Annotated in this window: 55 protein-coding genes (2 of these 55 only partly in view); 32 read left to right on the plus strand and 23 right to left on the minus strand. The window is 65.7% G+C overall.

Annotated elements, in window-relative coordinates; translation table 11 throughout:
- Together SD72_RS08385 and SD72_RS17960 are read right to left on the minus strand one after the other, a co-directional pair.
- Nucleotides 1–169: the start of a tyrosine-protein phosphatase gene (locus tag SD72_RS08385; RefSeq protein WP_042543995.1), read on the minus strand. It extends 683 nt beyond the left edge of the window; only the first 169 of its 852 coding nucleotides appear in the window; its start codon is at nucleotides 167–169; its stop codon lies beyond the left edge, outside the window.
- A 51-nt stretch (nucleotides 170–220) separates the two neighbouring features.
- Nucleotides 221–2770, minus strand: coding sequence for a MucBP domain-containing protein (locus SD72_RS17960; protein WP_042543996.1), 2550 nt, complete (start codon nucleotides 2768–2770; stop codon nucleotides 221–223).
- A gap of 398 nt (nucleotides 2771–3168) precedes the next feature.
- Between SD72_RS17960 and SD72_RS08395 the strand changes: the two genes are divergently transcribed.
- The 11 genes from SD72_RS08395 (at nucleotide 3169) to SD72_RS08445 (ending at nucleotide 13190) form a co-directional block, all read left to right on the plus strand.
- A complete protein-coding gene (locus tag SD72_RS08395; protein WP_042543997.1) occupies nucleotides 3169–5373 on the plus strand; it encodes an ATP-dependent DNA helicase RecG in 2205 nt (734 codons plus the stop codon).
- Nucleotides 5374–5515: 142 nt separating this feature from the next.
- Entirely contained in the window at nucleotides 5516–6430 is a 915-nt protein-coding gene (locus SD72_RS08400) for an ABC transporter ATP-binding protein (protein WP_042543998.1), read from the plus strand.
- A gap of 56 nt (nucleotides 6431–6486) precedes the next feature.
- Entirely contained in the window at nucleotides 6487–7356 is an 870-nt protein-coding gene (locus tag SD72_RS08405; RefSeq protein ID WP_042543999.1) for an ABC transporter permease subunit, read from the plus strand.
- Between the two features lie 45 nt (nucleotides 7357–7401).
- Nucleotides 7402–8727 (plus strand): sensor histidine kinase, encoded by a 1326-nt coding sequence (locus tag SD72_RS08410; RefSeq protein ID WP_157000514.1) that lies wholly within the window; start codon nucleotides 7402–7404, stop codon nucleotides 8725–8727.
- A gap of 29 nt (nucleotides 8728–8756) precedes the next feature.
- On the plus strand, nucleotides 8757–9440 hold the full coding sequence (locus SD72_RS08415; RefSeq protein WP_198141918.1) for a response regulator: 684 nt from the start codon (nucleotides 8757–8759) through the stop codon (nucleotides 9438–9440).
- A gap of 34 nt (nucleotides 9441–9474) precedes the next feature.
- On the plus strand, nucleotides 9475–9969 hold the full coding sequence (gene coaD / locus SD72_RS08420; protein WP_042544001.1) for a pantetheine-phosphate adenylyltransferase: 495 nt from the start codon (nucleotides 9475–9477) through the stop codon (nucleotides 9967–9969).
- A complete protein-coding gene (locus SD72_RS08425; protein ID WP_042544002.1) occupies nucleotides 9969–10514 on the plus strand; it encodes a YceD family protein in 546 nt (181 codons plus the stop codon). Before coaD ends, SD72_RS08425 begins: the two co-directional genes overlap by 1 nt.
- A 13-nt stretch (nucleotides 10515–10527) precedes the next feature.
- Nucleotides 10528–10731 carry a 50S ribosomal protein L32 gene (gene rpmF, locus SD72_RS08430; RefSeq protein WP_042544003.1) on the plus strand — a complete coding sequence of 68 codons (204 nt, stop codon included), beginning with the start codon at nucleotides 10528–10530 and terminating at the stop codon, nucleotides 10729–10731.
- Nucleotides 10732–10794: 63 nt separating this feature from the next.
- Nucleotides 10795–11532, plus strand: coding sequence for a ribonuclease III (gene rnc / locus SD72_RS08435; RefSeq protein ID WP_042544004.1), 738 nt, complete (start codon nucleotides 10795–10797; stop codon nucleotides 11530–11532).
- 3 nt (nucleotides 11533–11535) lie between these two features.
- On the plus strand, nucleotides 11536–12483 hold the full coding sequence (gene mutM, locus SD72_RS08440; RefSeq protein ID WP_042544005.1) for a bifunctional DNA-formamidopyrimidine glycosylase/DNA-(apurinic or apyrimidinic site) lyase: 948 nt from the start codon (nucleotides 11536–11538) through the stop codon (nucleotides 12481–12483).
- Nucleotides 12484–12563: 80 nt separating this feature from the next.
- Complete coding sequence (locus tag SD72_RS08445; protein ID WP_157000515.1) at nucleotides 12564–13190, plus strand: hypothetical protein; 627 nt, start codon at nucleotides 12564–12566, stop codon at nucleotides 13188–13190.
- A gap of 27 nt (nucleotides 13191–13217) precedes the next feature.
- On the opposite strand, the gene SD72_RS08450 is transcribed toward SD72_RS08445, so the two are convergent.
- Nucleotides 13218–13937, minus strand: coding sequence for an alpha/beta fold hydrolase (locus tag SD72_RS08450; protein ID WP_042544054.1), 720 nt, complete (start codon nucleotides 13935–13937; stop codon nucleotides 13218–13220).
- Between the two features lie 72 nt (nucleotides 13938–14009).
- Here SD72_RS08450 and SD72_RS08455 point away from each other — a divergent pair, with 72 nt between their 5' ends.
- A complete protein-coding gene (locus tag SD72_RS08455) occupies nucleotides 14010–14705 on the plus strand; it encodes a helix-turn-helix transcriptional regulator (RefSeq protein WP_042544007.1) in 696 nt (231 codons plus the stop codon).
- Between the two features lie 54 nt (nucleotides 14706–14759).
- On the opposite strand, the gene SD72_RS08460 is transcribed toward SD72_RS08455, so the two are convergent.
- A complete protein-coding gene (locus tag SD72_RS08460) occupies nucleotides 14760–16442 on the minus strand; it encodes an ABC-F family ATP-binding cassette domain-containing protein (RefSeq protein WP_042544008.1) in 1683 nt (560 codons plus the stop codon).
- A 446-nt stretch (nucleotides 16443–16888) separates the two neighbouring features.
- On the opposite strand from SD72_RS08460, the gene SD72_RS08465 reads away from it, so the two are divergent.
- Together SD72_RS08465 and SD72_RS08470 are read left to right on the plus strand one after the other, a co-directional pair.
- Nucleotides 16889–17869: a DUF2268 domain-containing protein gene (locus SD72_RS08465; RefSeq protein WP_042544009.1), complete on the plus strand. Its 981-nt coding sequence runs from the start codon at nucleotides 16889–16891 to the stop codon at nucleotides 17867–17869.
- A gap of 56 nt (nucleotides 17870–17925) precedes the next feature.
- Nucleotides 17926–18705, plus strand: a complete 780-nt coding sequence (locus SD72_RS08470) for a MerR family transcriptional regulator (RefSeq protein ID WP_042544010.1) — start codon at nucleotides 17926–17928, stop codon at nucleotides 18703–18705.
- On the opposite strand, the gene SD72_RS16935 is transcribed toward SD72_RS08470, so the two are convergent.
- Entirely contained in the window at nucleotides 18702–19244 is a 543-nt protein-coding gene (locus SD72_RS16935; protein ID WP_052492559.1) for an HXXEE domain-containing protein, read from the minus strand. The genes SD72_RS08470 and SD72_RS16935 overlap by 4 nt on opposite strands.
- A 64-nt stretch (nucleotides 19245–19308) precedes the next feature.
- Between SD72_RS16935 and SD72_RS17965 the strand changes: the two genes are divergently transcribed.
- Nucleotides 19309–19713: a hypothetical protein gene (locus tag SD72_RS17965; RefSeq protein WP_042544011.1), complete on the plus strand. Its 405-nt coding sequence runs from the start codon at nucleotides 19309–19311 to the stop codon at nucleotides 19711–19713.
- Between the two features lie 74 nt (nucleotides 19714–19787).
- On the opposite strand, the gene SD72_RS08485 is transcribed toward SD72_RS17965, so the two are convergent.
- Both SD72_RS08485 and SD72_RS08490 read right to left on the minus strand, forming a co-directional pair.
- Nucleotides 19788–20585 carry a class I SAM-dependent methyltransferase gene (locus SD72_RS08485; protein WP_042544012.1) on the minus strand — a complete coding sequence of 266 codons (798 nt, stop codon included), beginning with the start codon at nucleotides 20583–20585 and terminating at the stop codon, nucleotides 19788–19790.
- Between the two features lie 34 nt (nucleotides 20586–20619).
- Nucleotides 20620–21036, minus strand: a complete 417-nt coding sequence (locus SD72_RS08490) for a transcriptional regulator (protein ID WP_084767005.1) — start codon at nucleotides 21034–21036, stop codon at nucleotides 20620–20622.
- A 198-nt stretch (nucleotides 21037–21234) separates the two neighbouring features.
- Here SD72_RS08490 and SD72_RS08495 point away from each other — a divergent pair, with 198 nt between their 5' ends.
- Together SD72_RS08495 and SD72_RS18700 are read left to right on the plus strand one after the other, a co-directional pair.
- Nucleotides 21235–21867 carry a GNAT family N-acetyltransferase gene (locus SD72_RS08495; RefSeq protein ID WP_157000516.1) on the plus strand — a complete coding sequence of 211 codons (633 nt, stop codon included), beginning with the start codon at nucleotides 21235–21237 and terminating at the stop codon, nucleotides 21865–21867.
- Nucleotides 21868–22280: 413 nt separating this feature from the next.
- Nucleotides 22281–23315 (plus strand): flavin-containing monooxygenase, encoded by a 1035-nt coding sequence (locus SD72_RS18700; RefSeq protein ID WP_420038422.1) that lies wholly within the window; start codon nucleotides 22281–22283, stop codon nucleotides 23313–23315.
- A 4-nt stretch (nucleotides 23316–23319) separates the two neighbouring features.
- Here SD72_RS18700 and SD72_RS16940 read toward each other — a convergent pair whose 3' ends face one another.
- Nucleotides 23320–23883 carry a hypothetical protein gene (locus SD72_RS16940; protein WP_052492560.1) on the minus strand — a complete coding sequence of 188 codons (564 nt, stop codon included), beginning with the start codon at nucleotides 23881–23883 and terminating at the stop codon, nucleotides 23320–23322.
- A gap of 189 nt (nucleotides 23884–24072) precedes the next feature.
- Between SD72_RS16940 and SD72_RS08510 the strand changes: the two genes are divergently transcribed.
- The 3 genes from SD72_RS08510 (at nucleotide 24073) to SD72_RS08520 (ending at nucleotide 26800) form a co-directional block, all read left to right on the plus strand.
- A complete protein-coding gene (locus tag SD72_RS08510) occupies nucleotides 24073–25665 on the plus strand; it encodes an isocitrate lyase (protein ID WP_042544013.1) in 1593 nt (530 codons plus the stop codon).
- A gap of 197 nt (nucleotides 25666–25862) precedes the next feature.
- Nucleotides 25863–26213 carry a hypothetical protein gene (locus tag SD72_RS08515; RefSeq protein WP_157000517.1) on the plus strand — a complete coding sequence of 117 codons (351 nt, stop codon included), beginning with the start codon at nucleotides 25863–25865 and terminating at the stop codon, nucleotides 26211–26213.
- Nucleotides 26214–26281: 68 nt separating this feature from the next.
- Nucleotides 26282–26800: a mycothiol transferase gene (locus SD72_RS08520; RefSeq protein ID WP_042544015.1), complete on the plus strand. Its 519-nt coding sequence runs from the start codon at nucleotides 26282–26284 to the stop codon at nucleotides 26798–26800.
- A gap of 23 nt (nucleotides 26801–26823) precedes the next feature.
- Here SD72_RS08520 and SD72_RS08525 read toward each other — a convergent pair whose 3' ends face one another.
- Nucleotides 26824–27366: a GNAT family N-acetyltransferase gene (locus SD72_RS08525; RefSeq protein WP_042544016.1), complete on the minus strand. Its 543-nt coding sequence runs from the start codon at nucleotides 27364–27366 to the stop codon at nucleotides 26824–26826.
- 260 nt (nucleotides 27367–27626) lie between these two features.
- Here SD72_RS08525 and SD72_RS08530 point away from each other — a divergent pair, with 260 nt between their 5' ends.
- Entirely contained in the window at nucleotides 27627–27992 is a 366-nt protein-coding gene (locus SD72_RS08530; RefSeq protein WP_042544017.1) for a hypothetical protein, read from the plus strand.
- Between the two features lie 27 nt (nucleotides 27993–28019).
- Here SD72_RS08530 and SD72_RS08535 read toward each other — a convergent pair whose 3' ends face one another.
- The 4 genes from SD72_RS08535 to SD72_RS08550 all read right to left on the minus strand — a co-directional run bounded on the left by SD72_RS08535 (nucleotide 28020) and on the right by SD72_RS08550 (nucleotide 31138).
- Nucleotides 28020–28742 (minus strand): DNA methyltransferase, encoded by a 723-nt coding sequence (locus tag SD72_RS08535; RefSeq protein ID WP_042544018.1) that lies wholly within the window; start codon nucleotides 28740–28742, stop codon nucleotides 28020–28022.
- 119 nt (nucleotides 28743–28861) lie between these two features.
- The gene (locus SD72_RS08540; protein WP_042544019.1) at nucleotides 28862–29722 is read right to left on the minus strand and encodes an isocitrate lyase/PEP mutase family protein; all 861 of its coding nucleotides are present in this window, start codon (nucleotides 29720–29722) and stop codon (nucleotides 28862–28864) included.
- Nucleotides 29723–29734: 12 nt separating this feature from the next.
- Entirely contained in the window at nucleotides 29735–30211 is a 477-nt protein-coding gene (locus SD72_RS08545) for a DNA methyltransferase (RefSeq protein WP_084767006.1), read from the minus strand.
- 105 nt (nucleotides 30212–30316) lie between these two features.
- On the minus strand, nucleotides 30317–31138 hold the full coding sequence (locus SD72_RS08550) for an isocitrate lyase/PEP mutase family protein (RefSeq protein WP_042544020.1): 822 nt from the start codon (nucleotides 31136–31138) through the stop codon (nucleotides 30317–30319).
- A gap of 132 nt (nucleotides 31139–31270) precedes the next feature.
- Between SD72_RS08550 and SD72_RS08555 the strand changes: the two genes are divergently transcribed.
- Together SD72_RS08555 and SD72_RS08560 are read left to right on the plus strand one after the other, a co-directional pair.
- Complete coding sequence (locus SD72_RS08555; protein WP_042544061.1) at nucleotides 31271–31783, plus strand: DUF1648 domain-containing protein; 513 nt, start codon at nucleotides 31271–31273, stop codon at nucleotides 31781–31783.
- Between the two features lie 9 nt (nucleotides 31784–31792).
- Nucleotides 31793–32281 (plus strand): MepB family protein, encoded by a 489-nt coding sequence (locus SD72_RS08560; protein ID WP_232299701.1) that lies wholly within the window; start codon nucleotides 31793–31795, stop codon nucleotides 32279–32281.
- A 190-nt stretch (nucleotides 32282–32471) separates the two neighbouring features.
- Here SD72_RS08560 and SD72_RS08565 read toward each other — a convergent pair whose 3' ends face one another.
- From SD72_RS08565 to SD72_RS08580, 4 genes are read right to left on the minus strand one after another with little or no spacing between them, the layout of a single operon-like run.
- On the minus strand, nucleotides 32472–32957 hold the full coding sequence (locus SD72_RS08565; protein WP_042544021.1) for a GNAT family acetyltransferase: 486 nt from the start codon (nucleotides 32955–32957) through the stop codon (nucleotides 32472–32474).
- A gap of 47 nt (nucleotides 32958–33004) precedes the next feature.
- Nucleotides 33005–33562, minus strand: coding sequence for a GNAT family N-acetyltransferase (locus SD72_RS08570; protein WP_042544022.1), 558 nt, complete (start codon nucleotides 33560–33562; stop codon nucleotides 33005–33007).
- Between the two features lie 52 nt (nucleotides 33563–33614).
- A complete protein-coding gene (locus tag SD72_RS08575) occupies nucleotides 33615–34307 on the minus strand; it encodes an HAD family hydrolase (protein ID WP_042544023.1) in 693 nt (230 codons plus the stop codon).
- Nucleotides 34308–34360: 53 nt separating this feature from the next.
- Entirely contained in the window at nucleotides 34361–35113 is a 753-nt protein-coding gene (locus SD72_RS08580) for an alpha/beta fold hydrolase (protein WP_042544024.1), read from the minus strand.
- A gap of 206 nt (nucleotides 35114–35319) precedes the next feature.
- Here SD72_RS08580 and SD72_RS08585 point away from each other — a divergent pair, with 206 nt between their 5' ends.
- The 3 genes from SD72_RS08585 (at nucleotide 35320) to SD72_RS08595 (ending at nucleotide 40116) form a co-directional block, all read left to right on the plus strand.
- Nucleotides 35320–35877 (plus strand): OsmC family protein, encoded by a 558-nt coding sequence (locus SD72_RS08585; protein WP_042544063.1) that lies wholly within the window; start codon nucleotides 35320–35322, stop codon nucleotides 35875–35877.
- A 36-nt stretch (nucleotides 35878–35913) separates the two neighbouring features.
- Nucleotides 35914–36300, plus strand: coding sequence for a DUF4260 family protein (locus tag SD72_RS08590; RefSeq protein ID WP_042544025.1), 387 nt, complete (start codon nucleotides 35914–35916; stop codon nucleotides 36298–36300).
- Between the two features lie 171 nt (nucleotides 36301–36471).
- Nucleotides 36472–40116, plus strand: coding sequence for an efflux RND transporter permease subunit (locus SD72_RS08595; RefSeq protein WP_042544026.1), 3645 nt, complete (start codon nucleotides 36472–36474; stop codon nucleotides 40114–40116).
- A 156-nt stretch (nucleotides 40117–40272) separates the two neighbouring features.
- Here the strand turns inward: SD72_RS08595 and SD72_RS16945 are convergent, their stop codons facing one another.
- Both SD72_RS16945 and SD72_RS08605 read right to left on the minus strand, forming a co-directional pair.
- Nucleotides 40273–41097: a helix-turn-helix domain-containing protein gene (locus SD72_RS16945; RefSeq protein WP_052492562.1), complete on the minus strand. Its 825-nt coding sequence runs from the start codon at nucleotides 41095–41097 to the stop codon at nucleotides 40273–40275.
- A gap of 4 nt (nucleotides 41098–41101) precedes the next feature.
- Nucleotides 41102–42475, minus strand: a complete 1374-nt coding sequence (locus SD72_RS08605; RefSeq protein ID WP_042544027.1) for an MFS transporter — start codon at nucleotides 42473–42475, stop codon at nucleotides 41102–41104.
- Between the two features lie 120 nt (nucleotides 42476–42595).
- Here SD72_RS08605 and SD72_RS08610 point away from each other — a divergent pair, with 120 nt between their 5' ends.
- The 4 genes from SD72_RS08610 (at nucleotide 42596) to SD72_RS08625 (ending at nucleotide 50052) form a co-directional block, all read left to right on the plus strand.
- Nucleotides 42596–43243, plus strand: coding sequence for a hypothetical protein (locus tag SD72_RS08610; protein WP_042544028.1), 648 nt, complete (start codon nucleotides 42596–42598; stop codon nucleotides 43241–43243).
- A gap of 100 nt (nucleotides 43244–43343) precedes the next feature.
- Nucleotides 43344–47093 carry an AAA family ATPase gene (locus SD72_RS08615; RefSeq protein WP_042544029.1) on the plus strand — a complete coding sequence of 1250 codons (3750 nt, stop codon included), beginning with the start codon at nucleotides 43344–43346 and terminating at the stop codon, nucleotides 47091–47093.
- 143 nt (nucleotides 47094–47236) lie between these two features.
- Nucleotides 47237–48499 (plus strand): ABC transporter substrate-binding protein, encoded by a 1263-nt coding sequence (locus SD72_RS08620; RefSeq protein ID WP_042544030.1) that lies wholly within the window; start codon nucleotides 47237–47239, stop codon nucleotides 48497–48499.
- A 290-nt stretch (nucleotides 48500–48789) separates the two neighbouring features.
- Complete coding sequence (locus SD72_RS08625) at nucleotides 48790–50052, plus strand: ABC transporter substrate-binding protein (RefSeq protein ID WP_042544031.1); 1263 nt, start codon at nucleotides 48790–48792, stop codon at nucleotides 50050–50052.
- A gap of 272 nt (nucleotides 50053–50324) precedes the next feature.
- On the opposite strand, the gene SD72_RS08630 is transcribed toward SD72_RS08625, so the two are convergent.
- The 4 genes from SD72_RS08630 to SD72_RS08645 are packed head-to-tail and all read right to left on the minus strand — an operon-like array spanning nucleotide 50325 to nucleotide 54480.
- Nucleotides 50325–51161 carry an ABC transporter ATP-binding protein gene (locus SD72_RS08630; RefSeq protein ID WP_084767009.1) on the minus strand — a complete coding sequence of 279 codons (837 nt, stop codon included), beginning with the start codon at nucleotides 51159–51161 and terminating at the stop codon, nucleotides 50325–50327.
- Nucleotides 51158–52090 (minus strand): ABC transporter ATP-binding protein, encoded by a 933-nt coding sequence (locus tag SD72_RS08635; protein WP_042544032.1) that lies wholly within the window; start codon nucleotides 52088–52090, stop codon nucleotides 51158–51160. The genes SD72_RS08630 and SD72_RS08635 overlap by 4 nt, the downstream gene beginning before the upstream one ends.
- On the minus strand, nucleotides 52083–53069 hold the full coding sequence (locus tag SD72_RS08640; protein ID WP_042544033.1) for a branched-chain amino acid ABC transporter permease: 987 nt from the start codon (nucleotides 53067–53069) through the stop codon (nucleotides 52083–52085). Before SD72_RS08640 ends, SD72_RS08635 begins: the two co-directional genes overlap by 8 nt.
- A 4-nt stretch (nucleotides 53070–53073) precedes the next feature.
- Nucleotides 53074–54480, minus strand: a complete 1407-nt coding sequence (locus SD72_RS08645) for a branched-chain amino acid ABC transporter permease (RefSeq protein WP_232299702.1) — start codon at nucleotides 54478–54480, stop codon at nucleotides 53074–53076.
- A gap of 184 nt (nucleotides 54481–54664) precedes the next feature.
- Between SD72_RS08645 and ftsY the strand changes: the two genes are divergently transcribed.
- Nucleotides 54665–55543 (plus strand): signal recognition particle-docking protein FtsY, encoded by an 879-nt coding sequence (gene ftsY, locus SD72_RS08650; RefSeq protein ID WP_042544035.1) that lies wholly within the window; start codon nucleotides 54665–54667, stop codon nucleotides 55541–55543.
- A 185-nt stretch (nucleotides 55544–55728) separates the two neighbouring features.
- Nucleotides 55729–56093, plus strand: partial view of a 3-hydroxyacyl-CoA dehydrogenase gene (locus tag SD72_RS08655; RefSeq protein WP_042544036.1) — the 5' end (the start) only. The gene runs 484 nt beyond the window's last position; 365 of the gene's 849 nt are visible here — the first part of the coding sequence; the start codon lies at nucleotides 55729–55731; its stop codon lies beyond the right edge, outside the window.

Below are 56093 nucleotides of genomic sequence, written 5' to 3' on the forward strand. Positions count from 1 at the left end.
TCCCGAGATCGATCAGCGTTGCGCTGTCTTCCTCGGAGAGTGCCCCGAGCGTCGCGGAACGGAAGATCGTGCCGTGAGCAACGGTGCCGCCCGCCACGGGGAGGCCACCGAGGGATCGAAAATTGGGAACGGTTGCGAGATGGACGCGGCGGTCTGAAAGTTCGGTCACCTCTTCAGACTACTCCCGGTCACTCAGAAACCGGGAGTAGTCTGCGGCAGGTTATCCGCGAAACCTGTTGCTGCGCCGTCCGCTCGCGACCATGAGTCCCGCACCGGCAGCGAGCAGGATCGCGCTTCCTGCAAGCAGCCCCCAGTTTGCGCCGCTGCCCGACACGCTCAGGTGATCGTCGGTGGCGGGTGCTGGGCTGGGAGGGCCAGCAGGACCGTTGGGATCCTCTGGGTCACCAAGATCTTCAGGATCGTTGGGGTCGTCAGGATCGTCTGGGTCGTCAGGATCGTCTGGGTCCTCCGGGTCGACAGGAGGAGCTACCTGGGCTACCTCGTATACGTAGCTGACCTTGGTCGCCTCAACGGCAAACACGCCCTCGGCGGCTCCGTCAATGCGGAGGAGTTCGTAGCCGTCGAACTCGAGGCGCTCGGTCGTGTACGGAGCCCCGATGGCACCGCGCAGCGTGAGCGGGTCGCCGAGCTGGTCGCCTGCGTCATCGACGTACTCGACCGTTACGCTGCCCTCGGTAATAGGTGGCTCGCGCTGTTCCCACTGGGCGAACAGTTGGATACGTTCCGCCTGGAGCGAGATGTCGCCCGGCTGGTAGGAAGTACCCGAGCCGTCGGCGCTCGTGTTCCAGCCGGTGAATTCCATATCGGCCGGTGTAGTTGTTGGGGGCGCCTCCGTCTGCACGACCGATCCGACTGGGGCGATCGCCCACACAATCGCCACCTCATCGCTGTTGCGCTGCACGATGCGGTTGCCGTCGAACGGCGCGTTCTCGTATGATTCCCAGTCGCCACCGTTCGGGTCAAATCTCACGATCGACTGCTGCACTGAGCCGGCGTGGGCGGGCTGGGCGACGGGGTAGCCGCGCTGGTCGGAGGCGATGCCAGCGGCAGCGGGGTATACGCCCCAGGCAATCCCGGTGAGTTCTTCCCCATCTGCCGGGTGGATCACGAAGGTGCCAGGAGTCTGCGTCAGGCTCGCGTTCGGGTCCCCAGCAACAACGCTGCTCCCGTTCGGTGCAGGGGCGGGTGTGTCGGTGCCGAGGACCAGGGCCGCGTTGATCACGGTCCTGTCGATGGCTTTCCCGTTGTCCACACCGATGTTGCTCGCCAGCGCCGCCGCCGGATCATCGGAGTCTGGTGAGATGATGCCAGCCTCAGCGTTCACCTGCCTGTATGCGCTCGTGGCTGGGGAGGCCCCTCGAGAGTCGAGCGTGTCGTTTCCGACAAAGAGATTGTGCGAGAGCGTGAGCGGCTGCACGGGGAGGGCAGCCTTGTCGCCGGCTGCGGAGACCGCGCCGCCGCGCTGCGTTGGCACAAGAACCAGATTGCCACGCTCGGCGATGTTGTTGATGAAGGTGTTGTGGAGCAGTGTCACCGGAGTGCCGAACGCCTCGATCGCGCCGCCGCCGCTGTTGTTGTCTACCGGGCTCTGCAGCCCCCGCGCGACGTTCTCAAAAAACGTACTGTTTTCGACGATGAACGAGGAACCCACCCCAGACTGCGCAAGAATCGCGCCGCCCTCGTCGCCTGCAGAGTTTCCGGTGAACGTCGTGCCCGTGATTCGGGTCTGCCCTGTCTGTTGCCCGGTGATCGGACGCTCGTTGACGGCGATAGCACCGCCGTCGTTGAGGGTGCTGTTGTTGCCAGCAATCGGCACGGTATTACGTTCGAATACACTGTCGCGGATGGTGAGCGTTCCGTCCATCTGATGGAACGCGATAGCGCCGCCGCGAGTGGTCGACAGATTGTCAGCGAACACCGACCGTTCGATGGTGAGGTGCGACTTGCCCTGAAGGCGGATGGCGCCGCCACTGTAGCCCGATGACGTTCCGTGGTTTTTCGCGAATGAGGAATCCGTGATTGTCGCAGCGATGCCGGTGGGCAGGCCGATGGCAGCGCTGTTGCCCGCGCGATTTCCGAGAAAGCTGGATCGTGTGACGTCGAGCGTTGCAACCCCCGCCAGGGCAAGTCCACTCGATCCGTCGATTCCAGAAAACTCGGAGTCTGACACCTCGACGGCGCCGATTCCTTCGATGCTCACACCGCCACCGCTCGTTCCGCCAGGAGCGCCAGCCGGGTTCGTTGGATTGTGGCCGATGAATGCGAGGCCATTGAGCGTCAGCGACTGGGCGGAGCTGCCCGAGAATCGGACGTGGGGGCCGGTAGTCCCGGCTTGGAGGGTGACCCGTGTCCGTGGAACCGCGCCCGTGAGGGTGAGTTCGACGCCGGCGGGGAGCGCGATGCTCTGCGTGCCGTCTGTCGCGGCGAAGTCCTCCGCAATCACGATCTCCGCCGGCCCGGGCTCGAGCGCTTCGACCGCACGTTTCAGTGCAGCCATGTCGCTCACCGCGCCGTCGTCGCTGACAGCGAAGCCTTCCGGCGCGGTGTCGTCCGCGCCGGGTGATTCGTCAGTAGTGTCGGTCGCTCCGCTTTCCAAGCTTTGAGGCTCCTCAGCGCGCTCTTGCGGGCTCACGGGCGTGCCTTCGGTCGCGGCGGATGCGGGTGGCACGGGCGATGTCGCGCCGAGCATGCCAACGACGAGCAGAGTGCTCAAGCCGCCGGCGAGTAGGAACGGTGACTTCTTGAGCATTCCGGATTCTCCATGGGTAGGAACTGTTGTGTGGCGTGGCGCTGTCATGCTGTCGAGGCTCTGATACTGGCGCTGCCGTGAAGTTGGCGCCGCCCCGTTGTCCCTACCGGTGAGCGCGGTCGAGTGGGCGACTACAGTTCCTTGGCAGCTCAGAGAGCCCGCCCGCATATCCGCCGTCCCAACACTGCGACACGAGCGAGCATAGGAGCCTCATGCGCGACTACTGCAGGATCGAGGCGCAGTTGAGCGGAGAAGCCGAGGAACAGGCGAAGAGGACTGCGAAATTGAGTATCCGCGGCGAACTACTCAGCCAGCGGATCTCCGCGCGCTTCCCCGGGAGTCACGAACTCCCCGAGATTTCGCCACCGAGTGTCTGCGGCTCGCGCTAGCCTAAAGGTATGACTCGCGTGACACTCGATACCCCACTGAGTGGGATTATCGGTGGGAAGAGCGCGAAGCCGTTCGAGAAGGCCTTCGGCGTCAGCACAGCTGAGGAGCTCCTCTGGCACCTCCCACGCAGGTATTCGCGTCGCGGTGAACTTACGCCGCTCACCGGGTTGCCGGTTGGCGAACAGGTCACCGTTGTCGCGCAGGTGCTTGACGTGCAGGTGCGCCGGATGCAGCGCCGCCCAGGGCAGATTGTTGAGGCCCGGATCACCGACGGTGTCGGCACGCTTACTCTCACCTTCTTCAACCAGGGGTTTCGAGCGAAAGAGCTTCGTGCCGGGCGGCAGGGCATTTTTGCTGGCAAGGTGTCGGAGTATCGGGGGGCCTACCAGCTGCAGCACCCCGACTATGAGTTCTTCGACGCCGACGAAGAGGTGCCGGGCGGTGCCCAACTCGAAGAAGCCGCAGCGAAAGCGTGGGCGGAGACGCCCGTGCCGATCTACCCCGCGACCTCGCAGCTGCCGAGCTGGACGATTGCTCGCTCCGTCGAGATGGTGCTTGACGCGCTCGCAGAAGTTCCTGATCCGCTTCCCCCTGAGCTGCTTCGCTCAGAAGACGTGTTGCCGCTCGGCGCGGCGTTGGAGAAGGCTCACCGGCCACGCAATGATGCCGACTGGCGCGCAGCGCAGCGCAGCCTGAAGTTCCGCGAGGCGTTTGACCTGCAGCTCGCGCTCCTGCACAGGAGAAGGCAGCAGTCAGCGGAGCCGAGTGCGCCGCGCGCTGCAGGGGTGCTGCTCGAACGGTTCGACGCGGCACTGCCGTTTACGTTGACGGGGGACCAGCTCGCCGTTGGCGGCGTCATTAGCGACGAACTGGCGCTCCCGCACCCCATGCACCGTCTGCTTCAGGGCGAGGTCGGTTCAGGCAAGACGCTCGTTGCCCTGCGAGCGATGCTGCAGGTAGCGCAGTCCGGTGGCCAGAGCGCGCTGCTCGCGCCGACCGAGGTTCTCGCGTCGCAGCACTTCCGTTCGGTCATTGAGGCCCTTGGCTCTGATCTCGCTGCGGCATTGAACCCGGTGCTCATTACCGGCCGAATGCCCGCCCCCGAGCGGCGCCGTGCACTGCTGTCGCTCGCTTCGGGAAACGCCCTCATTGCGGTTGGTACTCACGCGCTGATGAGCGAAGGGGTGACGTTCTACGATCTCGGGCTGACCGTCATTGATGAGCAGCACCGGTTTGGCGTCGACCAGCGTGAGGCGTTGCGGCAGAAGGGCACTCAGCCGCACGTGCTCGCGATGACCGCGACGCCAATCCCGCGCACCGTTGCGCTCACCGCCTTCGGTGACCTTGAGACCCTCACCATCAGGGAGCTGCCTCCCGGGCGGCAGGGGATCGAGACGTTCGTTGTGCCGGAAATCGAGATGCCACGGCGTGCAGCTCGAGTGTGGGAGCGCGCCGCGGAAGACGTCGTCGCAGGCCGGCAGGTGTATGTCGTGTGTCCGGCTATCTCCGGGGGCACATCGCCGAGCCTCGAAGAGGGCGTCGGAGAAGCGGCCGACCCGCTCCCAGCCGATGCCCCGGCTGCCGGGCCGCAGGCCGCGAAGCGACCGCTCGCGAACGTCACCGATTCGGTGGCGGAAATCCGCGCGATGCCGCAGTTCTCAGGAATGCGCGTCGAAGCGTTGAGCGGAGATCTACCCGGGCCAGAGAAGGACCGGATCATGAGCGAGTTCGCTTCTGGTGCGATCAATGTGCTCGTCGCGACGACGGTCATTGAGGTCGGGGTGAACGTGCCGAACGCGTCGATCATGATTGTGCGCGACGCAGACAGGTTCGGAGTCTCCCAGCTGCACCAGCTCCGCGGCAGGGTGGGGCGCGGTGCGCACAGCGGGTTGTGTCTCCTCATGAGCGTTGCGGAGCAGGGCACGACGGCGCGCGAGCGGATCGAGGCCGTCGCGGCAACGAGCGACGGTTTTGTGCTCGCAGAAATCGATCTCGAACTCCGCCGCGAGGGTGACATTCTCGGGACGCTGCAGTCCGGGGGAAGGTCCACACTGAAGCTGCTTCGCGTCACCCACGACGGCGACCTGATTGCGCACGCCCGCGACCTCGCTGGCGCGCTGCTCGACGTCGATCCGCAGCTGCTTGGCCATCCCGGCCTCGCCGCGACGATCGAACGGGAAGAAACGCACCTCGAAAACCTCGCAAAGTCGTAAGGCGCTACCTCGCAAGGCTGATGGGCAAGGCGCTGAGACGGTACCCAGGTACCACTGCATTAATACTCGAGTGGGATACGGTGCGAAGCAAGAGTTTCTAAGCTGAAGGCATACGCTCAACCTCTCTCGCAAAGGAGACACCATGATCGAGGCTCGCGGACTCACGAAGCACTACGGGGCGAAGAAGGCTGTCGACAACGTCAGCTTCACCATCAAGCCAGGCACGGTGACCGGCTTCCTCGGCCCAAACGGTGCTGGCAAGTCCACCAGCATGCGGCTCATGGTTGGCCTCGACAAGCCAACCGCTGGCACGGTCACGGTGAACGGTCAGCGGTACTCGGGGCTTCGCGCACCGCTCGCCGAGATCGGAGTGCTGCTCGATGCGAAGGGTGTTCACCCCGGTCGCAGCGCCCGCAGTCACCTGCGTGCGCTGGCTGCGACACACGGCATCTCGGATGCACGAGTGAACGAGGTGATTGCGCTCACCGGGTTGGAGACCGTTGCAAACAAGCGCGTTGGCGGGTTCTCGCTCGGCATGGGGCAGCGATTGGGGATCGCGGCTGCACTCCTCGGCGACCCAAAGGTACTCATCCTGGATGAGCCAGTCAACGGGCTCGATCCCGACGGCGTGCTCTGGGTTCGCAACCTCCTCAGGCACCTCGCGAGCGAGGGCAGGACGGTGCTGCTCTCGAGCCACCTGATGAGCGAGATGGCGCAGACCGCTGACCACGTGATTGTGCTTGGACGCGGCAGGGTCGTCGCCGACGCCCCCATCACCGATTTCATCCGGAACGGCGTTGAACGTGTTACCGTGCGCAGCCCACAGGCGGCACAGCTCGCCTCCCTCGTCATGACGGGGCGTGAGGGCATCGACCTGCAGCCCCTCAGCCAGGGCGAGGGCGCAGGGTTCTCAGCGACGGGCCTCACCGCAGCCGAAATCGGTGAGATCGCTGCGACCCACAAGATTGTGCTGCACGAACTCACGCCGGTCATTGGCAGCCTGGAAGACGCCTACATTCAGCTCACCCGCGATGAGCTCGAGTACGCCGCGGGCTGAGCCACGCACCCGGCAACTGACACTTCCGAAGACACTTCTGACGGACTGGAAACACCATGACTTCTGCACCATACACACCCCCGGTCGCGCGTGAGACTTTCGCTGGCTCGGGCGTCGCACCCAAGCTCACGTTCGGCGGCGTGCTCAAATCTGAGCGCATCAAGCTCAGTTCACTCCGCTCGATCCGGGTGACGCTCCTCGTGACGCTGCTCGCCAGCGCGGGCCTTAGCCTGCTCAGCGCTTGGGCGATGAAGAGCAGCTTCTCGTATGAGAACATCGACCCTGCGACGTTGCCGGCCGACGCGCTGCAAAACTACCTCCTCACGGTGTCGACATTCGCGTCCCCGTTCCTCGCGCTGATCTTCGGCGTCCTCGGGGTATTCGTGATGTCGAGCGAGTACTCGAGCGGCATGATTCTCTCGAGCCTCTCCGCCGTCCCTCGGCGCACGCCGATGTTCTTCGGCAAAGCCATCGTGCTCGCCGCCATCGCCGCCATCACCGCGCTGCTGCTCGTCGTCATCGGAGTGGGGATCGCCATCGCGTTCCTGCCGGACGCGGCCTCCGAGGTGTTCTCTGCAACCGTGCTTACCGGCGCAATCGGCGCGATCGTGTACCTCGTGTGCGTCGCCTTGCTCGGCTTCGGGCTCGCGGCTATTCTCCGATCCACCGCGGGCGGTATCTCGCTCATCGCCGGACTCATCTTCGTGCTCCCCATTGGCCTGCAGGTGCTCTCAATGACCGGCTGGGAGTGGGTGCCGACGGTGAGCAGGTACCTCCCGATGTCGCTCGGCTCTACGCTCGGAATGGGTGATATTGCGGCCAGTGTCGACCCGACTTACTGGGTTGCGATGCTCGCGATCGCCATCTGGGCTGCCGTTCCGGCCGCCCTCGGGCTGCTCGTGCTGAAGACGCGGGACGCGAAATAGCGCTTCACTACAGGTGTCGCACGAGCCGCCACTAGGCTTAAGAGCGTGACGGGGGGAACGCCGATGACTGAGGCCGCGAGAGCCGCTTCTGAGGCGATCCTCCCGAACCCGCCCGGTGCGATCAGGCGCTGGGTCGCCGCGCATCCGCGAGCGATCGACATGGCGATCCTCGTTTGCTACCTGTTGGGGGCGATCCCGCTATCGCTGCTTGACCTGTTCACGCTGCACTTCGACAGGGCCGACGCCACCGTGCTCGGGTCGGCCGCATACGCGCTCACTGTTTCGCTTCGCCTCGCGGCAGGCACGATCGCCCTGATCCTCCGCAGAAGGGCGCCGCTTCTCGGCCTCATAATCGTCACCGCTGCGCTGATAGGCGACGGCGGGCCAGTGGTCATTGCGAACTTCGTCGCAAGCTGGTTCCTGCTCTACGCGATTCCCGTGTACCGCGACGTTCGCACCGGGTGGATCGGCTACGCGATTGCCGTCGGCGGCAGCGTGATCAACTCCTACGTCCCGGCGGTAAACCCAAGCTTCCCCCAGACGAATCAGGGGGACAGCCCGTTCGGGTTCATTGTCCTTGATGCCATTTGGGCGCTTGCGGTACTCCTCATCGGTATCAACCTCGGCAACAGGCGTCGATATATCCAGGCCGTCATTGACCGTGCGCACCAACTCGCGCGCGAGCGTGACCAACTCGCCCAGCTCGCCGTCGCGGAGGAGCGCTCTCGCATCGCCCGCGAAATTCACGACATCGTTGCGCACTCTGTCTCCGTGATGATCGCGCTCTCGGAGGGCGGTGCGCGCGCCGTCAACACCGCGCCGGAGGAGGCCGTCAACGCGATGCAGCGCAGCGCCGAGACCGGCCGGACCGCTCTCACAGAGATGCGCAGACTGCTCGGGGCGCTGCAGATGAGTGACGCGGCAGACATGGCCCCGCAGCCCGGACTCACCGACCTGCCAGCACTGGTGTCAGGGTTCCAAGAGGCTGGCCTGAACGTGACACTCGAGGACGAGGGCATCGTCCTCGCTGACAGGCTCCAGGGGTTGGCCATTTTCCGCGCTGTCCAGGAGGGCCTCACGAACGTGCTGCGCTATGCCGGCGTCGGGGCCACAGCGCACGTTTCTCTCCGGCGGACCGAATCGGGCATCGAGGTCACCGTGCGCGACTTTGGTCGACCAGCGAACACGATCGGCCCGACCACGGGTCTCGGCTCGGGGAGGGGCCTCGCTGGTCTTGCTGAACGCGTCCGCGTGTTTGGCGGCAGCATCGAATCTGGTCCCGTACCCGACGGCGTCGGCTGGCGACTGCGGGCGTTCTTCCCGACTGGCGCAGCGTCCGCTGTCGCCACGCCACACAGCGAGAAAGGGTGATCGTGAGCGATCCACACCACATCAGAATCATGCTCGTCGACGACCAGGAGCTGATCCGCACCGGCTTCAGGCTCGTGCTGCTGTCGGAACCCGACATGAAAGTGGTGGCTGAGGCAGGTGACGGCGGTGCAGCGCTCGCTGAGCTCGCGCGGCTCGCCGGCGACGGTGCCGGCTGCGACGTGGTGCTCATGGATGTGCGCATGCCGGGAGTCAACGGTATCGAAGCGACGAAGCGGATCGTTGCGGAGTTCCCAGCGACGCGCGTCCTTGTGCTCACGACCTTCGACCTTGACGAGTACGCAATTGGGGCCATTCAGGCCGGCGCGAGCGGATTCCTCCTGAAGGACGCTCGCCCGACCGAGCTCGTTGACGCGATCCGCAGGGTCGCGGGCGGCGACGCAGCGATGGCCCCAGCGGTGACCGCGCGCATGATCGAGCGCATGCGCGAGAGCGGGCCGGGAGGCCAGCCCGCGATGTTCGCGGCGCAGGCAAGCGGCGCGGAGGCGGCAATCGCGCCCGAGCTCAGCGAGCTCACCGAGCGCGAGCTTGACGTCATGCGACTCATCGCGGACGGGAAGAACAACAGCGAGATCGGGGCCGAACTGTTTCTTTCAGAATCGACGGTGAAGACGCACGTTGGGCGAGTCCTCTCAAAACTCCAGCTGCGCGACCGTGTGCACGCCGTAATCTTTGCAAAGCAGCACGGACTTTAGGGGTTCTCGCACTCCGACCGCGTACTGTAGAGGTATGAGCAAAATCGCAGTGGTTCCCGGGTCCTTCGACCCGATCACCCTCGGGCACCTTGACGTAATACGCCGCGCCGCCGCGGTCTTCGATGAGGTCCACGTACTAGTCGTCCACAACCCAGGAAAATCGGCCATGCTGCCGATCTCAGAGAGAATGTCGCTGATTCAGCAGGCGCTCGATGAGGATCCGGAGACCCCCGACAACGTGATTGTCGCGTCATGGTCGGTCGGCCTGCTTGTTGACTACTGCACCGAGGTCGGTGCGTCGGTGCTGGTGAAGGGAATTCGGTCGCAGCTGGATGTCGCATACGAGACACCCATGGTGCTCATGAACCGGAGCCTCGCGAACGTCGAAACGATCTTCATGCTCCCAGAGCCCTCCCACGCACACGTGTCGAGCACGCTCGTGCGCCAGGTGTCGTCGCTTGGCGGCGATGTGAGCCCCTATGTTCCGCCGTCCGTTGCACGCTTCCTCGCGACGACGAGGCCAGCATAATGGCGCGGCTGTTCCAGGAGAGCGTCCGCGACATCATGAACCGCCCGGGGGAGATGCGCGAGCGCGAGCTCGACATCGTGCTGCCTGAGCGCTTTGGTGAGGCTCTGGCGTCGATTCCGGCAGGCGAAAACCTTGCGCTTGACGTCAGGCTCGAGTCGGTCCACGAGGGCATTCTCGTGTCTGCTACCGCCCATACGACGATGCACGCAGAGTGCGGTCGTTGCCTCGAAGATTTCACCGCGCCGTTCGAAGTCGAGTTTCAGGAACTTTTCGCGTATACTCCTACGGAGGCCGACGAGTATGGGGTTCACGGTGATCACGTGGATCTTGAACCCCCGCTCCGAGACGCGGTAGTGCTTGCACTGCCGTTCCAGCCTGTGTGTCGTCCGGACTGTCCGGGTCTCGATCCCGAGTCCGGCGAGCCCCGCGATGCCGAGGCTGTGATGGCGACTAATGTGGATACAGATCCGCGTTGGGCGGCACTGGCTGAATTCAAGGCTGTAGAATCATCTGGTTCGGGTGTGCCCGAATCTGAGAGTAACTAGGAAAGAGAGCATCATGGCTGTTCCCAAGCGCAAGATGTCGCGTTCGAACACCCGCCACCGCCGTTCGGCGTGGAAGGCTTCGGTACCGACCCTCGTAAAGACTGTCGAGAACGGCAAGACCGTGTACAGCCTCCCGCACCGCGCCCGCGTGGTCGAGGATTCGCAGGGCACGCCCCTGTTCCTCGAATACAAGGGTCGCCGCGTAGCTGACGCGTAAGACTTACCCGTGACGGGGAATGAATCTTCACTCCCGCGACACGAACACGAAGAGCCGTCGGGCGTGCCTCAGGGCGCGCCTGGCGGCTTTCTTCACGCGTTCGACGTTGCGGTGGAGCCGGAGCTGCTCGAGCTCGCACTGACTCACCGGTCGTGGGCGTACGAACACGATGCAGCCCCGCACAACGAGCGCCTGGAGTTTCTTGGCGACTCGATCCTTGGCCAAGCGGTCACGGTCAAGCTGTACAGCGACTTTCCTGAGCTGAACGAGGGCGAGCTCGCGAAGCGCCGCGCCGCACTCGTATCTACGGTGGCGCTCGCCGAGGTCGCACGCGGCCTCAGCCTTGGGGCAGAACTCAGGCTGGGCAAGGGCGAGGAGCAGACCGGCGGTCGCGACAAGGACTCGATCCTTGCCGACACGGTCGAGGCCGTGATCGGCGCGGTGTTCCTCTCGACGGACTCGGTGACCGCTGCGCGCTTCGTGCTGCAGCTCGTCGAACCCCTGCTCGACGATCCCGACCGGTTCTCAGAGGTGCTCGACCCGAAGACGGCACTGCAGAAGGAAGCGGCGGCGCGAGGACTGCCGCACCCGACCTACGAGACAGTGGGCACCGGGCCCGACCACGCCCGCGTGTTCGCTTCCACGGTGCAGCTCGAGAGCATCATCGGGCGAGGGGAAGGCACCAGCAAGAAGGTCGCAGAACTCGCCGCCGCCCGTGACGCTGCCGCGCAGCTGCGCGCTGTCCGCGCGGGGCGCACAGGGCGCACCTCCCGGATCGGCACGAAGACCCGCGGGCGCTAGGCCGTGCCCGAGCTTCCCGAAGTCGAGGTGGTGCGTGCTGGGCTCGCTCCAGCTGTCACCGGCGCGCGGGTGCTCGGCGTCGAAGTGATGGACGCCCGCGCACTGAAGCGGCACACGCCGCTCGGCGAGGTCCCAGGCTCCCGGCCAGGCGAGGGCGGCCACGGCCGCACCCTGTCGCTTGAAGCCGGGCGCAGCCGCGCAGCGGACTTCGAACGGCGGATGACGGGCAGCGTACTCGCCGCCCCGCTCAGGCGGGGAAAGTTTCTCTGGATCCCGGTCGCGGGCGGGAGCGAGCCCACCAGCGCGCTGCTTGCCCACCTCGGGATGAGCGGCCAGCTGCTGCTCCGCGCGACCGACGCGGCGGATGACAGGCACGTGCGGATCCGCACCTGGATCGAACACCCCGAGCACGGCGAGCTGCGCCTCGACTTTGCCGATCAGCGGCTCTTCGGCTCGCTCGCGATTGACGCGCTCGTTGCTGCGGCCCCCGGCACGATCCCGGCGCAGGCCGCGCACATCGCGCGCGACCCGCTCGACGAACACTTCGATGACGAGGCGTTCGTCGCTGCTCTGCGCTCCCGCTCCGTCGGCGCGAAAAAGCTGCTCCTCGACCAGCGGCTCGTGAGCGGCGTCGGCAACATCTACGCCGACGAGACGCTCTGGCGCGCCCGCGTGCACCCGGACACGCCTGGCACCTCGCTCTCGCAGCGAGGCGCCGTCACCCTGCTGCACCACATGCGCGAGGTCTTCGCGCAGGCGCTCGCCGAGGGCGGCACAAGCTTCGACGAGCAGTACGTGAACGTGAACGGGCAGGCCGGGTACTTCGCGCACTCGCTGAACGCCTACGGCCGCGGGGGAGAGGCGTGCCCCAGGTGCGGCACGCTCATCAAGCGGGTGCCGTTTGGTGGGCGTTCGAGCCACTTCTGCCCGAAGTGCCAGCGGAAGCGCTGATGACGCGTCCATGAGCCGGGGCGGCTGGAAGGTAAACTCGTGGCCATGGAAACCCTCGTAAGGACTGCTTGCCGACGAACGTGCAATCCCCTTCCGGGAAGACCCTGCGCCGCCGCGTGCTCACTCCCGTTGTCGCGCTGGCGCTGCTACCGCTCGGCCTTTCGGCGTGTGCTCCCTCCGGGCCCGTCGAAGTTGCGCCTCCCGGCGGTGAGGGGTCCGCAGGGAGCGGCGAAACACAGCACTCGGGCGACGGGTCGCGGGCGAACCCCTTCCCGGTGGGGACGAGGGCGAAGTTTTCCGCTGACTCAATATGGACGCTGCAGATCGGAGAAACAGACCCGAATGCGTGGGAGGCGATTTCTGCGCACAACGGGGCAGCGCGAGAGGCTGCGGACGACAAGATATACGTCACGGTTCCTGTGCGCGTCGAGGCGAATCAGGCCGACTCTGAGGGGTATGACCCGGCAACTACGATAGACATCGACTATGTGACGTCGAGCGGGAACACTTTCTCGGCAAAAACGAGTTGCTGGTTCGCGCTGCCTGAGCTGGGCTCAGTCTGGGATGTTGAAGACATGTTCGCCGGCGCATCGGCGGAGTTCTTGGGTTGTGTTGCGGTCCCAGAGGAAGACGTCGCGGGAGGCACTTGGCGGTTCTCTTCGGTTGGGATCGACGCAGACTCCGTCTTCTTCGCAGGTGCACCGTAGTCGAATGTGCGCTTCGGGGACGCGTCGTCACGAACCCAGTGCAGCATCGATGATGCTGGCAAGGTCGGCCGGGCGGCTCCACATGGGCCAGTGGCCGGTCTCGAGGTCGACGTAGTCAGTGTTCCGGTATTTGCTCACCTCCGAGAACATCGGGTGCCGCGCGCTCGCGAGCTCCCGCACCTTGTCACTCGGGATCGAGCAGCAGACAAACGACGTTCGGACGTCGTAGCGGGCGTCGTTGGTGAGGCGCAGAGGTTGCCGCAGCACACCTCCTGGCTCCGCGACCGCGTGCGCTCGGAATCGGGCGAGCGAGTCCGGGGTCAGGCCGGCGAGGCTAGCGTGCTCGCCCAGTGCATCAAATTCCGGTAGTGGCAGCGCCGGGGCGCCTTCGGGGTACCCCGGGGCGAACGCTGTGCCGGGGGCGACAGGGCCACTATCCACCCAGATCACCCGACGGATCAGCTCCGGGAGCCGATCCAGCAGCAGCGTCACAGGGCCATTCGCGCCGCTGTGCGCGACGAGCACGGGCTCGCTACTCGCCTTCACCGTGTGCTCGAGTGCGGCGACCTGGTCGTCGAGTGTCCGTGATTCTCGGTCTGGGTCCCCGGCATCGAGGCCGGGCAGCGTGAGCGGGACCGTTGTTCGGCCCGCGGCTCGCAGGTGCTCGGTGACCTCGTCCCAGGCCCACGCGCCGAGCCAGTGACCCGGGACGAGGATGAGTGTCGGGCTGCTGAGTTCTGGTGTCATGTGAAGATTGAAGCCCACGTGCTGGACAACAGCATGTCACTATTTCTGACATGATTTGGGTGGGGTGATGAAATGAAGCGAGTGGAACGGCTCCACGCCCTCTCTGAGATGCTGAGGCGGGGAGGCGCCCGCGGGTGGACAGCGGATCGCCTGGCGGCCGAGTTCGGTGTGTCGGAGCGGACCATCAAACGCGACGTCGATGCGCTCGAGAACAGCGGAGTGCCGATCTGGTCGCGGCCGGGTCCTGGCGGCGGGTACGGGGTCGCAGCGCAGGCCGCTCTGCCACCGATCACGCTGAGCCCCGCACAGGCCGTGGCGCTCCTCGCCGCGGTCTCTGCCGCACCGGATGCGCCGTATTCGGATCACGCGACGGTTGGTGTTCGGAAAATTCTTGGTGTGCTCGACCCAGCGACGAAGGCGAAGGCCGACCAACTCGCGCAACGCATCTGGGTGAACACCGAAGATACGGCAACGCGGGTCGTCCAGTCGGCGCTCGAGGAAGCAATGACCGATCAGTTGGTCGTGCGCATCCGTTATGTCTCAGGCGATGGGGCGGCGACCCAGCGCGACGTCGAACCGGTGATTTTCGGTTCGACAGCCGGGCACTGGTATCTCATCGGGTGGTGCCGGCTCCGCGACGCGATGCGGTGGTTCCGCATTGCGAGGATCCGGCAGGCAACGGTCACGCAGGAGCCTTGCAGTGGCCACAGCGTCGCGGAGGTTGGGGCACCGCCAGCGACGGCAAGCCCGTTGCGTAGCGAAGGCTAGCGCGGCTGGGTGGCGCGAGTGCCCTTCGATCCGACCGCCCCACCCAGCGCAGCGCTACCGCTTCCGCTGCACCCGCCCCTCGCCCCACACGGGCACGTCGGACTCGGTCACCTCGCCGTCCTCGCCGAACACGAGGAACCTGTCGAAGTCACGCGCGAACCAACGATCGTGTGTGACCGCGAGCACGGTGCCCTCGAAGGCACGCAGCGCCTGCTGGAGTGACTCGGCCGAGACCAGGTCGAGGTTGTCGGTTGGCTCGTCAAGCAAGAGAAGCGTCGCGCCCCCGAGCTCGAGCAGCAGAATCTGCAGCCGCGCCTGCTGCCCGCCAGAGAGCGCCTCGAAGACCTGATCCGAGGCGCCAGCGAGCTCGTAGCGGGCCAGGGCGCGTGCGGCCTGCTCTCGGGGGAGCCCCTGCCGGTGATCGTCGCCGCGGTGCAGGATGTCGAGCAGTATGCGCCCTGCCAGATCGGGCCGCCCCTGCGTCTGCGCGAACCAGCCGGGTCGCACGCGCGCCCCGAGCTTTGCGGTGCCCTCGTGGAGCACCGGCTCGATCACCACATCGGTGCCCGGCCGGTTCTCCGCCTCGGGGTCGGTGCCACCCGCGGCGAGCAACCGCAGCAGGTGGGACTTGCCTGAGCCGTTCGATCCGAGGATGGCGATGCGGTCGCCGTACCAAACGTCGAGGTCGAAGGGGAACATGAGCCCGGTGAGTTCGAGCTCGCGGCAGACGATCGCCTTCTTGCCTGTGCGTCCACCGGTGAGCCGCATCGCGAGATCCTGTGTGCGCGGCTGCTCCTCAGGCGGCCCGGCCGCCTCGAAGCGCTCGAAGCGCGTCTGGGCGGCGCGGTACCGGCTCGCCATGTCGGAGTTGTACGCGGCCTTGTCCTTGTACATTTGCACGAGGTTCTTGAGCTTTGCCCGCTCCTCATCCCAGCGCTTCCGGAGTTCCTCAAGCCGCGCGAATCGGGCATCGCGAGCGGCGTGGTAGCTGGCGAAGGAGCCGGGATGCGTCCAAGCCGTGTTCCCGGCTGCACCGAGTTCAAGCGTGACGAGTGCCGTGGCGCTGCGCGCGAGGAGCTCGCGATCGTGACTGATGAACAGCACGGTCTTCTCCGACGAGCGCAGGCGGCCCTCAAGCCATCGCTTCGCTGGCACATCAAGGTAGTTGTCTGGCTCGTCGAGGATGAGCACGTCGTCGCTGCCGCGCAGCAGCGCCTCAAGGGCGAGACGCTTCTGCTCGCCGCCGGAGAGCGAGGTCAGGTCACGGTCTCGGCAGCGGTCGTAGGGAATGCCGAGGGCCGCGATCGTGCACACGTCCCACAGCACTTCGGCGTCGTAACCCCCGGCGTCGCCCCACTCGGCGAGCGCCCGGGCGTACCGCATCTGAATTGCTTCCTCGCGCAGCGGATCGGTGTTCTCGAGGAGCGCGTTCTCGGCGTGCTCCACGCGCTCCGCGGCTGCCCGCACGGGGGCCGCGGAGAACGAGAGCAGGAGCTCGTGGACCGTGCCAGATGCGAAGAACTGGCGCATCACGCCGACGGATCCGCCGTGCGAGACGACGCCCTCGTCGGGGACGAGATCGCCCGTAATGATGCGCAGGAGCGTGGTTTTCCCGGCGCCGTTCGCGCCAATCAAGCCGACTTTCGCACCGTTGCCAACGCGGAAGCCGACGTCGTTCAGCAGGGGTCTGCCGTCGGGCAGCGTGTAACTGACGCCGGTGAGTTCAAGATGAGACATACGGGTACTGCTTTCTTCCCCACGCACGGTGGGGAACGAAGATGGGTGTGGATCTGTGTGCGCGGACCGCGCAGCTGGCAATGCCGCGGGCCGCGGGATCGCGGGCTGCGGGATCGCGTGCGGCGTAGGGGACGGCGTCGCGGGCGGTGGGATCGCGCGCGGGCGCGGTGGATCGATCCGGCATCGTGCGGCTTCGCCGAGCGTGCGGCGTGAGAGTGGTGGCCACGAGGCCTCCTGTACGGCGTGCCGCGAGCGAAGAGAGTGCTCGCGTTGGTCTGACGGGGGTCAGGAGGGGTCAGCGACGACACCCTCCGTGGGGAACCCTGCGCGGATGAGACGCAGGCCCGTTAACCAAACGACAGGCGGTACACGCTGCAACAGTACCGCGAAGGGGCCGCGAGCGCCAGGTTGACCTTGCCGTTACGGCAATGTTTACGCTCGGATGTATGACAATTTCAGTACTCGACAGCGCAACCGCGATGCGCCAGATCCTCACCGTCACGGCAGACGAGCGTGCCCCGCTCATCAGGGACATGTGGGCTCCGCTTTCCGGGATGTACCGCTTTGTTCCGGGCGGAGTGGACATGGCAGACGTCCACCGACAAAACTTCGGCTTCGACTGGGACTTGCCGACGGATCAGCTGCACGAAGGGCTCGACATGCTCATCGAGGCAGATGCGTGGAAGCGGGTGGCCGCGGCTCTCGAGGCGGGCATCAGTGCGCTGATATCCGCAGGCCAGGGCGGCGCTCTGTCGGCAGCCTTAGACCTGCCTGACACACCGATCATGCCTGTCACACCGATCCTGCCCGAAGTCCCCGAGATCCCCGACATCGCCGTGCTCCTGGTATTGGGCGACCCAAGCAACCCGCACTTCATGCAGGAAGCCCAGGGGCTGTCAGCGTTCGGCGGTATCAGTGGGTACATCACCATCACGCTGTGGCCCACTCCGCAGGTGCTGGAGCGGCTCGAAGCAATCGTGGTGCACGAACTGCACCACAACGTGCGGTACTCGCCCGGCGGCGTCGTGTGGGACCCAATGACGGTCACGGTCGGCGAGCAGGTCATCGCGGAGGGGCTCGCCGACGTGTTCGCCACCGAAATGTATGGCGAACTCGGCCACGCGCACTTCGTCAGCGACGAGACCCGCGGCAGCGACGAGGTGCTCGCGAAGGTCGCGAGCGGGCTGGGAATCACGGGCATGCAGCACTTCACCGCCTGGGTGCACGGAGACGCGAGCGCCAGGCTCTTCGGTGCTGAGCCCGTCGGCTTGCCAACCGGCGCGGGCTACGCAGCCGGGGCGCGGCTCGCGGCAGCGTACCTCGCTGAGCGCGGGATCACTGCCGCTCAGGCTGTTGCGGCCCCGAGCGGGGATGTTGTGTGCGTCGCGACGCGGCGGCTCGGGCTGGGCGGAAACCTGGAAGACTGAGTCTGCAAGACTGAACGAGCACGACGAGAGTCGAATTCTCGCGCGGGAGGGGCGTCATGGAGTGGACAGTGCAGGAGCTCGCAGAGCGGGCCGGCACGAGTGGCAGGGCGCTGCGCCACTACCACCAGATCGGGCTCCTCGAGCCGGACCGTGTCGGGACGAACGGCTACCGCTACTACGGCCCGGCTGCGGTCGCGCGCCTGCAGCGGATCCTGCTGCTCCGCGACACGGGCATGCCGCTTGCTGACATCGCGGAGGTTCTCGACGCGTCGGCGACGGGTGAAGCGGAACAGCAGGCGCTCACCGCGCACCTGGCGCACCTTGCGGAGGAGCGAGAGGCGTTGGATCGGCGCATGCGCGCGGTGGAGCACACCCTGTCAATGCGCCGCCAGGGGCTTGAACCCCGCATGGACGTCATGCTCGAGGGCTTCAACGATCGCTACGAGGCCGAGGTCGTCGAGCAGTGGGGCCGAGAGGCCTTCGATGATTCGAACGACTGGTGGCACGGCAAAACCGTGCAGCAGCAGAAACAGTGGAAATCCAACGCGGAGGCGCTGCTTCGCAGGTGGCGCGAACTCGAGGAGGACGGGCGCGAGCCGGGTTCGCAAGCTGCGCAGGATCACGCGGCCGCCCACATGCGGTGGTTTACAGAGATCCCTGGCACCCCGACTCATGCGGGTGACCGTTCGCGGTCGATCGGCATGGTGCTCGGGCTGGCAGACCAGTACGAAGCCAGCCCGGAGTTTCACGTCGCCTTCGGAACTCAGGGAGCTGCGCGCCTCGCTGCCGAAGCGCTGCGGATCCACGTCGCACAGCTTGACGCTTCGGGGGACTAGGGCGTGTCTGGGGAGTGCCGCGGTGCACTGGGCCGAGGCGCGGGTCGTCGCGGGCTGGACCCGCGCCTGCGCTTCGGGAGCAGCCGCGCTGCAACCTGGCTGAGGAGGGCGAGTGGGAGCAGCAGGCCAATGCCGAGTGCGTATTCCCGCGGGCGCAGCGGCGAGCCGCCGCGTTGGAGTTCCCGCCGGGCGGCAACCGCCCCGGGCAGCATGATCGGCAGCGCCGTCGCAACGCCTGCGGTGTAGCGCCGCTGCGCCACCGAGGCCGCGAGGTGCGTGTACACGTGTGCCTCGAGCCCGGCGACGGTTGCTCGGTAGACCCGTGACCGGCCATGGGTTCTGGCACCGCGCCAGCAGGCAGCGGCGACGAATATCCCCATCATTCCGACGGCGGTCCACGACTGGGCAGGGGTGATGCGCAGCCCCTCAACACCGGTGCGGTCTGCAAGGCCGTCGCACGTATCGGGAAACGCGAGGGCCTCCTCCACGTCGTGCGCAGCCCATGCGGCGAACAGGAGGGCGGGTCCTCGGGCTCTCATGGGCCGCAGTCTACGCCTGACGCCGGGACATGCAGAGGAGAGCAGCGGGGTTAGGCTTGTGCCTATGGGGGAGCAATCGGATCCACAGCCGGCGCAGAGTTCTATACCGCTTGAGATCGCAGTAGCGCTCGTGGCTGCTGGACTGAGCTGGCTCGCGGTTCCTCCGTCGGGCACCGTCATGCACTGGGACTTTGACGGTGTCGCAGGTTGGTCCATGAACGCCGCCGGCTACGCCACTGCCACCGCCGTCGTGACCTTCCTGCTCGGCCGTGTTGTCACCCAGCTCGTCGCCAGGACGTCAGGGTTCGACTACTGGTGGATTGCAACGGTTGCCGTTGGCGTGCTGATGGCCGGGTATCCGGCTGTCGGGCGAGTTGTGTCCGGGCCAGGATCGTTTGTTTCCGCAGCCGTGCTTGCCGTTGCCGCCTACTTCGCACTGCTCTGGATCGCGTTTCGACGCAGACGGTGAGCTAGCTTGTCGCTGCCGTTGTGCAGGAGTGGCTTGCGACGCACCGAATTGAAGTCGGCGTGCTCGGGAAAGCCTCACTTGCTGCGGGCTGTGAACTGAGCGTGTGCGTCATCGCCCGAGACTGGGCTCCGCGCCCGGATGAGAAACCGGTGTCCCTGTGCGGTGATCGGCCCCTCGAGCTGTACTCGGTCGTGCAGGGCTCGGAGCTGGTCGCGGTAGCGCTCGACGGTGAAGTCGGGAATCTGCCAAGGGATGGCCCGCAAAAAACCCACAAGTGCACCTACGTCGGTGAAGCGCGTCGCGACTCGGGCCTCCTCAGCGTGCTCGATCGAAAACCCGTTGTCAGTGAGTTGCTGCGCCGCTGAGCGCAGTGACCAGGCCGCGTACTCCGCAGGCGGGGCGGCCATGAGCTCGTTGAGTTCTTGGAGGTCCTCGCCGCCCACCTGCTGGGTGAGGAACGTGGCCTGAGGGCGCATGACTCGGTTGATTTCTGCAGCGTCGAAGGCCTCGTGGCGGTTGATGACCAGATCGAACGCTGCGTCAGCGTATGGGAGGGACGAGTCTGTTGTGATCTGGGAGACATGCACTCCCAGCAGGGCGAGCCGGGTTCGCGCGATGGGCACGTTTGGGTTCCAGGCCTCGGTCGCCGAAATCGATGCGGGGGCGCGAGGGCCCAGACGCGTGATGAGTTCATGGAGGAACTCTCCGCCACCCGTGCCCATGTCGAGTAGGTTCTCCGCATCGAGCGCGGCGTCGAATGCGAGCCTCGCGTAGTCCCAGGGAGGATCGGCCTCCTCGAAGCGGTCACCGAAGGGAGAGAAGTCCCAGCCCTCACATCGTGGCGAAGACGCAAGCTGCTCCTCGAAATCCATGCGTCGACTCTAAAGGAATGCGCTCGGAGACGCCTCAGCAACGGTGTGGAGGCGACGGGCTTGCTTCAGGCCGGATCGCATTCGGCCCGACCTGTCGGCTGAACGTCCATCGCGTCGAGCCCGATATGTACCCAGGGCTCTTCGGGGAAGAGGTGTCGCCAGTGATTTCGCGCAGTGCGGTGACGTGGCCGTCGAAGGCAGCAGGGCCCGAAGCGGTGGGCGAGAGCCAGGTGATTCGGCGGACGTCTTGTCTCTCGCGCGAGGCTGCCTTTGAAGAGGACACGTACTCCGCGTCGATGAGAGCCATGAGATGCTTCGAGAGCGTGGCGTCTGAAACGTCGACTGTTTCTCGGAGCACCGAAAAGTCCAGGTGTTCCACGGCTCGGAGGAGCCCGCAGACTCGTAAACGTATTGATCCGTGAATGAGCTCGTTGAAGACTGCCTTAGCCACGTGCCAGCTTTCTCGATGCTGAGCGGTAGTCGGCTCGGGCGAGCAACATCGTACCTATGAAAGCCAGCACGCTCGCGAGCCAAAATGAGTCGGGAGCCTCGTAGCCTGCACCCGGTTGGGTTCCTGCTGAAGCTGCAACGAACCAGGCGCCGACACCCCCTACGCGGTCGCGGCCTCGAGGAAAAGTAGACTCGCCATATGGAAGAGTGGCAAGGCGGCAGTCGAGCGACAGGCAGCAACGTGCGGGAAGCTGCGATCCTTGGGCGCGCTACGACCGCCGACCTTCCAAGCCTTGCGCGAGTGCTTGCTGATGCGTTTGCGGCCTACCCTTGGACGCGATGGAGCATTCCGACCGAGGGGTACGATGCTCGCCTCGAGGAGCTGCAGCTGCTGTACCTCGGCCACGCGCATGATCACGGCCTGGTGTTTACCGACAGCAGCCTGCGTGCGGTTTCGGCTTTCCTGCCGCCACAAGCACCCCAGCCCTCGGCAGCGCTACAGGAACGGGTGGCCGAGCTCCACGGCGATCGATTGGCTCAGGTGTACGCGGTTGCACTCCCGTCAGCTCCGGCAGGGGCATGGACGCTTGCCACTGTGGGAGTCTCGCCACTTCACCAAGGGCGCGGTCTCGGAGTGGCTGTCACTCGGGCAGGGCTCGAAACGATAGACGAATATCGCGCACCAGTTGCGCTCGAAACCTCGTCCGAGGGCAACGTTCGACTCTACCGACGCCTAGGATTTGCGGTCGACGCGGTCACGCAGATCCCCGATGGGCCCGTTGTTTACTCGATGAGTCGGGCCGCAGGTGCTGAGCCCAGCGACAACGCGTAGTTAGTCACGTCGCCCCGTATTACTCGACTCCTGGGGCTGACTTGGCGTGGGGCATCTTGCCGCTGCTGACCAGGCCCTTGGGTGCTCTGCTCGCCACGAGCAAGCCGTTGCGTTGGTGGGCTCACTGCCGCTGTCCAGCCGCCACTGCGGAGGTGACTCGCGGGTCCTGGGCCTTCAGCCGCGACCCGCGTCAATCTCACGCAGGTGGATGCGAACCAATCGCTCTGGGGGTCCGTTGGGAGTGGCGTCTGGGGGGAGAGCTGTATCGAGTGTTCAGTTTGCTTATGTGCAGAGAGCTCGACTTGGGGCGCCTCGATTGTCCAGGGGCGGGTAGAGGCGCAGGGGGCTGATCGCGGGCGTTTTGCTACAGTTGTTGTGTGGGTGGTCGTTCTGGGCTGTGTGACGTCGCCGTCGTGGGTGGCGGCCAGTCCGGTCTTGCGGTTGCGTACGAGCTCGCGCGCGCCGGGCTTGACTATCAGGTGTTCGAATGCGGGATCGAGATAGGTGCAAGCTGGACCACCCGGTGGGACTCCCTGCGGCTCTTCACCCCGAGCAGGTTCGCTGGGTTGCCGGGGCAGCCGTTTCCCGGAGCCCGATGGTCTCACCCCGGGAAAGGCGAGGTCGCTGAGTATTTGAGGGGCTATCGGGAGGTGAACTCGCTCAACGTGCGCACTGGGGCGGAGGTGAAGCGGCTCGTCGGCGCCCTCGGTCACTTTGCTCTCACGCTCGAGAGTGGCGAGGTGGTGCGAGCGAGCCGGGTTGTCGTGGCAACCGGGCCGTTCGCTGTGCCAGTGGTCCCGGCTGACCTGGGTCGCGTTGCCGCCGATGTCAGTCAAATTCATAGTAGTGACTACCGCAGGCCCAGCCTGGTTTCCGGGGAGAGGGTGCTCGTTGTGGGGGGCGGCAACTCCGGGTGCCAGATAGCCCGAGAGTTAGCAGGGGCAGGTCGCAAGGTCATGCTGGCAGAAGGGCGCCGATTACCCCGCCTGCCCCAGCGCGTCCTTGGACGAGACATTTTTTGGTGGCTTGCCACGTTTGGTCTCATGCGCGTTCCCGTCGGCTCGTGGCTGGGGCGGCGCATGCGGGCGGTAGAGCCGGTGATTGGGCAATCGCGGGTTACACTGCGCCAGGCAGGCGAATCACTGCGGAACCGCGTGGCTTCGATTGACGGTAACTGTGTCTCGTTTGCCGCAGGGCCGCCGGCTCGCGTGGACGCGATTATCTGGGCGACCGGATTCCGGGCCGATGATCGATGGGTCAAATTGCCCCAGGCGCTCGATAGCAGCGGAGCCCTGCGCGTTGACGGACTGCGCAGTGCTGAGCCCGGACTCTATGTGCTTGGTAGATCGTGGCAGACGAACCGCGGGTCTGCGCTCTTGGGGTTCGTTGGCCGCGATGCACACGCGCTCGTAAGACAGCTCGTGAGGGACGCGCAGCGAGACAAGTAAGGGCTCACGCCCCCTGAACTGGGGTCCCGAGAATCCCCGCGATGCGCGTGGCGGTCTCAATGTCGTTCACGACGACCTGCACATCGGAGCCCTCGCTCGTGTGACAGGTTACCGCTGCGGTCCCGCCCATGTTCACGCGGATGAGTGTGGTGTCACCGCTCCTCAGCGGCACTACGGGCCAGTTCAAGATCGAGGGATTCATGCCGTCGTCGCGCGCAACCGAAACGCCAGTGAGTGAGGTGCGGGAGATGCTCCTGCGGTACGCCGGTGCCGTGACACGGAGAGTGTGGTTCGTGATGGTGATCTCAATGCGCGCCGCCCAAAGCCACCAGCAGGCGACCAGTAGCAGTGCCGCAGGGCTGAGCCAAGCCCAGGGTGAACCGGTCGCGAATGCGATCATCGCTGCGAAAGCCGCTGCGATTCCGAGCGCCACAACCGGGCCGACACGAGCAGCGCCGCTCGCGCGCACAACGTGCGTGACCGTCGCGAGGGGATCGATTGATAGCGGATCCGTGGGTGTCAAGAGTTCTCCGAGTCGATACTCCGCGGCAGCACTGCGAATCTGCACCGCGCAACTCCAGTCTATGGGTGGGGCTCGCGAGCGAGTGTGCGAGGTCGCGGTTCTTCTGGTGAGCAGAAATACACGCATATTTCCCCCCTGGAATGTGCGATGCGGTGCCGCTGGAGGGGGCAGAGTGAGAACTAGCCCAGAAAGATCACCGCGACGTGATCTGGCAATCACTACAAAGGAGTCACCATGACTGCATTCAGCAACGACATCGAGGCCGTAGAAGCACTCAAGGCACAGCACGGCGCGAGCTGGGACAGCATCAACCCCGAGTACGTTGCGCGCATGCGGGCCCAGAACCGGTTCAAGACCGGTCTCGAGATCGCGCAGTACACCGCTGACATCATGCGCAAGGACATGGAGGAGTACGACGCTGACTCCTCGGTCTACACGCAGTCGCTCGGGGTTTGGCACGGGTTCATCGGCCAGCAGAAGATGATCTCGATCAAGAAGCACCTCAAGACCACGAACAAGCGCTACCTCTACCTCTCGGGTTGGATGGTCGCCGCTCTCCGCTCCGAGTTCGGCCCGCTGCCTGACCAGTCGATGCACGAGAAGACCTCGGTTCCGGCACTCATCGAGGAGCTCTACACCTTCCTCCGCCAGGCAGACGCCCGCGAGCTCGACCTGCTCTTCACGCAGCTTGACGAGGCACGCGTCGCCGGCGACGAGACCGCCGTCGAGTTCATTCAGTCGCAGATCGACAACTTCGAGACGCACGTCGTGCCGATCATCGCCGACATCGATGCGGGCTTCGGTAACCCCGAGGCAACCTACCTCCTCGCCAAGAAGATGATCGAGGCAGGCGCGTGCGCCCTCCAGGTCGAGAACCAGGTCTCCGACGAGAAGCAGTGCGGCCACCAGGACGGCAAGGTCACCGTTCCCCACGAGGACTTCATCGCGAAGATCAACGCGATCCGCTACGCCTTCCTCGAGCTCGGCATCGACAACGGCGTCATCGTTTCCCGTACTGACTCGCTCGGCGCTGGCCTCACGCAGAAGATTGCCGTGAGCCAGACCCCAGGTGACCTCGGCGACCAGTACAACTCGTTCCTCGACGTCGAGGAGATCTCTGACGCTGACCTCGGCAACGGCGACGTCGTCATCAAGCGCGACGGCAAGCTGCTCCGCCCGAAGCGCCTCGCATCGAACCTCTTCCAGTTCCGCCCGGGCACCGGTGAGGACCGCTGCGTGCTCGACAGCATCACCTCGCTGCAGAACGGCGCCGATCTGCTCTGGATCGAGACCGAGAAGCCGCACGTCGAGCAGATCGCTGGCATGGTGGATCGGATCCGCGAGGTCATCCCGAACGCGAAGCTCGTGTACAACAACAGCCCGTCGTTCAACTGGACGCTGAACTTCCGCCAGCAGGCATTTGATCAGCTCGCCGAAGAGGGCAAGGACGTGTCGGCGTACGATCGCGACCAGCTCATGAGCATCGACTACGACGGCACGGAGCTCGCTGACCTCGCCGACGAGAAGATCCGCACCTTCCAGAAGGACGGGTCGGCACGCGCTGGCATCTTCCACCACCTCATCACGCTCCCGACGTACCACACGGCAGCGCTGTCGACCGACAACCTCGCGAAGGGCTACTTCGGTGACGAGGGCATGCTCACCTACGTCCGCGACGTGCAGCGCGAGGAGATCCGTCAGGGCATCGCGACCGTCAAGCACCAGAACATGGCCGGAAGCGACCTCGGGGACAACCACAAGGAGTACTTCGCAGGTGACGCAGCGTTGAAGGCAGGAGGTAAGGACAATACGATGAACCAGTTCTAAGCACGTCTCCCGGGCACTCGCCCGCACAGACGATCAAATTTCCCGCAAACGGGGGTTCGGCTTCGGCCGGGCCCCCGTTTGTGTTGTGCGCTGTCGCGCGCTGCCCGCATGACCGGTCGTGCGGGACCTGGTCCCGCGGTTCTGGCGACTCGGGGCGCGGCAGGGGCGTGCGGCCGAATCTGGAGTACGCTGCCAACATGCACCGTTCTGTAGGCGCACGCGCCAAACTACTAGTGTCCATTGGTGTGCTCGCCCTCGGTGTCGCCGGCTGCGCGCCCACCCTACCCACGACTGGAACGGTCACCGCCGCGTTGCAGACACCGTCGGGATCGGAGGCTTCCGATCCCGTGGACATTGTCGTCAGCGTCGATGGGGCAGAGGTGGCATCATTCCGATTGAACGAGGGTGAGGGGCAATCAGTGGGCGAGATCCCGTTCGGGTGGGTCACGATTGACGCTGTAGGCCTCTGCTCAGGGGAGGCAGAACTCCTCGCGACGTCGCCGACGATGAGCCTCACTATTGGCGACACCTGCGCAGTCGGTGACTGACAACACCGGCGACGCGCCGCGTGCGGCATCCTGGCGCGCAGGGGGGAGCCGGGCATAGTCTGCGTTATATGAACGCCATTGAAATCCTCATAGACCTCGCTCGCAGGCCACAGCACTCGGCGGAAGCGCTCAGCGACGTCCTCACCCCTGAGCTGGTGAACGCCCACCCGCACCACGACAACTCGATCGCGTGGCTCCTGTGGCACGCCGCCCGCGAGATCGACGTGCAGCTCGCTGAGCTTACCGGCGGCGAATCGGTGTGGGTCGCGGGCGGCTACGCCGAGCGATTCGGGCTCGACGTTGCGCCGGGAGACCTGGGTTACGGGCACAGTCCTGAGCAGGCTCGGGCTATCGTCGTGCGCGATACTGACTTACTCGTCGAGCACCTCGCGGCTGTCGTTGAGGCGCAGGTCGCCTACATTGCCTCACTTAGCGAGACAGACCTCGAGCGCGTCGTTGACGATAACTGGGACCCGGTCGTCACACTCGGGGTGCGGCTTGTGAGCATCTCAGCCGACGCGCTCGAACACCTCGCCCAGGCGACCTACGTTGCAGGGATGGGAGCTCAGGCCTTCGAAGCCCGGTAGCTTGTCGGTAGCCGGGCAGCCAACTAATCGTGCAGAATAACTTGGAACAGGGCGTGATCCTGCCATTCGCCAGCGATCCGCAGGTACTTGGGTGCCATCCCGATACGCTCGAAACCGGCTTTCTCGAGCACCCGTTGCGAGCCAGCGTTGTGGAGGAGTGTACTCGCCTCGAGCCGGTGTAGTCGGAGCTCGGCGCGAGCGGAGCCCACGATGGCTTGCACGGCCTCAGACGCGAGACCGCGGCCGGCATGCTCATGGTCGACCCAGTACCCAAGGCCTGCGCTCTGGAACGGCCCGCGCGAGACCCCAGCGACATTGAAGCGGCCGATAATGGTGTCTCCATCAAAGAGCCCGAGCGATACGCCGAGGCCCGAGTCGGCTTCCGCCGTGCGGCGCGCGAGGTCGGCTGCCTGCCAGGCCTCTCCGTAGTAAGCCTCGGGACGGATCGGCTCCCACTGCGCGAGGTGCGTCCGATTCCTGACATAGGCGTCCGCGAGCGCCCCGGCGTCGGCCACAGACAGGGGGCGCATCGTGACACCGACACTGATTCGCCGTATTCCGAGCATGTCTTCACGCTAGCGGGTGCGTGACAGCTAGCCAAGCGTGCGTCCGCGCGTTGCTAGGCTTGGACGATGCCCATATCGACCCGAGAAGCGACGGACCACGACGCGGCACCCGTTCGTGTGGCGCTCGTCGGGCGTGCCTTCGACGAGCCCGCAGCTGCAACTCGCCGCCTGGGCGCAGTACCGGAGTCGTCTCGTCGCGGAGCGAGGGCGTTCGGTATATTGAACGCGGTGGGTCTCCGGTGAGGAAGCAGGGGCCCGCTATGCGCCCCGTGACGATCTTCGCCTGCCTCGTGCCCCTCGCCGGAGTAGTGGTGTTCTACCTGCTCGCGGCGAGCAAGTTCGTGGCAACCTCACCGGGCGATCTGGCCCATGCCCGCTTTGGGTGGCCAGCAGACTGGGTCGAGCAAGATCTGTCGCGGTACGCGCCGCGCACATTCCCATTCACCATCGACTTCAATTGGACACGATCCTGGGACGCCCCGATAGCCACAACGGTCTCCTGGGGCCACCTTGCAATGAACGTGCTGCTCGTCGCGACGGTACTGACGGCGATCCTGTTCGGGATCGTCGCGGCCGTTCGTAGCGCGCGCCGCGGGCGCCCCGCACCGGTGCCAACGTCCGACTAGCGTGGCACCGAAAACGCTGCGTGGCCGCTACTCGTCCCGTCGAAAGACGAGGAGCGCGTCAGCGACGAGGTCGTGCGGGAGCCGATCCCACACGACCTCGGTGCGTCCTACCGGTGAAAAGTGACGTTCGAGCATCTGCGCACAGTCAGCGATGAGCGGCGTCGTCTGGCCCATGTGGTGGATGTCGGCGACGTTCCACACGACAAACCCCCCTGGTACGACGAGCCTGGCGCATTGCGCTGCTACGAGCCCGAGCTCGGCGAGGTAGCGCCCGTAGTCACCGTTGTTGTGCTCGTATGCGGTGAGTGGATCGGCCTCGTGATCCTCAGCGGTCATGTAGGGCGGGGACGTCAGTACGAGGTCAACGGAGGCGTCGGGGATAGCTGGGGAAGCCGCGCGAACGAGGCGCAACAGCTCGCGGGCGTCACCCTCGATCACTGTCGCTGACGGGACGCGACGCTGCAGTTGCTCGACGCGCTCGGGCAGCAGTTCGATCCCGAGCGCCCTGCGGCCGAGGGCGACAGCCCGTTCAACGGTCGTGCCGAAGCCTGAGAACGGGTCGAACACGAGATCGCCGGAGGCGCTGCACCGCTCAAGTACGTGATCCACGAGCGCGGCGACCATGTGGACGTCTTCCTCGGCCTCGCTCGGGCGCTCCGCCTCAAACGTCGCGTGCGTCGTGGCGAGCGTGGGATCGAGCGGAAACTGAACAAACGGGCGGTCGAGCAGCCTCTCGGCAGTGATACTCACACAAGCAGTGTACCTCGGCTCGGATCGAGCGGCCGGCGGGGCCGGCTGGCTGGCGGGGCCGGGTTCGCGGGGCGCGGGGCGCGGGAACAAGCTCGCCGCGGGCCCCGGGCCAGCCAGCCCTACTCCGCGGATCGCGGCGCGAGCATGCCGTTGAGCTCGCCATAGGCGAAAGCCCCATCGAGGGAACCGTAGGTGCCCCCGGTAAGCAGCTCCTGCGTCGCCCGCTGCGCGACGGCGTAGGCGGCCCGCACGACCTCCGAGCCGAGACTCACGCGTGCGACCCCGAGCTCCCGCAGCGCGCCGACGGTCGGCCTCCCAGGGCCGACAAGGATATTTACGGGAGCCGCGATGCCGGCGACGAGTGCGGCGACCGTGGCCGGGCTGCTCGCGCCGGGCACAAAGATGCCGTCGGCGCCAGCCGCGAGATACGCTGCCGCGCGCTCAAGCGCGGCTTCCAGCCGCTCGCCCTCCTGGTTGCCGGCCTGCTTGCTGCCTGCTTGGGCACCAGGCTGACTGCTGGTCTGCCAGAAGACGTCGGTTCGGGCGTTGATGAACAGCTCGCTGCCCGCGCGATCGGCTGCGGCGCGGGCCGCCGCGATACGCTCGGCGAAGATGTCCGGCGGAACCGTGCCGTCCTCGATATTCACGCCGACGGCACCGGCCTCGATGACGGAGGTGATGCTGCGGTCGATCCCGCCAGGTGCCTCGGCGAAGCCGCCCTCAATATCGGCGGTGACGGGAACGCTCACGGCGGCGGCGATGCTGGCGATCGCGGCGATGGCCCGGTCGCGGTCGAGCTTGTCGCCATCCTGGGATCCAAGCGACCAGGCGATGCCGGCGCTCGTTGTTGCGACTGCCCTGGCACCTGCCCGCTCGGCGACGATCGCGCTCGCGACGTCCCACGCGTTGCTCAGCGCGAGCGGCTGCGCGGGATCGTGGAGTGAACGGAAATGAGCGGCTGTGCTGTTCGGTGCTTGCATCCTGCTATTACATCAGTTGGAGGAGGGCGCTCTCGCGAACATCGGACACGGTAGCGGATTTGGCACCGGCTGCTCAGCTCGCTCCGCCCCAACGCTCACGGAGCCCGGCGAACATGTTGGCGTGACCGAAGAGCGCCCGTAGTCACCGTTGTTGTGCTCGTATGCGGTGAGTGGATCGGCCTCGTGATCCTCAGCGGTCATGTAGGGCGGCGACGTCAGCACGAGGTCAACGGAGGCGTCGGGGATAGCTGGGGAAGCCGCGCGAACGAGGCGCAACAGCTCGCGGGCGTCACCCTCGATCACTGTCGCTGACGGGACGCGACGCTGCAGTTGCTCGACGCGCTCGGGCAGCAGTTCCATCCCGACCGCCCTGCGGCCGAGGGCAATAGCCCGTTCAACGGTCGTGCCGAAGCCCGAAAACGGGTCGAACACGAGATCGCCAGAGGCGCTGCACCGCTCAAGTACGTGATCCACGAGCGCGGCGACCATGTGGACGTCTTCCTCGGCCTCGCTCGGGCGCTCCGCCTCAAACGTCGCGTGCGTCGTGGCGAGCGTGGGATCGAGCGGAAACTGAATACGCGGGCAGTATCGCAGCTAGGCGCGGGGTTTCGGGGCGAGGAGCTCGTTGAGGGTGCCGTAGGCGAAGCCGCCAGCGAGCGCGTCATAGGTGCCGACTGTGAGGAGCTCCGTGGCGGCTCGCTGAACGACAGCGTATGCGGCCTGTGCAACGTCGGAGCCGAGGCTTACGCGCGCGACGCCGAGGTCCCTCAGCTCGTGCACGGGAAGGGCGCCTGCGCCAACCATGACGTTCACGGGGGCAGGAACGCCGTCGACGAGAGCGGCGATGGCGGTCGCGCTTCTCGCGCCGGGCACGAAAATGCCGTTTGCCCCGGCCGCGAGATAGCTGGCCGCACGGGTAAGCACCTCACCAGTCTGCTGCTCTTCGGTTCCCTCACCGCGGAGGAACACGTCAGTGCGCGCATTGATGAACAGGTTCACGCCCGCCCTGTCGGCTGCGTCGCGCGCCGCGGCGATCCGCTTCGCGAACTCCTCGGCGGCGAGGGATCCATCCTCGATGTTGACGCCGACAGCGCCAGCATCGAGGACCATCGCAATGCTCTGCGCGATGCCGCCTTCAGCCTCGGCGAACCCGCCCTCGATGTCGGCGGTCACCGGCACACGTACCGCTGCTGCGATGCGGGCAATCGCGGCGACGGCCTGATCACGGTCGAGGTGGTCCCCGTCTTGCGCCCCGAGGGACCAGGCAATGCCAGCGCTTGTCGTCGCGACGGCAGTGGCGCCGGCTTGTTCCGCGATGATCGCACTCGCAACATCCCAGGCGTTGCTCAGCGCGAGCGGGTGCTTGGGATCGTGCAGCGAGTGAAAGCGTTCGGCAAGAGAATTAATTGGTTGCATGATGCTATTTCATCAGTTCTGCTGAGGCTTGTCCCGCGGAAATCGGACGCGGCGGTGAACGAGCTCGTCGCGGTGCTGCCAGTGCGCTCAAACTGGGTATCCCGCCAGTACAGCGATAGATATGCTGGCTGCATGAGCAGGCCGCCCGTACGAGCAGCGCGCAGACCCCGCGCCGACTACGTGACCGGCCCCGTGACGAAGTCGCTGCGCTGGATCTCGCTCGGCGTGGCCCTCGCCATGAGCGTCGTGCTCCTCGCGAGCTACCCGAGCCTGCCGGAGACGATCCCGATCCACTTCAACGTTGCAGGGAAGGCTGACGGTTGGGGGCCGCGGAGCGCGATCCTCATGCTCGTCGGTGTCTTCACCGTCTTGGCGAGCGCCATCACATGGCTGTCGTTCCGGCCGCACGTCTTTAACTACCCGGTCGAGGTGACTGAGGAGAACGCTCAGGCTGTCTATCGCGAGGGTGAGCGCACGCTCGTTTGGGTATGCGCCGCGATGACGATGGCGTACGTTGGCATGGGATTGGGATCGCTCATCGACATCGACCCCGGGCTCGCGATCGCGGTCTCGATGGTTGGCATGCTCGCAGCGGCCGTCGTCGGGATCGTACGGTCAGTGCGAGCCGCGGGAGGTCGGCGGTAGGCTTCTCCGGTGAGATTTTCAAGCTTCGAGCGACTCCTCGCCCTGCGCCACACCGAGGCCGGAGGTGACGGCGGCACAGCCGCTGCTGTAGGCCCTACGGTGCCGGTCGAGGGTCCGTGGCCCGAAGAGGAGAGCAGCGGCTACGAATCCGGCACGGTGCGCATCGACGGTGAACTCTGGCGGATCCGCACCGCCCGCGTGACCCCAACCAAACCCGGCGCGTTCGTCGCGGTCTGGGAACGGGGCGAAGACGGGGCAACGCGACCGTTCGCGTCCGACGACCGCGCCGAGGGCCTCCTCGTGCTCGTCGACGAGGGGGAGCGCTTCGGGGTGTTCCGCTTCAGTCGAACCATGCTTGCAGAGCTCGGCATCACCCGCTCGAACGCCGCTGGCGGCAAGCGCGGCTTCCGCGTCTATCCCGCATGGAGCACCGGCCTCAACGCTCAGGCGACCCGCACGCAGCGGCTTCAGGCGCCCGCGTTCGAGCGGCTCGCGTAGCGGCCACGGATCTCGGACGGGAAGCCGCAGAAGACCTGGGATCTGCACAAGGTAGGTCGAATCGGGAAGCTGCTGTCCTCGCTATTGCAGAAATGAGAGATACGGGCCGAGCGCAGCGCCGTGAGGGCAGCGCGGGTCGCTGCGCACTCTGGCGCGCGGGCAGCCTGGGCGCCTGCGTGTGGATCGGGGCTCAGTCGTCAGCGATGAGGCGTTTGCCGTGCACGAGCACGTCGTTGGTCTCGTAGCCGAGGCCGGAGTAGAAGCCGACGGCGGCGGCGTTGTCCGAACGCACCATGAGCTGCGCCTTCGGACACCCCATGGCCTCGAGCCTACGTTCGGCCTCGGCGACGAGTGCGCGACCCAGCCCGATCCCGCGGTGCTCTGGCGCCGTTGCGAGGTAGTACATCCAGCCGCGGTGCCCGTCGTAGCCTGCCATGACGCTGCCGACGATCTCACCAGGCTCCCGACCACTGACCGTGCCCGCCTGTGCTCCTGGCGCGGTCGGCCCGACCTCAGCTACGAGGAACAGCTCCGGCTGCACGCTGAGCTTCCTCGCGATGTCCGCGCGCGGATCATTCCATGGGCGAGTGAGCCCGCAGACCTCCCACAGCGCGATCGTGCTGTCGGTGTCGGCCGCACAGAACTCGCGGATTGACGCTGCTCCCTCAGTGTTCATCCCAACAAGCTATCTCATGCTTTCGGCGTCGGAAGCTGCTGCCGCGGCTATTCCGCGGTTCTTGCGGGCCGGTCCATGGCGAATGCCAGATGCGGCATGTCGACCCCGCGGTAGTGCTTCACGAAGCGCCCGCGCACGGTCATGCCGAGGCGTATCGCGACGTTCATCGACGCGAGGTTCGTGTCGCGCACCTGAGCGTATACGCGTTCCGCGCCGAGGTTCTCGAACGCATACTCGACGCACGCGGCCGCTGCCTCCGTCGCGTAGCCCTGCCCCCAGTGTGCTCGGTTGAAGAGGTAGCCGACCTCGACTACGTCCTCTCCCATGACCCGCTGCACGGTGAGGCCACACTGCCCGACCATCCTCCCGGCGGAGGCGGAACCGGTGCCTGCGCTGCCCGGTTCACGGAGCGTGACGGCCCAGAGCCCGAAGCCGTCGGTTGCGTAGCGGGAGCGCATCCGCTTGAACCATGCGGCCACCATCGCGTCGTCAAACGGTCCCTCGTAGGCCGTCATTGTCGTCGCGTCTTGCAGGATCGCGGCGAGCTCTGGCACGTCCTGCTCGGTCATTTCGCGGAGCGCAAGGCGGGAGGTGGTGAGGATCACGGCTTCATTGTCGCAGGCGCTGATCGCGGACGCACCCCTTGAGAGGGCGAAGCTACGCGCGGATGAGCGCAGGCAGGTCGGTGAGCGATACCGGCTGTCTTTCAGCCGCTGACGCCCCAACATAGAAGGCGCGCATGCCGAGTGCCCGCGGACCTTCGACGTCTGCCGACCAGTTGTCGCCGACGAACGCAGCGCTGCCCGCGGCAATGCCGTCGTGCGCGAGCACCGCGCGGAAGATTTCGGGGTGCGGCTTGCGCCAGCCGAGTGCGATGGAGGTGAAGACTTCGCTGAAGTGCCCGGCGATGCCGAACCGCTGGAGCATGCGCGGGACGAGTGCCGCATCGTGCGTGTTGCTCACGACGGCGAGCGTGTGGTCTCGGCCGAGGTCAACCAGGCAGTCGACTGCTCCATCCGCGAGACGGATCCCAGCCGTCCAGACATCCAGGTACTCGGCGACGAGCCGCTCGAGCGCCTCCGATGTCGGCGGCAACGTCGTGCACCGGCCGCCGAGCAGCTCGGCGTAGCGCGCAGCAATATCGAGCATCGAGCATTCGCGGCCCGACTCCGCTGCCGCTCCGTCGACCTCGGTCCAGGCGCGCTGCCACGCTGCACTTGCTTCGCTTGGCGTTACAGCGCAGCCGTGACGTTCGGCGAAGTCGAAGGGGGCGTTTCCGGCTGACGGTAGAACGGACGGGTCGTAGTCGACGAGGGTGCCGAAGAAATCGAAGTAGACGTGCGTGGTCATGGGGTGCGCCGGGGCGTGCTCCTGTTCGATGCGTTGAATGGCCGGTTGGGTGGCTATTTCGCGTGGCTCGGACCAGAAGCGCGCAGGAGTGCGCGGATCTCGTCGGCGATGAGGCTGGGCATCGTGAACGGCGCATCGTGTGCGGCGTGCTCCGCGACGATGAGTGTGCTCTGGGGGAGCGCCGCATGAGTGAGCCGCGCGGATTCGTGCATGAGTTTGCGCTCGCGCTGACCGACAACCACCGTCGTCGGTCGTGCGTAGTCGGAGAACGCCCGCGGCAGCTCGAATGCGAGGTTCTCTCCGACGCTTGCGAGCAGCGTTGTTACGCTCAGCGCCTGGCTGTCTCGAACGTACTCCGCGAGATAGGAGCTGGGGACGCCTAACTGTTTGGCCTGCAACTTCGCGAACCACTCAAGCCGTGCGAGCGGGGCCGTGCGTTTGAGTAACGCGAGGGTGGCAGCCCTGGCGGGCGCTGGCCGGGTCTCTGCGCTGACGATGAGCACGGCGCGCACGAGCTCTGGGTACTCGCTCGCGAGCTTGATTGCGAGCTGGCCGCCGAGGGAGAAACCGACAACCACGGCGCCGCGGTGTGCCTGATCGCGAATGAGCTGAGCGATCCGAGCGACCGTTTCTGCGTGTGAGACGTAGTCGATCGATCCGCTCGTGCCGTGACCGGGAAGGTCGGGGACGATGCTTCGCACCTCGCCTGTGAGCTGGGCGAGCACCGGGCGCCACATCCAGCCGGACACGCCGCCGCCGTGGAGCAAGAGCACATCCGATCCGGTTCCCGAAATCATCGTGTTCATACTGCCGAAGCATAACAGCGGCCGAGGGGAGAGGCAGCGGCGCGCGCTTGCGGGCCCACGTGGCGAGCGCAATCGCATACTCGGGCGGGCCTTCCTGCGCAAGAAATCAACCCGCGTTGTGCCGAACATGACGTTGCGTAACGCCGCGTTTCCGAGTGTTTCGCGGCAGCGTGCGGCCGGACGGACGCGTGCGTAACGTTTCCGCCATGACTACTCTCACCGAAGCAACCATCGTCCCCGAGATCACCGCAGACGAGCGTGCCGAGCGGCTCGACGCCGCCGGCGCAGCCTGGATCGCGCGGATCGACGCGAACCGTGACTCATCAAAGCTCACCTACCGTGCCGACGGTGTCGGGGTGGGAAGCGTTGCGACGCAGGTGCGCGCGGGCAAGCACGAATTCGTTATCGACGAGCCAGCACCGCTCGCAGGCGACGACGTCGCCGCGAGCCCGGTCGAGTACGCGCTCGGTGCGCTGGTCGGCTGCCAGGTGGTCGTCTACCGGCTCTACGCCCGAGCCCTGGGGATCCAGGTCGACGACGTCCGTGTGACCGCGGAGGGTGACCTTGACGCGGCGCGCCTCCTCGGCAAGGACGAAACGGTGCGGCCGGGCTTCAGCGCGATCCGCCTCAACGTTGAACTCACCGGCCCGGAGAGCCAGGAACGCTACGAGCAGTTGCGCGACGCTGTCGACATCAACTGCCCCGTCTACGACCTCTTCGCGAACCCGACCCCGGTCTCCGTCACGGTGACCAAGGGAGCGTAGCCGCCGCACCCAGCGCGCACCCCGTAGCATTGGTGCATGGGCTATTCACGTGTGATTTGGGGCATGACTGCCGCGCTTTGGTTGGTCATTGCCGTGCTGTGGTGCGTGTGGTTCGGTTGGGGCGCCGCTGCCGTTGCAATCGTGTTCGCCATTCTGCCTGATGTCGCACTCATAGGAGCCTTCGCTGCGCCTGGCAAGCTCAGGCCCGAGCGCGTGTCCTTCTACAACACGATGCACAGTGTGCCGATCGCTGTTGGGGTACTCGCCATTGGCGTCGCAGTGTTCCTGCTGACGGGCGGGATCAATGGCGGAATCTGGGCGGTGGGCCTCGCCGGCCTCGCATGGTTCGTGCATATCGCGGCGGATCGTGCCTTCGGGTTCGGGCTGCGAGCGGCCGACGGGAGCATTATCCCCGTCGTGTAGTAGCCGCGCTCGCAGCGGCTGCTGCAGTGGTTTGGGGTGAGGCGACATCGCGCCACGCCCGGGAAGATCATCCCGTGGGTGGAGACGTGTCGTACCTGGGTACGACGCGCGGCAGGGGGCCAGGACGCCAAGCTTGATGGGTAAGAGCGTCCGCTCTGCCCGAAAGGCGTTATGACCCCGCTCACTCGACTGAGTCTAAAAAACCGTTTGATCGTTGGCCTCGTGACCCTTGCGGTCGCAGTGCTCGGCATAATTTCGATGGGGGCGCTCAAACAAGAGCTCATGCCCTCGATGAAGGTGCCGATGGCGTATGTCTCGGTGCAGGCAGACGGGCTCGCGCCCGAGGAACTCGTGAAGGCGGTCACCGAACCGACCGAGCAGGCGCTGAAGTCGGTGCCGGGTGTCACCCGCGTCACCTCCGACACGTCGAGCGGCTTCGCAAACATCATGGTCGAGTGGCCGTTTGATGAGGACGCCGAAGAGACGTTGCGCACGATCCGCGCAACGCTCGATGCGCTGAAGCCGAGCTTCCCGAGCGGCGCGCAGTCCGAGGTCTTCTCGGGCGGCGCAGACGACATGCCGGCAATGATGCTCAGCGCGGGAACGTCGGGCGACGAGACCGAGTTCGGCGACGCCCTCGAGCAGAGTGTCGTCCCGGCTCTCCAGGCGCTGCCTGGTGTGCAAAAGGCTGTGCTGTCGGGTCGTGAGGAGCAGCAGATCGTTGTGGATCTGCGCCCAGCCGACGTAGCGAAACTAAAAGTCGAGCCAGCCCTCGTGCAGGCGGCGCTACAGGCGAACGGCGCGAGCCTGCCTGCCGGCCAGGTTGATGGCGATGGGGGATCGATCCCCGTCACGGTTGGCACCGCGCTCAGCACGGTAGAGGAGATTGGCGCGCTGCCGATCGTCACCGAAGACGGCGTCGTGCGGGTCTCGGACTTCGCCGACGTGCGCACCGAGGCGATCCCCGCGCAGACAATCTCGCGGGTGAACGGCAACCCGGCACTCACGCTCCAGATCATGCCTGCGCGCGGCGCGAACGTCGTGCAGATCTCGCACGCCGTCACCGCCGAGCTCGACCGGCAGGCCCCAGGGCTGAAAGCCGAGTTCGTCACGATCTTCGACCAGGCGCCGTTCATCGAGCAGTCGATCCACGACCTCGCCGTTGAGGGTGGCCTCGGCCTCGCCTTCGCTGTGCTCGTGATCCTCGCGTTCCTCGCCTCATGGCGGTCGACGATCATCGCGGCCGTCTCGATCCCGCTGTCGCTGCTCATCACCCTCATCGGGCTACAGGTAACCGACAACACGCTCAACATTCTTACGCTCGGCGCGCTCACCATTGCGATCGGCCGCGTCGTCGACGACTCGATCGTGGTGATCGAGAACATCAGCAGAAGGCGCGGCACCGGCCCGCTCACCATTGAGGGCGTCGTCGCATCGGTGCGCCAGGTCGCGGGAGCAATCACCGCGTCGACGCTCACCACCGTCGCAGTGTTCCTCCCGATCGCGTTCGTTTCGGGCATGGCCGGGCAGCTCTTCCGCCCGTTCGCAATCACCGTGTCGATCGCGCTGCTCGCATCGCTCGTCGTCGCGCTCACGATCGTTCCGGTGCTTGCGTTCTGGTTCATGCAGAAGGCGCCGAAGCGGGCGCACGGTGCAGTTGGTGCCGGGGAAATAGGAGACCTCACCGACGGCGCCGACCCCGACCACGTGCCGTCAGAACTCGACGAGATCCACACCGCGCCAGACCGGTTGCAGCGCGCGATCATGCCGGCGCTGTCGGCGACCCGCCGGCACCCGGTGATCACACTCGTGAGTTCCGCGCTGATCCTCGGGCTCACGCTCGGAATGGCGACGCTGTTGAAGACCGACTTCCTCGGCTCAACGGGGCAGGAAAGCCTGCAGCTCTCGCAGACCCCCACGGAGGGGGCTACCGACCTCGTCGGCGAGGCGGAGCCAGTCGAGCAGGCGCTCGGCAAGGTTTCCGGCGTGCGCGACGTGATGACCACCATTCCCGTCGGCGGCGAAGGCCAGCCGACGATCTCGTACAGCCTGCAACTCGCTGACGGCGCAAACGTCGACACTGTCAGCAGCGCGGTTGAGAAGACGCTCGACGGACTCGACGATGCCGGCGAGCTGCGGCTCGAAACACAGGACGCGTTCGTCGGTGACGCGGGCGGCGGCGGTATTGCGCTCCAGATCCGCGGCAACGATCCGGCCGCGTTGCGCGAGGCGAGCGAACTCCTCGAAAAGGAACTCGCAGACGCGAAGGGTGTGCAGAGCGTATACAGCGACATCAAGGGCGAGCAGCCCATCATGCGGGTGCAGCTCGATGAGGCAAAGGCTGCGCGCCTCGGGTTCGACAGCACGAGCGTCGCGAAGGCGATCCAGGATGCGATGCAGGGCGAGACCATCGGCAGGATCATGCTTGCGGGCTCAGAGCGCGACATCGTGCTGCGCACCCCCGGCACGGAGTACACGCCGGCAAACCTCGGCGAGCTCCTGCTGCCCGTCACCCCGCAGCAGACCGCGCTCGCGCAGAAGGCCGCAAGCGATGTGCTCCAGGACAAGGCAGAGGCCGAAGCCGAAGAGGCGCGGCTGAAGGGGAACAACGAACTCAGCAATCAGATCGCCGAGGCCGGAAACCAGCGCGCCGAGCTCGTGCAGCAGCTCGGAGACCTCAACGCACAGCTCGCTGAGCTCTCGAAGCTGCCAGTCGTGCCGTACCCGCCGCTCGACCCGAAGGATGTGGGCAAGCAGAAGGCCGAGCAGGAACGCGCCGAGATGCTCGCGGGCATTCAGGGCGCGATCGCAGGCGCCGAAAGCGGGATCGCAGGCATCGACGAGCAGATCGCGGCGCTCCGGCAGAGCCAGAGCGATATGGCGCAGCAGCTTGTCGATCAGCAGGCAGCCGAAGCCGAGACGAAGGCCGCGACCGAAGTCAAGGGCACGCCGCTGAAGCTGTCTGAGATCGCGACCGTCGAGGAGGAACAGACCGCTCCGGTGATCATCCGTGAGGATGGTGAACGCCAGGTCGTGCTCTCAGTGACGCCAAAGACCGGCCAGCTCGATGCCGCCAACCGCGCCGTTGATAAGGCCATTGCGACGACCGACCTGCCAGCAGGCGTGAGCTTCCAGCTCGGCGGCGTGAGCGCTGAGCAAGACGAAGCGTTCGGCCAGCTCGGCATCGCGATGCTCGCGGCAATCATGCTCGTACTGCTCGTGATGGTCGCGACGTTCCGCAACTTCCGCGGGCCGCTCGTGCTGCTCATCTCGATCCCGTTTGCAGCAACGGGCGCGATCCTCGGGCTGCTCCTCACCGGGGTGCCGCTCGGGCTCCCGGCGCTCATCGGCCTCCTCATGCTCATCGGCATCGTGGTGACCAACGCGATCGTGCTCATGGACCTCATCAACAGGCTCCGTGACAGCGGCGCAACACTCGATGAGGCAGTCGAACACGGCACAAGACTCAGGCTCCGGCCGATCCTCATGACCGCCGCGGCGACGATCTTCGCGCTCGTGCCGATGTCGCTCGGGCTCACCGGCGGCGGTGTGTTCATCTCGCGCCCACTCGCGATCGTCGTCATCGGCGGGCTCGTCTCGTCGACGCTGCTCACGCTCATCCTCGTACCCGTGCTCTACACGCTGGTCGAGCGCAGGCGCGAACGCAAGGTCGAAAAGCGCGCTGCGAAGCGTGAAGCTCGAGAGGCCGCTCGCGCGGCCAAGCTCGAAGGCGGTGCAGTCAGTGATGGGCCCGACGACATTACCGAGGTGCTCGAGCTCGGCGATAGCTCGCTGCCCGAGCGCGGCGGCGAATAGTCGGACTCGGGGAAGATGTCGACCGAGGCTCCTCCTCTCCGCGGGCGCTCAGCCAGAGTCTGAGCCCTGCCTCCGAGTACGCACCCTGCTTCGGGATGGACGGTGCGTACTCGGAAGCGGCACATGTTCTCGCGAGGCCCTTCAGCCCAGGCCGGGTTAGCCAAGGTCGGAGAGCGCGGACATGACCCGCGACATCACCTGCCGCTGGGCTCCATTCAGCTGTTCAAACGCGAGCTCGGTGACAAGCGGGGTATCGACCGCCGGCCCCGTTTCGATCTCGGCGAGCTCGGCATGGTTGGGGTGCTCAGTAATAAAGGCGCGCATCGCCGAAGTGAGCACGGTAGACAGCTGCGTGATCTCTGACTCGCTGGCATCCGTAGGTAATCGCATCACCTCACGCTCTAGGCTGTGCATCTCGGGGGGCAGGTTCGCGAGCGTGTCGGCGATGGCCGAGATGTAGTGCGTCGGCGTGAGATGACCGAGCACGACCGCGAGGTCTCGGTTCACCCTTGCAGAGTGGACGCTGTCGTCGGGGCCCGCGCCGGTCGCCGGCTCCCTGACGGGCGTCACTTGGCCGCCCCGCAGCGCGCCATACAGGGCCGCCGCAGGTGGGGCGAGGTCGGGCGGGCCGCCGTCGCGCAAGATCGCATCGACCTCGGCCCGCACCCGAGTGAGCTCCGCGATACGCGCGTCGAGTTCGCTCCGCAGGTCGGTGAGGTGCGCCTCACCTGCGGAGGTGTGCGCTGGGGCGTTTTCGCTGGAACGTTCGTGGTCGATGATCTCTGCCACCCGTTCGAGGCCGAAGCCCAGCGCGGTGAGGCGCTTGATGCGCAGCACGAGCACGAGGTGCTGACCGGTGTACTCCTTGTACCCGTTCGCGCGGCGAGCGGGGGCAGGCAGCAAACCGAGATCGTGCCAGTGGCGGATCGCGCGGAGACTCACCCCCGCGAGCTCTGCAAGCTCCCGTGTGCTCCAAGGCATGGGGTTACACCTCCGTGTTCGGCGGTTGCGGCGAATGCGAAGACTGCTGCTCGGTGGGCGGCAAGCCCTGCGCTACGGGGAGACTACCCTGTGGAGTCGAGGGGGTGCCCAGTGGGACTGTATCGAGCGAGCGGAACGCCGGGGCAACGAGCGCAGCGAGCATCGCCAGCGTGACGAGCGCCCCAACCGAGAGGCCGGCGGCGACGAGGCCGAAACCGGCAGCAAGTGCGGCTATTGGCGTGAGGAGTACCGCCGGGGCTCCGAGCATGACCGCGTTCTGAGAGCTGAGCACCCTGCCGCGCAACTCGTTGGGGATTGCCTCGATCTGTACCACGCCCAGGAGCGCCGAGAACGGGCCGCTCGTGAGACCGATCCACACCGTCGCGGCGAGCACGACCCACGGCGAGGCGAGGGTGCCGAGGGCGAGGAAGCCGATCACCGATCCGCAGACACTCACGATGAACCACGTGCGTCGCGAGACGCGGCCAACCGTGGCCGCGTACACGCCCGCTCCGACGATGCTGCCGAGCGCGATACCGAAGATCACGAGCCCGGTGAGGCCGGGGAGGTCAACTTCTGTGAAGTACGCAGGGAGAACCACGACCTGCAGCGCGGTCAGCACCACGACAGAGAGCGCCGATAGCGCCGTCGCGCCGAGCACCAGCCGGTGACCGAGCAGGAACTTCCAACCCTCGAGTAGGTCGTGCAAGACGCCAGTAACGCCAGCGGCGCCCGGGCGCTGTGACGGGTCAGCGGCGTCCGGTGAACCGCTCTGCCCGGCGGTGCTCGCGAGCACAGTACCGATGTCGCGCGGGAGCGTGAGCGTCACCAGGGCGGCCGCGAGACTGGTGCCAGCGGTGATCCACATCGCCGCAGAACTCACGCCGGCCAGCCACACGATCAGCCCACCGAGTCCCGGGCCCACGATCAAGAGCACTCCGCTCAGCGCCTCACGTACGCCGACCAGGCGATCGAGTGCTCCCGACTGCGCGTGCTGGTGTGCGACAAGCCGTGGCAGCATGCTCTCGCGTGAAGTGAGCCCCGGCACGTCCCCAAACGCCCCAAACACCCCGAGCGCGACAAACCAGGTGAGGTTGAGCCCCCATACCGCGTCGACGATGGGAAGCGCCGCGACCGACAACGCGGACAGCGTGTCGCTGATGATCGAGACAGTGCGACGATTGAAGCGATCAACGATGACGCCCGCAAAGACGCCAATAACCGCGCCGACGCCCGTAGTTGCGGTGGCGACAATCCCGGCGGCAAGCACGTCACCGGTCTTCGCGAGTACGAGCAGCGGAAACAGCACCGAGGCGATGCCGTTACCAAGCAGGGAGAGGCAGTAGGAACCAAAGTACGCGAGAGTGTGTCTTGTCATACACCCATCAAAAACCGTGCCGCCGCGGCACAGTCAAGTGGGCACAGTCAAGTGGGCGCAGTCACGCGGTCGCAGGACTGTGCCCCTGCCACGCACCGCGCCGCCGGTAGTGTTGCCCTCATGTCTCTCCCACCGCCTCGCGCACACGCACAGCCGCTCCGCCAGCAGCCCATCGCGGGTGAGTACGGCGGCTCCGTCGCGGCGGGTTGGCGGCAGCTCACCGTGTGGGGAAGGGCATGGCGGGTCGCAGCGGGGATGCTCGCAGCGCTGGTGGCGGGGAGGGCGCTGCAAAACCTTATCGTCTGGCAGTGGCTGGGCAACGGATACTACCTGCCGGGGTTGGCCACCCTCATCATCTCGCTGCTCCTCCCAGTGATTGTCTGCGCGGCGCTCGCCGCAGTGCTCCAACGCTGGCTCGCCCGTTTCCAGCCGCTCACGCAGGTGGCACTGTTCGGCGCGAGCGCGTGCGTGGGAGCCGTGCTGCTGAACGCATTGCTCTGGTCGCCGATGCTGCTCTCGGGGGCGAGCCAAGGAACCGGCGGGTGCGGGGCTGCGGGGGCCTGCTTCGAACAGTTCTGGCAGATGACGGTCTTGTTTGCCGGGAGGTCCCTCCCGATCCTGATCGTCGCTGCGCTGGGCTACGGCCTCGCACTCGCATCCCTTGCCCCGCGGGGGCGGTGGCTCGCGCTCGCCGCAGCGGTCGTCGCAGCACTGCTTGGCGCGTGGGCCGTAGTGGGAACACTCGTGCGAGCTGGCGGCGCGGGGTAGCGCAGCGCAGAACGGCGCGGGCTAAGGGATCGGAAACGATCCACGCGGTAGTGTGTGGGAATAATCTGCGCGAGCTTTGCGAAAACGGGAAGGATACGGCGTGCACCTGAAAAGCCTGACCCTCCGCGGCTTCAAGTCCTTCGCGCAGCCGACGACCTTTCAGTTCGAACCCGGGGTCACCGCGATCGTCGGGCCGAACGGCTCGGGCAAGTCGAACGTCGTTGACGCGCTCGCGTGGGTCATGGGCGAGCAGGGAGCGAAGACCCTGCGCGGCGGCAAGATGGAAGACGTCATCTTCGCCGGAACCTCGACCCGCGGGCCCCTCGGCCGCGCGGAGGTGCGGCTCACGATCGACAACTCCGACGGTGCGCTCCCCATCGAGTACACCGAGGTGACGATCAGCCGGATCCTGTTTCGCAACGGTTCGAGCGAGTACGCGATCAACGGCGAATCCTGCAGGCTGCTCGACGTGCAAGAGCTGCTGAGCGACTCCGGCCTCGGCCGCGAGATGCACGTCATCGTCGGCCAGGGCCAACTCGACACGGTGCTCAGGGCCACGCCGGAGGATCGCCGCGGCTTCATCGAGGAGGCCGCGGGCATCCTCAAGCACCGCAGGCGGAAGGAGCGAACGCTCCGCAAGCTCGACGCGATGGAGACGAACCTCACGCGGCTTAATGACCTCGCGGGTGAGATCCGCCGCCAGCTCAAGCCACTCGGCAGGCAGGCTGAGGTCGCGAGGCAGGCGCAGGGCATCGCGGCTGAGGTGCGCGACGCGAAGGCGAGACTGCTCGCCGACGACGTCACGCGGCTGCGAACCGAGCTGGCGAGCCTCGCCAAGGACGAGTCCGAGCGCCACTCTGAGCGGATCGTGCTGCAGGAGCAGGTCGAGCAGAAGCAACTGCGGATCGAACGCCTCGAACACGAGCAGCAGGGAGACGAGCTCGATGCGGCCCGCCGCGTCACCTTCGCGCTCGAGAGCTCGCAGTCGAAATTGCGCGGGCTGTTCGCCCAGGCGCAGCAGCGACTCACTTTCCTCGCGACGCAGTCAGAAGCGCCCGATCAGGTTTCCCTCACGAGCCGATCCGCCGTCGACGAGGCGCGCGAGGAGGCCCACGAACTCGCAGGGCTCATCCCAGAGCGCGAGGACGCGTGGCGGGCGGCCGAGCAGGCGACGCGGCGCGCGCAGCAGTCCCTCGACGCGGTCGACGAGCACATCCAGGAGCAAGCTGAGCTCGTCTCGAAGCACGACCTCGAGCTCTCCGCGCTCAGGGGGCGCGTCGACGCCGCCGAACAGAAGCGAACGACGATCGCGGCCGAGCTTGAGCGGCGCACGCAGGCGGTCGAGCAGGCCGAGACGCGAGCGGCAGCGGCGCAGGCCGAACTCACGGCGTTCGAGGCCGAGAGCGAGTCCGCCGAGCTGCCAGAGGGCGGCCTCGACGGCGCGTACCGCGCAGCCCAGGAACGAGAGACGGCAGCCGACGCCGGGGTCGACGAGCTCCGCGGCACGCTCCACGCGCTCGAGCAGGAAGCCGCGGGTCTCGAAGCGCGAGTGAGCGCACTCGCGCGATCCCTCGACCAACGCGACGCCTCTGGCGCGCTGCTCGCCGAGTCTCAACCGGGAATCATGGGCCGCGTCGCCGACCACGTGCGGGTGCGTGAGGGGTACGAGGCTGCGGTTGGGGCGGCGCTGGGCCAGTTCGCGGACGCGCTGCTCGTCGACACCGCTGAGATCGCAGGATCCGCCGTCGAGGACGCGAGGGATCGCGATCTGGGCCGGCTGCGCGCCGTAATTGCTCGCGCGGGTTCTGCTCTGGAAGACGCCGGGCGTGCGCCGGCGGACGCTGCGAAGGCGCCCAAGGCGGCGCCGGTGATTGACGGCCTCGTTGCGGTCGCCGACGTGCTCCTCGACGCGCCCGCTGGCGTGCGCGGCCTGCTCGCCAGAAGCTTCGTCGCGCGCGACACGGCGGCCGCGGTGCGCGGCGCCGCCGAACTCGCGCGAGCCTTCGCTGGCGGGGGATTCACCGTCGTCACAGCCGAGGGAGACGTGCTCACCGAGCACACGCTCTCTGGTGGATCGGGTCTCGCGCCATCGCGCATCGAACTCACCGCCGACCTCACCGAGGCCAGGCGGCGCATGGCAGAGGTCGAGACAGAGGTTGCAACGGCAGCCGCCGCGCTCGCCGAGCAGCGCGAGCTCGTCGCCAGGTTGAAGGCCGAGAGCCGCGCCGCGTACGCCGAGCTGCGCGAGGCCGACGCGCGCCTCGCCGAGCACGCGCGCCGCCGCCAACAGCTCGTTGTGCGCGCGGAGGCGACGCGCTCCGAAGCTGAGCGAGCGGCGACGGCGCTCGCGGGCGTCAGCGGCTCAGAAGACGAAGCCACAGAACAGGCCGCCAGCGCCGTCCGCGCATTCCAGGAAGCCGAGTCGAAACCGCGCCCCATCCTCGACGCGAGCCAGCGTGATGGTTTGCTCGCCGAGGTGGACCAGGCGCGCTCGCTCGAGATAGAGGCGCGACTCGCCTTCGAGACCGCGAAGGAGCGGGCCCGCGCAGCTGAGAGCCGCAGCGTCGCAGTCGCCGAGCAGTTCGAGGCCGAACGCCGTGCCGCAGAGGAGGCCGCGAGGCGCGCTGTGCTCCGCGCCAGGCAGGTCGCGCGGGCCGAACGCGTCGCGGCTGCGCTCCCCGACATCCTCGACGCCTGCGACCGCTCACTCTCGGAAGCGCGCACCCAGCAGCAGGCAGCCGAGCAGGAGCGCGCCCGCAACAGCCAGGAGCTCACACTGCTGCGCTCTGAAGAGTCCGAGGTGCGCACTCGGCTGCAGTCACTCACCGAGCTCGTGCACGGCGCAGAGCTCAAAAGCTACGAGCGTAAGCTGCAGCTCTCTTCGCTACTCGAGCGCGCGGGCAACGAGCTCGGACTCGTCGAAGACGTGCTCGTCGCGGAATACGGGCCGGACAACGGTATCCCCGTCGAGCGCGACGGGGATCCGTCGCAGGCACAGAGCGAGAACGGTGCAACGTCGAGCTCTGTTTCCCCCGATCCTGGCAACGGTGTCGGGACGCTCGAAGAGCAACTGGCCGCAGAGCTTGGCCTGACCGAGCCAGCAAGTGGCGACGACGATGCAGCGGGGGAGCATGCGCAGGCTGACGGCGTGCCGGCACCGACAGAGACCGGTGCGCGCCAAACGATCCCGTTCGTTCGTGCCGAGCAGGAGCGCAGGCTCGCAAAAGCCGAGCGCCGCCTGTCCGAGCTCGGGCGCATCAACCCGCTCGCACTCGAGGAGTTCGCGGCCCTCGAACAGCGCCACAAGTTCCTCGTAGAACAGCTCGGCGACCTCACGAAGACGCGCGCCGACCTGCGCCAGATCATCGAAGAGCTCGACGAACACATGCAGGGCATCTTCGCCGCAGCCTTCGAAGACACGCGCGCGGCGTTTGCCGAGGTGTTCCCGATCCTGTTCCCCGGCGGAACGGGCGAGATCGCGCTCACAAACCCCGACGAGCTGCTGACGACAGGCATCGAGATCTCCGTGCGGCCGGCAGGCAAGAAGGTCGAACGGCTGTCGTTGCTTTCCGGCGGTGAGCGTTCCCTCGCGGCCGTCGCCCTGCTCGTCGCGATCTTCCAAGCGCGACCGAGCCCGTTTTACATCATGGACGAGGTCGAAGCGGCGCTCGACGACGCCAATCTCGGGCGTCTGCTGCACGTGTTCGAGCGGTTGCGGGAGACCTCGCAGCTCATCGTCATCACGCACCAGAAGCGCACGATGGAGATCGCTGATGCGCTCTACGGTGTCTCGATGCGGCGCGACGGAATCTCGGCGGTCGTCGGGCAGCGCCTCGGGGCAGAGGCATAGCGGCGCCGTCGCGCGTCAGCCCGAAACGTAACCAAACACCCGTGTTGCAACTCTGCAACATTACTGCGCAAATCTTCTGTTGCGGGCTAGCCTTCGATGCAAACGGCCCGAACGGGCTCAAACGCAACTGAGAGGTGCTGGTGATGAGGTTTCACGCACGCAAAACGACCGCTGCGCTCGCGCTCCTGACAGTCGCCGCGCTCGGCCTCGCTGGCTGCGCAACGGACGACGGCGACGCTGGTTCGACTGGCGACAGCGCGAGAGACACAGGCCCGCTGAAAATTGGGACGCTGCTGCCGCAGTCGGGGACACTGGCGCACCTGATCTACGGCCCGCAGGCAGCAGTCAAGCTCGCCATGGCGGAGATCAATGAAGCGGGTGGTGTGCTCGGCCAAGACGTTGAGCTCGTCGTTGAGGGCAACGAGTTTGATCCATCGGATCCCACCATCATCAACAAGAGCATCGACGACATCATCGCCGCAAGCCCCTCCTTCGTGCTGGGCGCCATGGGCACAGGCAACACGAACGCGGCGATGCCGCGGCTGAGCGAGGCCGGCATCCTCATGGGGTCGCCCTCGAATACCGGCGTCCAGCTCTCCGGGATCAACGACTACTACTTCAGGACAATCGCCTCGGACATCATTCAGGGCAAGGCGCTCGCCAATCTCGTGTTGCAGGACGGGCACACACGAGTCGCCATGCTTGCGCAAAACAACGACTACGGGATCGGGCTTCGCGACAACTTCCAGGAGACGCTCGAGGCGGCCGGTGCAGAGCTTGTGTATGGCGCGAAGGGGGCAAGCGAAGAATTCCAGGAGACCCAGACCGCGTTCGCGCCCGAAGTGACGGGAGTGCTCGCGCTCGACCCGGAGGCGCTTGCGATCGTCAGCTACGAGGAGGCCATGCAGATCATTCCCGAGCTCGCGGCGCAGAACTTCGACCTCACGAAGCTCTACCTCGTCGACGGAAACACAATCCCGTACCCCGAGTTTGACGATGGGCTGCTCGAGGGAGCGCAGGGCACCACGCCTGGCCGTGCGACAGAAGGTGACTTCCTCGACGCGCTAGTTGCCGCGGACAGCAACGCGACTCGGAGCACCAACTTCGCCCCAGAAGCCTACGACGCCGTGCTGCTCGTCGCACTCGCGGCCGAACGTGGCGGCGGGACAGACACCGAAACGATTCTCGAGAACCTGAGGTCGGTGTCGGGCGCTGACGGTGGCGCGACCTGCGGAACCTACGCCGCGTGCCTCGAACTGCTGCAGGACGGGCAGGACATCCACTACGAGGGACAGGCCGGTGGCGGGCCACTCACAGCAGAGAACGAACCAGAGTCCGCCCTCATCGGCATCTACCGGTTCGACGAGACCAACACGCCCATCGCCGTCGGGGAGATCGAGGGATAGCGCGACGGAACCCACACCGCGACCGGTCATCGCTACATCGCTACATCGCTACATCGCTACATCGCGGCACCGCGCACTCGGTGGTGCCGCGATGTAGCGTTGCTTGGAGGTCGCGATACCGCCTGATCTGGCTTTGTGACGTCGCAAATCTCCCGCACAGGGATAGTCGAAATCTAACAAGTTAGTCTCGGGCTGGTTGATAGTCTCCACAAGGAGTTCGCGCGGCATTACGCTACGAAAGTACGGTCCCAAAGGTGGGGCCTACCAAAACGTATGGAAAGGCGTAGCCAATGAGGGTTTACTCCAAGAAGACTGCCGGTGCGGTCGCACTGTTTGCCGGCGCAGCACTCGTGCTTTCAGCGTGTGCCACGGGCACCGACACCGCCCCCGACGACACTCCATCGGGGAGCAGCGACGGCGCACTGCGCATCGGCACACTGTTGCCACAGACCGGAACGCTCGCGCATCTCATTTTCGGCCCGCGTGCGGCGGTAAAGCTCGCGATGCAGGAGATCAACGACGCCGGTGGCGTGCTCGGCCAGGATGTTGAACTCGTCGTCGAAGGCAACGAACACGACGCCTCAGATCCCACGATCATGAACAAGAGCGTCGACGACATCATCAAGGCAGACCCCGCGTTCGTCCTCGGAGCGATGGGCACAGGCAACTCGAACGCTGCAATGCCGCGTCTCACCGAAGCCGGGATCCTCATGGGGTCGCCCTCGAACACCGGCATCGCAATGTCAGGGATCAACGACCTGTACTTCCGTACGATTGCCTCCGACATCATCCAGGGCCGCGCGCTTGGCAACCTGGTGCTGCAAGACGGCAACACCACCGTCGCAATGCTCGCGCAGAACAATGACTACGGCATCGGGCTGCGCGACAACTTCCAGGAGACGCTTGAGGAGGCTGGCGCTGAGCTCGTCTACGGCGCGAAGGGGTCTGGCGAGGAATTCCCAGAGGGACAGACGACCTTCACCTCTGAGGTCACCGCAGCGCTCTCGAAGAAGCCAGACGCCATCGCGATCGTGAGCTACGAAGAGGCGAAGCAGATCATCCCAGAGCTTGCGTCGCAGAACTTCGATCTCTCGAAGCTTTACCTTGTCGACGGCAACACTGTTCCGTATGAAGAGTTCGACGACGGCCTCCTCGAAGGCGCTCAGGGCACAACGCCCGGCCGCGCATCGAAGGGTGAGTTCCTCGACGCACTCGTCGCTGCAGACAGTACTGCCACGCAGAGCACGAACTTCGCGCCTGAGTCCTACGACGCCGTCATGCTCGTCGCGCTCGCAGCCCAGAAGGGTGGCGGCACCGACACCGACACGATCATTGCGAACCTCGCAGCGGTCTCCGGAGCTGACGGTGGCGAAACCTGCGACACCTACAAGGACTGCCTCGCACTGCTCGAAGACGGCAAGGAGATCCACTACGAGGGCCGCGCAGGCAGCGGCCCGCTGACCGACAAGAACGAGCCGTCGTCAGCGCTCATCGGTATCTACAAGTACGACGCGACGAACACGCCAGTCGCGGTTGGTGAGATCGAGGGATAACCCAACGCTCAACCCACACGCAACAACGCCGGTGGCCCCGGCTCCTTGATTGGAGTCGGGGCCACCGGTGTTGTGCCGCGACGCAGGCGCCTGTGCCTTGCGCACGCGCCTGTGTCTCGTGCAGGCGCCTGAGACTTGCGCACGCGCCTGCGCCTCGTGCACGCGCCTGAGACTCGTGCAGGCGCCTGCGCCTCGTGCACGCGCCTGAGACTCGTGCAGGCGCCGCCGTCACTGTGACGGCGACGCCTGCAGATGAGAGCGCGTTAGTGCGGCTATGCTTCCCCAGGAAGCACGACGCGCTGCGCCGCGGTGTTCGACTCCACGTCCGTGGCGAGTGTGCCGAGGTAGAGCTCGATCACCTTTGGATCGTTCGCGAGTTCCCGGCCCGTACCCTGGTGTGCGTTCGTGCCCTGATCGAGCACATATGCGCGGTCGCAGATCTGCAGGCAACGCCTCGCGTTCTGCTCGACCATGACGATCGTCACACCGGTTTGGTTGATCTGCCTGGTACGAATAAACGTCTCGTCTTGCCGCACAGGGGAGAGCCCGGCGCTTGGCTCATCAAGCAGCAGCACGCTGGGTTCCGTCATGAGCGCTCGCGCCATCGCGACGGACTGTCGCTCGCCGCCAGACAGTGAGCCGGCGAGTTGCTTGCGTCGGTCGGCGAGCATCGGGAAGAGATCCCAGATCTCCGCGATGCGGCTCGCAAAGCGCTTTGGCTTGAGGAACAAGCCCATCTGCAGGTTCTCTTCGATCGACAGCGTTTGGAATACGTTGTTCGTTTGGGGAACGAAACCCACTCCCATACGCACAAGATCCGTCGTCTTCGCCTTCGTGACGTCGTCTCCGTCGAGTACGACCGAGCCGCCGCGAATATTGACGAGACCGAAAAGCGACTTCAGTAGCGTCGACTTTCCCGAGCCGTTCGGCCCGATGATCCCGACGAGTTCTCCCCGGTGTGCGGTGATGTTGCAGCCGTTCAAAATGTTGATCCCGGGAAGATATCCGGCGACGAGATCCGTGGCCTGCAACACGACCTCATCTGAGATCGTAGCTCCGGCCCCGAATGCTCCTGCTTGTGTTTGGCCCGTTGGCTCCACACCGCTCATCGTGCCTCCTCCTTGATTTCGTCTTCGATCGTTCGCATCATCTCGGTGTTGATGACGTCGCCGAGATCCTGATCGTGGTGCGCGCCGAGGTAGGCGTCGATCACCGCTCGGCTCCCCATGACATCCTCGGGGAGTCCTTCCGCGATGATCTTGCCCTGGGCCATCACGATGACCCAGTCCGAGATATGCCTCACCATGTGCATGTCGTGTTCGACAAACAGCACCGTTGTGCCCTCATCGCGCAACGTCTCAATGTGCTCAAGCAGGCTCTGCGTGAGCGCTGGGTTGACGCCAGCCATCGGTTCGTCGAGCATGATCATCGAGGGGTTCGACATCAGCGCCCGCGCCATTTCCAATAGCTTCTTCTGCCCACCTGAGAGGCCGCCGGCCATGTCGTTGCGCTTCGCATCGAGCTTGAACCGGCGGAGAAGCTCCTCCGCCCGCTCAATGTTCTCCCGCTCCCGCTTTGCCCACAGCGGCTTCACGAGCCCGACGAACAGATTCTCACCCGGCTGGTTCGCAGCACCAATGAGCATGTTCTCGAGCACGGTCATGCGTGTGAGCGCCTTCGTGAGCTGAAACGTGCGGATCATGCCGCCACGTGCGACCCGTGTCGCACTCGTGCGGGTGAACGACTTGCCGTCGAACGACCAGCTCGCCCGGTCTCTGCCAGACGCTGGCGTTGGCTTGTCGAAGCCGGTGAGGAGGTTAAAGAACGTAGTCTTCCCTGCACCGTTCGGACCGATGAGCGCCGTAATCGTTCCCCGCTGAACTTCGACGTGATCCACGTCAACCGCTGTCATGCCTCCGAAGCGGCGCACCACGCTATCTGCGACGAGGATTGGATCGGGCTTCTTCGCCCCGGGTCGCTGTTCGAGACCAGCGAGATTCGCGCGCAGTTCAGCGCGGTCATAGGGATAGTTAGTCATTGAAGGCCAACTCCTTCTTGTTGCCGAGTATGCCTTGCGGTCTGAATATCACGAGCAGCATGAGCATGAAGCCGATGAGGATCCACGCAAGGATCTCCGCCTGCTGCGCGTTCAGGATGCTCGCTGGCACGAACTCAGAAGCGACGCTCGTGATCACCAAGCGCACGACGAAGAACAGAATCGCGCCAAGCAGCGGGCCGAGAATGGTGGCCGCGCCGCCAAGCAGCAGGATCATCCAGAGGTTGAACGTAGTCGCGCGCGACATCCCGTCTGGGTTGATGGTCGCCGGCAGCGACATGATGATGCCGCCGAAACCGCCCATGACTCCGCCGATGATGAGCGCCTGGAGCTTGTACGAGAAGGGGCTCTTGCCGAGGCTGCGAACCGCGTCTTCGTCTTCACGGATTCCCTTGAGCACGCGGCCCCACGGGCTACGGATGAGCAGCCAGGTGATGAGGAGGAAGAGTGCGACGAGTGCCCACGCGACAATTCGAGACCACCAGTCGTCGACGCCGGTGTTGAAGTAGTCGAGCCCCAGGACGGTGGTTCGGCCCTCCGGCAAGGGGGAGAGCGCGTTGAACTGCTCACGGAACCGTGTGCTCTGGATTCCGCTTGGCCCACCAGTGATGTGGCTGATGTTGGCGAGGCGGGCGGTCATCCGGAGAATCTCGGCCGCGCCGATCGTCACGATGGCAAGGTAATCACCCCTGAGCTTGACCGTCGGGATGCCAAGAAGGAGCGCGAACGCGGCTGACGCCGCCATTGAGATGAGCAGCGCGGGAAAGAGTCCCACCCCGTTCATGACGGAGATCACGAAGCCGTATCCGCCGACTAGCATGAAGCCCGCCTGGCCAATGTTCATGAGCCCGGTGAAACCAAAGTGGATGTTGAGCCCGATGGCGGCTATCACGAAAGCCGCGGTTACGGGAGAGAGCGCAGTCTGCAGCATTGCCTGCAGGAGTCCTGTCCAAAAGTCCATGGCGTTATCCGATCCGTTCCTTGCGACCGAAGAGGCCTTGCGGCCTCACCAGCAGTACCACGATGAGAATGAGCAGCGCGGCAGCGTGCTTGAGATCGCCGGGCAGCCAGATGTTCGCCATCTCGATGACGAGCCCGATGATGAGCGCGCCGACGATCGCCCCAAAAGTCGTGCCGATCCCGCCGAGAATGACGGCGGCGAAGAGCAGCAGCAGGTAGTGCCAGCCGGTGTTCCAAGCGATTCCGTTAAGCACGAGCCCGAGCAACATGCCCGACAGGCCTGCGAGCGAGACGCCAACGGTCCAGACGGAGCGAATGACGCGATCCACGTCGATGCCCGATGCCTCTGCCAGTGGGCGGTTGTCTGCCACCGCACGCGTTGCCCTACCAAACCTCGTGTACTTCATCACCAGTGCGACGGCGATGATCGCGACGAGCGCGATGCCCATTGCGATGTAGGACTGCACGGTGAGAGTGACGCCGAGCAGCGTGACCGTCTTCGGAGTGGATGGGTCGATCCGCAGGATGTTCGCGCCGAAGAAGAACTGGAAGATGTTCTGCAGCACGATCGAGAAGCCGATCGAGACGATCATCATCTGGGTGAGGCTCAACCGTTTCTTCCGCAACGGTTTCCAGAGCACCGCGTCTTGGAACCACCCAAATGCTGCCATCACGATGACCACGATGGCTCCGGAGACCCAAATGTTTCCGGTGAGCTGCATCGCCAAGAACGCGAGGATGCCGCCGAGCGAGAGCATTTCGGCGTGGGCGAAGTTGGAAAGCCCGGTCGTGCCGAACACCAGTGACAGGCCGACGGCGCCGAGTGCCAGCAGGAGTCCCATGCGCAGGCCCGAAGCCGCCTGTTGCCAGAACCGGGGCCAGAAGCTGTTGCCAGAGGCGCTCGGCGTGGTCTCGGGGTTTGCTTCTTCGCCCGCCCCAGTGCCGGTTTCGGTTCCGGTTTCTGTGCCGGTGGTGGGTGGCGTTGCTATGGCAGCCTCGTCGGGGTTATCGGTCAGAGGGAACAGGGCGCTTGCTGATTCAAAGAGCGCGACCCGAACGTCTCGGGTTGACGTTGCTTTCGCGTACTGACCGTCTGGGAGCGAATCAGTATTCACGGTCACCGTGTATTCGCCGGCCTCGGTGATGGGAAAGCTCCAACGACCGTTCGCGTCTGTCGACGCTGCTTCTTGCACCCCCTTACCGGTGAGTTCAAGCTCGACGTCGACAGCGGGGTCACCGGCTGTTGTTTTGATGATGCCCTGCACACAACCCGTTGTCGCGTCTGGTGTGCAGTCCGCGGCGTGAGCCGGCAGTGCCTGAAAAGACAACGCAAAGAAGCTCATCATGAGAGCAAGCAGTGCGATGGCGGAGGCGCGCATGGGTATGCGGCTCCGAATTGTTCCGTGGTTCACTTGACCTCCATTGGTCCGCGCATCGCCACATGCGCGTGTGTTCAAGCTTCGTTGCTGTCTCCACAGAATATACAAGGGAGATGCCTGTCTGCGGGGCTTTTTGCGACACCGAACGGCATCGTTGCCGATACGCAACATCGGGGGACTGCGTTCGCAGGTTGTACTTGTCGCTAGTCTTAGAGGCATGGCAGAAAAGGCTTGGTCGTTTGCTCGTGCGTTTCGCAATGTCTTTGGTGGCGCCTCCGAGACGATCACCGAGGAAACGTGGGATGACGTAGAGACCGCGCTGCTCACGGCCGACTTCGGACCGGAGATCTCCGATTCGATCCTCAGCGACGTCCGTGCATCGGTCGAACGGCACAGAGTGAGCGAGGTCTCCGAACTCCAGCGCATCCTCAGGGAGACGCTCGAGGAGCGCCTCGCGGCCTTCGATCCGACCCTGAAGCTGACCGAGCATCCTGCGGTGATATTGGTCGTCGGGGTGAATGGCGTCGGGAAGACAACAACGATCGGCAAGCTCGCGAACTACCTCACGCGATTCGACAAGCGGATCATTGTTGGCGCGGCCGACACCTTCCGTGCTGCGGCCGTCGAGCAGCTCTCGACCTGGGCGGAGCGCGCCGGGGTCGCTATCGTGAAGCCGCAGCAGCAGGGGCAGGATCCAGCATCCGTCGCGTTCCAGACCGTGCAGCGCGCGATCGATGAGGACCTCGATATCGCGATCATCGACACCGCTGGCCGGTTGCAGACCAAGGGTGGGCTCATGGATGAGCTCGGCAAGATCCGCCGCGTCATCGAGAAGCTCGCCCCCGTATCCGAGGTGCTGCTTGTCCTCGATGCTACGACCGGGCAGAACGGGCTGGCCCAGGCGCAAGCGTTCATTGAGCACGCCGGGGTTACGGGCCTCGTGCTCACGAAGCTTGACGGCTCAGCAAAGGGAGGCTTCGTGCTTGCGGTGCAGGAACACACGCAGCTCCCGATCAAGCTCGTGGGTCAGGGCGAGGGGATCGGCGACCTCACCGGCTTTACGCCCCACGTGTTTGCGGCGCAGCTCGTCTCTTAGTCGCACTAAGGGCTGCTAGAGCGAGGTACGCGACGCGCCCGATCCGCCCCGAGCGAAAACTGACCGCTGAGTACAAAGAAGTGGGCTATGGTTACTGGTGAGGCCTGACGGCCGAGCCACAGCGCGACCGCCGGACCGAAACCGTGCCCTAATGGGTGGGCACGAATCTCGAGAAAGGCAGAACCATGCAACAGCTCACCGTGCTCGGCACAGGAGTACTCGGCTCGCAGATCATCTTCCAGTCCGCATACGCGGGCAAGGACGTTGTCGCCTACGACATCAACGATGAGATCCTGCAGAAGCTTCCCGAGCGCTGGGAGTACCTCAAGGCCGCCTACCGCAGGGACATCGCCGATGCGACCGACGAAAAGCTCGACGCAGCGGTTGCCCGCATTCGTGCGACGGCTGATCTCGCCAACGCTGTAGGCGACGCAGACCTCATCATCGAGGCGGTCCCTGAGCGCCTCGACATCAAGCAGCAGACGTGGGAGGCCGTCGCAGCGGTCGCCCCAGAAAAGACGATCTTCGCAACGAACTCCTCCACGCTGCT

It is taken from the genome of Leucobacter komagatae, assembly GCF_000834055.1.
In the GTDB taxonomy this organism is placed as follows: domain Bacteria; phylum Actinomycetota; class Actinomycetes; order Actinomycetales; family Microbacteriaceae; genus Leucobacter; species Leucobacter komagatae_A.

Bases quoted from the DNA above. Each gene is read 5' to 3' on its own strand.
- SD72_RS08545 (WP_084767006.1), bottom strand. From the start codon at position 30,211: ATGGTCGCCGCGCTCGTGGATCACGTACTTGAGCGGTGCAGCGCCTCT.
- SD72_RS08395 (WP_042543997.1), top strand. From the start codon at position 3,169: ATGACTCGCGTGACACTCGATACCCCACTGAGTGGGATTATCGGTGGG.
- SD72_RS08585 (WP_042544063.1), top strand. From the start codon at position 35,320: ATGACTACTCTCACCGAAGCAACCATCGTCCCCGAGATCACCGCAGAC.
- SD72_RS08450 (WP_042544054.1), bottom strand. From the start codon at position 13,937: ATGACACCAGAACTCAGCAGCCCGACACTCATCCTCGTCCCGGGTCAC.
- ftsY (WP_042544035.1), top strand. From the start codon at position 54,665: ATGGCAGAAAAGGCTTGGTCGTTTGCTCGTGCGTTTCGCAATGTCTTT.
- SD72_RS08510 (WP_042544013.1), top strand. From the start codon at position 24,073: ATGACTGCATTCAGCAACGACATCGAGGCCGTAGAAGCACTCAAGGCA.
- SD72_RS17960 (WP_042543996.1), bottom strand. From the start codon at position 2,770: ATGCTCAAGAAGTCACCGTTCCTACTCGCCGGCGGCTTGAGCACTCTG.
- SD72_RS08590 (WP_042544025.1), top strand. From the start codon at position 35,914: ATGGGCTATTCACGTGTGATTTGGGGCATGACTGCCGCGCTTTGGTTG.
- SD72_RS08520 (WP_042544015.1), top strand. From the start codon at position 26,282: ATGAACGCCATTGAAATCCTCATAGACCTCGCTCGCAGGCCACAGCAC.
- SD72_RS08630 (WP_084767009.1), bottom strand. From the start codon at position 51,161: ATGAGCGGTGTGGAGCCAACGGGCCAAACACAAGCAGGAGCATTCGGG.
- SD72_RS08620 (WP_042544030.1), top strand. From the start codon at position 47,237: ATGAGGTTTCACGCACGCAAAACGACCGCTGCGCTCGCGCTCCTGACA.
- SD72_RS08635 (WP_042544032.1), bottom strand. From the start codon at position 52,090: ATGACTAACTATCCCTATGACCGCGCTGAACTGCGCGCGAATCTCGCT.
- SD72_RS08565 (WP_042544021.1), bottom strand. From the start codon at position 32,957: ATGAACACTGAGGGAGCAGCGTCAATCCGCGAGTTCTGTGCGGCCGAC.
- SD72_RS08515 (WP_157000517.1), top strand. From the start codon at position 25,863: ATGCACCGTTCTGTAGGCGCACGCGCCAAACTACTAGTGTCCATTGGT.
- SD72_RS17965 (WP_042544011.1), top strand. From the start codon at position 19,309: ATGGGGGAGCAATCGGATCCACAGCCGGCGCAGAGTTCTATACCGCTT.
- SD72_RS08540 (WP_042544019.1), bottom strand. From the start codon at position 29,722: ATGCAAGCACCGAACAGCACAGCCGCTCATTTCCGTTCACTCCACGAT.
- SD72_RS16935 (WP_052492559.1), bottom strand. From the start codon at position 19,244: ATGAGAGCCCGAGGACCCGCCCTCCTGTTCGCCGCATGGGCTGCGCAC.
- SD72_RS08575 (WP_042544023.1), bottom strand. From the start codon at position 34,307: ATGACCACGCACGTCTACTTCGATTTCTTCGGCACCCTCGTCGACTAC.
- SD72_RS08470 (WP_042544010.1), top strand. From the start codon at position 17,926: ATGGAGTGGACAGTGCAGGAGCTCGCAGAGCGGGCCGGCACGAGTGGC.
- SD72_RS08595 (WP_042544026.1), top strand. From the start codon at position 36,472: ATGACCCCGCTCACTCGACTGAGTCTAAAAAACCGTTTGATCGTTGGC.
- SD72_RS08455 (WP_042544007.1), top strand. From the start codon at position 14,010: ATGAAGCGAGTGGAACGGCTCCACGCCCTCTCTGAGATGCTGAGGCGG.
- SD72_RS08405 (WP_042543999.1), top strand. From the start codon at position 6,487: ATGACTTCTGCACCATACACACCCCCGGTCGCGCGTGAGACTTTCGCT.
- SD72_RS08400 (WP_042543998.1), top strand. From the start codon at position 5,516: ATGATCGAGGCTCGCGGACTCACGAAGCACTACGGGGCGAAGAAGGCT.
- SD72_RS08525 (WP_042544016.1), bottom strand. From the start codon at position 27,366: ATGCTCGGAATACGGCGAATCAGTGTCGGTGTCACGATGCGCCCCCTG.
- SD72_RS08415 (WP_198141918.1), top strand. From the start codon at position 8,757: ATGCTCGTCGACGACCAGGAGCTGATCCGCACCGGCTTCAGGCTCGTG.
- SD72_RS08610 (WP_042544028.1), top strand. From the start codon at position 42,596: ATGTCTCTCCCACCGCCTCGCGCACACGCACAGCCGCTCCGCCAGCAG.
- SD72_RS08640 (WP_042544033.1), bottom strand. From the start codon at position 53,069: ATGGACTTTTGGACAGGACTCCTGCAGGCAATGCTGCAGACTGCGCTC.
- SD72_RS08530 (WP_042544017.1), top strand. From the start codon at position 27,627: ATGCGCCCCGTGACGATCTTCGCCTGCCTCGTGCCCCTCGCCGGAGTA.
- rpmF (WP_042544003.1), top strand. From the start codon at position 10,528: ATGGCTGTTCCCAAGCGCAAGATGTCGCGTTCGAACACCCGCCACCGC.
- SD72_RS08555 (WP_042544061.1), top strand. From the start codon at position 31,271: ATGAGCAGGCCGCCCGTACGAGCAGCGCGCAGACCCCGCGCCGACTAC.
- SD72_RS08495 (WP_157000516.1), top strand. From the start codon at position 21,235: ATGGAAGAGTGGCAAGGCGGCAGTCGAGCGACAGGCAGCAACGTGCGG.
- SD72_RS08605 (WP_042544027.1), bottom strand. From the start codon at position 42,475: ATGACAAGACACACTCTCGCGTACTTTGGTTCCTACTGCCTCTCCCTG.
- SD72_RS08550 (WP_042544020.1), bottom strand. From the start codon at position 31,138: ATGCAACCAATTAATTCTCTTGCCGAACGCTTTCACTCGCTGCACGAT.
- SD72_RS08485 (WP_042544012.1), bottom strand. From the start codon at position 20,585: ATGGATTTCGAGGAGCAGCTTGCGTCTTCGCCACGATGTGAGGGCTGG.
- SD72_RS08460 (WP_042544008.1), bottom strand. From the start codon at position 16,442: ATGTCTCATCTTGAACTCACCGGCGTCAGTTACACGCTGCCCGACGGC.
- SD72_RS08465 (WP_042544009.1), top strand. From the start codon at position 16,889: ATGACAATTTCAGTACTCGACAGCGCAACCGCGATGCGCCAGATCCTC.
- SD72_RS16945 (WP_052492562.1), bottom strand. From the start codon at position 41,097: ATGCCTTGGAGCACACGGGAGCTTGCAGAGCTCGCGGGGGTGAGTCTC.
- SD72_RS08580 (WP_042544024.1), bottom strand. From the start codon at position 35,113: ATGAACACGATGATTTCGGGAACCGGATCGGATGTGCTCTTGCTCCAC.
- coaD (WP_042544001.1), top strand. From the start codon at position 9,475: ATGAGCAAAATCGCAGTGGTTCCCGGGTCCTTCGACCCGATCACCCTC.
- SD72_RS08625 (WP_042544031.1), top strand. From the start codon at position 48,790: ATGAGGGTTTACTCCAAGAAGACTGCCGGTGCGGTCGCACTGTTTGCC.
- SD72_RS08425 (WP_042544002.1), top strand. From the start codon at position 9,969: ATGGCGCGGCTGTTCCAGGAGAGCGTCCGCGACATCATGAACCGCCCG.